General features: G+C 63.9%; 54 protein-coding genes (1 of these 54 cut by a window edge). 35 read left to right on the top strand and 19 right to left on the bottom strand.

The features are described from left to right. The 5 genes from B0G75_RS30410 to B0G75_RS30430 form a co-directional block, all read right to left on the bottom strand. On the bottom strand, nt 1–20 hold the 5' end (the start) of the coding sequence (locus B0G75_RS30410; protein ID WP_106284270.1) for a hypothetical protein. The gene continues 235 nt to the left of window position 1, outside the view; the window shows 20 of its 255 coding nt (coding positions 1–20); the start codon lies at nt 18–20; its stop codon lies beyond the left edge, outside the window. A gap of 278 nt (nt 21–298) precedes the next feature. Next, complete coding sequence (locus B0G75_RS30415; RefSeq protein ID WP_106313735.1) at nt 299–1,636, bottom strand: C45 family peptidase; 1,338 nt, start codon at nt 1,634–1,636, stop codon at nt 299–301. A gap of 164 nt (nt 1,637–1,800) precedes the next feature. Then, a complete protein-coding gene (locus B0G75_RS30420) occupies nt 1,801–3,534 on the bottom strand; it encodes a ClcB-like voltage-gated chloride channel protein (RefSeq protein ID WP_106313788.1) in 1,734 nt (577 codons plus the stop codon). A 112-nt stretch (nt 3,535–3,646) separates the two neighbouring features. Then, a complete protein-coding gene (locus B0G75_RS30425) occupies nt 3,647–4,384 on the bottom strand; it encodes a glutathione S-transferase (protein WP_106313736.1) in 738 nt (245 codons plus the stop codon). A 196-nt stretch (nt 4,385–4,580) separates the two neighbouring features. Beyond that, nucleotides 4,581–5,678, bottom strand: coding sequence for a YeiH family protein (locus tag B0G75_RS30430; protein ID WP_106313737.1), 1,098 nt, complete (start codon nt 5,676–5,678; stop codon nt 4,581–4,583). A 121-nt stretch (nt 5,679–5,799) separates the two neighbouring features. Here B0G75_RS30430 and B0G75_RS30435 point away from each other — a divergent pair, with 121 nt between their 5' ends. The 9 genes from B0G75_RS30435 to B0G75_RS30475 all read left to right on the top strand — a co-directional run bounded on the left by B0G75_RS30435 (nt 5,800) and on the right by B0G75_RS30475 (nt 14,158). After that, nucleotides 5,800–6,708: a LysR family transcriptional regulator gene (locus B0G75_RS30435; RefSeq protein ID WP_106313738.1), complete on the top strand. Its 909-nt coding sequence runs from the start codon at nt 5,800–5,802 to the stop codon at nt 6,706–6,708. Between the two features lie 348 nt (nt 6,709–7,056). Continuing rightward, nucleotides 7,057–7,830: a TIM barrel protein gene (locus B0G75_RS30440; protein ID WP_106313789.1), complete on the top strand. Its 774-nt coding sequence runs from the start codon at nt 7,057–7,059 to the stop codon at nt 7,828–7,830. 252 nt (nt 7,831–8,082) lie between these two features. Further along, entirely contained in the window at nt 8,083–8,229 is a 147-nt protein-coding gene (locus B0G75_RS42075) for a DUF3223 domain-containing protein (protein ID WP_374956932.1), read from the top strand. Continuing rightward, nucleotides 8,159–9,142 (top strand): sugar kinase, encoded by a 984-nt coding sequence (locus tag B0G75_RS30450; protein ID WP_106313739.1) that lies wholly within the window; start codon nt 8,159–8,161, stop codon nt 9,140–9,142. The genes B0G75_RS42075 and B0G75_RS30450 overlap by 71 nt, the downstream gene beginning before the upstream one ends. Before the next feature lie 164 nt (nt 9,143–9,306). Then, nucleotides 9,307–10,602, top strand: coding sequence for an MFS transporter (locus tag B0G75_RS30455; RefSeq protein ID WP_106313740.1), 1,296 nt, complete (start codon nt 9,307–9,309; stop codon nt 10,600–10,602). Next, the gene (locus tag B0G75_RS30460) at nt 10,602–11,567 is read left to right on the top strand and encodes a D-glycerate dehydrogenase (protein WP_106313741.1); all 966 of its coding nucleotides are present in this window, start codon (nt 10,602–10,604) and stop codon (nt 11,565–11,567) included. The genes B0G75_RS30455 and B0G75_RS30460 overlap by 1 nt, the downstream gene beginning before the upstream one ends. Nucleotides 11,568–11,586: 19 nt before the next feature. Next, nucleotides 11,587–12,660, top strand: a complete 1,074-nt coding sequence (locus B0G75_RS30465; RefSeq protein WP_106313742.1) for a LacI family DNA-binding transcriptional regulator — start codon at nt 11,587–11,589, stop codon at nt 12,658–12,660. 71 nt (nt 12,661–12,731) lie between these two features. Beyond that, the gene (locus B0G75_RS30470; RefSeq protein ID WP_106313743.1) at nt 12,732–13,550 is read left to right on the top strand and encodes a YhfC family intramembrane metalloprotease; all 819 of its coding nucleotides are present in this window, start codon (nt 12,732–12,734) and stop codon (nt 13,548–13,550) included. A gap of 239 nt (nt 13,551–13,789) precedes the next feature. Beyond that, a complete protein-coding gene (locus B0G75_RS30475) occupies nt 13,790–14,158 on the top strand; it encodes a DUF3022 domain-containing protein (RefSeq protein ID WP_106313744.1) in 369 nt (122 codons plus the stop codon). Between the two features lie 18 nt (nt 14,159–14,176). Here B0G75_RS30475 and B0G75_RS30480 read toward each other — a convergent pair whose 3' ends face one another. Together B0G75_RS30480 and B0G75_RS30485 are read right to left on the bottom strand one after the other, a co-directional pair. Next, entirely contained in the window at nt 14,177–14,614 is a 438-nt protein-coding gene (locus tag B0G75_RS30480; protein ID WP_106313745.1) for a PGDYG domain-containing protein, read from the bottom strand. Nucleotides 14,615–14,912: 298 nt separating this feature from the next. Next, nucleotides 14,913–15,428: a Spy/CpxP family protein refolding chaperone gene (locus B0G75_RS30485; RefSeq protein WP_106313746.1), complete on the bottom strand. Its 516-nt coding sequence runs from the start codon at nt 15,426–15,428 to the stop codon at nt 14,913–14,915. A 197-nt stretch (nt 15,429–15,625) separates the two neighbouring features. On the opposite strand from B0G75_RS30485, the gene B0G75_RS30490 reads away from it, so the two are divergent. From B0G75_RS30490 to B0G75_RS30500, 3 genes are all read left to right on the top strand, one after another. After that, nucleotides 15,626–16,510 (top strand): LysR family transcriptional regulator, encoded by an 885-nt coding sequence (locus B0G75_RS30490; RefSeq protein WP_106313747.1) that lies wholly within the window; start codon nt 15,626–15,628, stop codon nt 16,508–16,510. 173 nt (nt 16,511–16,683) lie between these two features. Beyond that, the gene (locus tag B0G75_RS30495) at nt 16,684–17,142 is read left to right on the top strand and encodes an Lrp/AsnC family transcriptional regulator (protein WP_012433266.1); all 459 of its coding nucleotides are present in this window, start codon (nt 16,684–16,686) and stop codon (nt 17,140–17,142) included. 223 nt (nt 17,143–17,365) lie between these two features. Continuing rightward, nucleotides 17,366–18,463 carry a saccharopine dehydrogenase family protein gene (locus B0G75_RS30500; protein WP_012433265.1) on the top strand — a complete coding sequence of 366 codons (1,098 nt, stop codon included), beginning with the start codon at nt 17,366–17,368 and terminating at the stop codon, nt 18,461–18,463. Between the two features lie 141 nt (nt 18,464–18,604). Here the strand turns inward: B0G75_RS30500 and B0G75_RS30505 are convergent, their stop codons facing one another. Both B0G75_RS30505 and cydX read right to left on the bottom strand, forming a co-directional pair. Further along, entirely contained in the window at nt 18,605–19,222 is a 618-nt protein-coding gene (locus tag B0G75_RS30505) for an ATP-binding protein (RefSeq protein WP_106313748.1), read from the bottom strand. Continuing rightward, nucleotides 19,219–19,368 (bottom strand): cytochrome bd-I oxidase subunit CydX, encoded by a 150-nt coding sequence (gene cydX, locus B0G75_RS30510; protein ID WP_106313749.1) that lies wholly within the window; start codon nt 19,366–19,368, stop codon nt 19,219–19,221. The genes B0G75_RS30505 and cydX overlap by 4 nt, the downstream gene beginning before the upstream one ends. Nucleotides 19,369–19,537: 169 nt before the next feature. Here cydX and B0G75_RS30515 point away from each other — a divergent pair, with 169 nt between their 5' ends. The 12 genes from B0G75_RS30515 to B0G75_RS30575 all read left to right on the top strand — a co-directional run bounded on the left by B0G75_RS30515 (nt 19,538) and on the right by B0G75_RS30575 (nt 37,447). Beyond that, nucleotides 19,538–19,918, top strand: coding sequence for a hypothetical protein (locus tag B0G75_RS30515; RefSeq protein ID WP_106313750.1), 381 nt, complete (start codon nt 19,538–19,540; stop codon nt 19,916–19,918). Between the two features lie 132 nt (nt 19,919–20,050). Beyond that, complete coding sequence (corA, locus tag B0G75_RS30520; RefSeq protein WP_106313751.1) at nt 20,051–21,028, top strand: magnesium/cobalt transporter CorA; 978 nt, start codon at nt 20,051–20,053, stop codon at nt 21,026–21,028. A gap of 351 nt (nt 21,029–21,379) precedes the next feature. Next, the gene (locus B0G75_RS30525) at nt 21,380–22,342 is read left to right on the top strand and encodes a sugar ABC transporter substrate-binding protein (RefSeq protein WP_106313752.1); all 963 of its coding nucleotides are present in this window, start codon (nt 21,380–21,382) and stop codon (nt 22,340–22,342) included. Nucleotides 22,343–22,642: 300 nt separating this feature from the next. Next, nucleotides 22,643–24,241: a sugar ABC transporter ATP-binding protein gene (locus B0G75_RS30530; RefSeq protein WP_106313753.1), complete on the top strand. Its 1,599-nt coding sequence runs from the start codon at nt 22,643–22,645 to the stop codon at nt 24,239–24,241. Further along, nucleotides 24,238–25,287, top strand: a complete 1,050-nt coding sequence (locus B0G75_RS30535) for an ABC transporter permease (protein WP_106313754.1) — start codon at nt 24,238–24,240, stop codon at nt 25,285–25,287. Before B0G75_RS30530 ends, B0G75_RS30535 begins: the two co-directional genes overlap by 4 nt. A 168-nt stretch (nt 25,288–25,455) precedes the next feature. After that, on the top strand, nt 25,456–26,496 hold the full coding sequence (locus B0G75_RS30540; protein ID WP_106313755.1) for a LacI family DNA-binding transcriptional regulator: 1,041 nt from the start codon (nt 25,456–25,458) through the stop codon (nt 26,494–26,496). 580 nt (nt 26,497–27,076) lie between these two features. Then, a complete protein-coding gene (locus tag B0G75_RS30545) occupies nt 27,077–28,846 on the top strand; it encodes a methyl-accepting chemotaxis protein (RefSeq protein ID WP_106313756.1) in 1,770 nt (589 codons plus the stop codon). Between the two features lie 388 nt (nt 28,847–29,234). Continuing rightward, nucleotides 29,235–29,996, top strand: coding sequence for a hydratase (locus tag B0G75_RS30550; RefSeq protein WP_106313757.1), 762 nt, complete (start codon nt 29,235–29,237; stop codon nt 29,994–29,996). Nucleotides 29,997–30,823: 827 nt separating this feature from the next. Then, on the top strand, nt 30,824–32,746 hold the full coding sequence (locus tag B0G75_RS30560; RefSeq protein WP_012433254.1) for a PrkA family serine protein kinase: 1,923 nt from the start codon (nt 30,824–30,826) through the stop codon (nt 32,744–32,746). Between the two features lie 126 nt (nt 32,747–32,872). Next, complete coding sequence (locus tag B0G75_RS30565; protein ID WP_012433253.1) at nt 32,873–34,144, top strand: YeaH/YhbH family protein; 1,272 nt, start codon at nt 32,873–32,875, stop codon at nt 34,142–34,144. Continuing rightward, nucleotides 34,141–35,871, top strand: a complete 1,731-nt coding sequence (locus tag B0G75_RS30570) for a SpoVR family protein (RefSeq protein WP_106313759.1) — start codon at nt 34,141–34,143, stop codon at nt 35,869–35,871. Before B0G75_RS30565 ends, B0G75_RS30570 begins: the two co-directional genes overlap by 4 nt. Before the next feature lie 271 nt (nt 35,872–36,142). Further along, nucleotides 36,143–37,447: an MFS family transporter gene (locus B0G75_RS30575; RefSeq protein ID WP_106313760.1), complete on the top strand. Its 1,305-nt coding sequence runs from the start codon at nt 36,143–36,145 to the stop codon at nt 37,445–37,447. Nucleotides 37,448–37,590: 143 nt separating this feature from the next. On the opposite strand, the gene B0G75_RS30580 is transcribed toward B0G75_RS30575, so the two are convergent. The 3 genes from B0G75_RS30580 to B0G75_RS30590 all read right to left on the bottom strand — a co-directional run bounded on the left by B0G75_RS30580 (nt 37,591) and on the right by B0G75_RS30590 (nt 39,444). Next, nucleotides 37,591–37,812 carry a hypothetical protein gene (locus B0G75_RS30580; RefSeq protein ID WP_012433250.1) on the bottom strand — a complete coding sequence of 74 codons (222 nt, stop codon included), beginning with the start codon at nt 37,810–37,812 and terminating at the stop codon, nt 37,591–37,593. A gap of 156 nt (nt 37,813–37,968) precedes the next feature. Next, nucleotides 37,969–39,051: a glycosyltransferase family 2 protein gene (locus B0G75_RS30585; RefSeq protein WP_106313761.1), complete on the bottom strand. Its 1,083-nt coding sequence runs from the start codon at nt 39,049–39,051 to the stop codon at nt 37,969–37,971. A gap of 213 nt (nt 39,052–39,264) precedes the next feature. After that, nucleotides 39,265–39,444, bottom strand: coding sequence for a hypothetical protein (locus B0G75_RS30590; RefSeq protein WP_106313762.1), 180 nt, complete (start codon nt 39,442–39,444; stop codon nt 39,265–39,267). 174 nt (nt 39,445–39,618) lie between these two features. Between B0G75_RS30590 and B0G75_RS30595 the strand changes: the two genes are divergently transcribed. Then, on the top strand, nt 39,619–39,870 hold the full coding sequence (locus B0G75_RS30595; RefSeq protein ID WP_106313763.1) for a DUF1488 domain-containing protein: 252 nt from the start codon (nt 39,619–39,621) through the stop codon (nt 39,868–39,870). 54 nt (nt 39,871–39,924) lie between these two features. Here the strand turns inward: B0G75_RS30595 and B0G75_RS30600 are convergent, their stop codons facing one another. Next, complete coding sequence (locus tag B0G75_RS30600) at nt 39,925–40,854, bottom strand: LysR family transcriptional regulator (RefSeq protein ID WP_106313764.1); 930 nt, start codon at nt 40,852–40,854, stop codon at nt 39,925–39,927. A gap of 250 nt (nt 40,855–41,104) precedes the next feature. On the opposite strand from B0G75_RS30600, the gene B0G75_RS30605 reads away from it, so the two are divergent. Then, nucleotides 41,105–41,878: an SDR family NAD(P)-dependent oxidoreductase gene (locus tag B0G75_RS30605; RefSeq protein ID WP_106313765.1), complete on the top strand. Its 774-nt coding sequence runs from the start codon at nt 41,105–41,107 to the stop codon at nt 41,876–41,878. 18 nt (nt 41,879–41,896) lie between these two features. Here the strand turns inward: B0G75_RS30605 and B0G75_RS30610 are convergent, their stop codons facing one another. Next, complete coding sequence (locus tag B0G75_RS30610; RefSeq protein ID WP_106313766.1) at nt 41,897–43,297, bottom strand: DHA2 family efflux MFS transporter permease subunit; 1,401 nt, start codon at nt 43,295–43,297, stop codon at nt 41,897–41,899. Between the two features lie 160 nt (nt 43,298–43,457). On the opposite strand from B0G75_RS30610, the gene B0G75_RS30615 reads away from it, so the two are divergent. Beyond that, entirely contained in the window at nt 43,458–44,318 is an 861-nt protein-coding gene (locus tag B0G75_RS30615) for a LysR family transcriptional regulator (protein WP_106313767.1), read from the top strand. 166 nt (nt 44,319–44,484) lie between these two features. On the opposite strand, the gene B0G75_RS40320 is transcribed toward B0G75_RS30615, so the two are convergent. Beyond that, the gene (locus tag B0G75_RS40320; RefSeq protein ID WP_146142553.1) at nt 44,485–44,715 is read right to left on the bottom strand and encodes a hypothetical protein; all 231 of its coding nucleotides are present in this window, start codon (nt 44,713–44,715) and stop codon (nt 44,485–44,487) included. Between B0G75_RS40320 and B0G75_RS30620 the strand changes: the two genes are divergently transcribed. Further along, on the top strand, nt 44,708–46,282 hold the full coding sequence (locus B0G75_RS30620; protein WP_106313768.1) for a methyl-accepting chemotaxis protein: 1,575 nt from the start codon (nt 44,708–44,710) through the stop codon (nt 46,280–46,282). The genes B0G75_RS40320 and B0G75_RS30620 overlap by 8 nt on opposite strands. Before the next feature lie 36 nt (nt 46,283–46,318). Here B0G75_RS30620 and B0G75_RS30625 read toward each other — a convergent pair whose 3' ends face one another. After that, nucleotides 46,319–46,756, bottom strand: a complete 438-nt coding sequence (locus B0G75_RS30625; protein ID WP_106313769.1) for a carboxymuconolactone decarboxylase family protein — start codon at nt 46,754–46,756, stop codon at nt 46,319–46,321. A 239-nt stretch (nt 46,757–46,995) separates the two neighbouring features. On the opposite strand from B0G75_RS30625, the gene B0G75_RS30630 reads away from it, so the two are divergent. After that, nucleotides 46,996–48,045 (top strand): NAD(P)/FAD-dependent oxidoreductase, encoded by a 1,050-nt coding sequence (locus B0G75_RS30630; RefSeq protein WP_106313770.1) that lies wholly within the window; start codon nt 46,996–46,998, stop codon nt 48,043–48,045. Between the two features lie 82 nt (nt 48,046–48,127). On the opposite strand, the gene B0G75_RS30635 is transcribed toward B0G75_RS30630, so the two are convergent. Then, the gene (locus B0G75_RS30635) at nt 48,128–48,364 is read right to left on the bottom strand and encodes a hypothetical protein (RefSeq protein ID WP_106313771.1); all 237 of its coding nucleotides are present in this window, start codon (nt 48,362–48,364) and stop codon (nt 48,128–48,130) included. A gap of 192 nt (nt 48,365–48,556) precedes the next feature. Here B0G75_RS30635 and B0G75_RS30640 point away from each other — a divergent pair, with 192 nt between their 5' ends. The 5 genes from B0G75_RS30640 to B0G75_RS30660 all read left to right on the top strand — a co-directional run bounded on the left by B0G75_RS30640 (nt 48,557) and on the right by B0G75_RS30660 (nt 53,717). Next, nucleotides 48,557–50,530: a PAS domain S-box protein gene (locus tag B0G75_RS30640; RefSeq protein WP_106313772.1), complete on the top strand. Its 1,974-nt coding sequence runs from the start codon at nt 48,557–48,559 to the stop codon at nt 50,528–50,530. 198 nt (nt 50,531–50,728) lie between these two features. Continuing rightward, entirely contained in the window at nt 50,729–51,907 is a 1,179-nt protein-coding gene (locus tag B0G75_RS30645) for an acyl-CoA/acyl-ACP dehydrogenase (RefSeq protein WP_106313773.1), read from the top strand. 24 nt (nt 51,908–51,931) lie between these two features. Beyond that, the gene (locus B0G75_RS30650; protein WP_106313774.1) at nt 51,932–52,537 is read left to right on the top strand and encodes a bifunctional 2-polyprenyl-6-hydroxyphenol methylase/3-demethylubiquinol 3-O-methyltransferase UbiG; all 606 of its coding nucleotides are present in this window, start codon (nt 51,932–51,934) and stop codon (nt 52,535–52,537) included. After that, the gene (locus tag B0G75_RS30655) at nt 52,534–53,190 is read left to right on the top strand and encodes a glycosyltransferase family 2 protein (RefSeq protein ID WP_106313775.1); all 657 of its coding nucleotides are present in this window, start codon (nt 52,534–52,536) and stop codon (nt 53,188–53,190) included. The genes B0G75_RS30650 and B0G75_RS30655 overlap by 4 nt, the downstream gene beginning before the upstream one ends. Nucleotides 53,191–53,225: 35 nt before the next feature. Further along, nucleotides 53,226–53,717 (top strand): DUF421 domain-containing protein, encoded by a 492-nt coding sequence (locus B0G75_RS30660; RefSeq protein WP_374956933.1) that lies wholly within the window; start codon nt 53,226–53,228, stop codon nt 53,715–53,717. Nucleotides 53,718–53,727: 10 nt separating this feature from the next. Here B0G75_RS30660 and B0G75_RS30665 read toward each other — a convergent pair whose 3' ends face one another. Further along, nucleotides 53,728–55,125: an MFS transporter gene (locus B0G75_RS30665; RefSeq protein ID WP_106313777.1), complete on the bottom strand. Its 1,398-nt coding sequence runs from the start codon at nt 55,123–55,125 to the stop codon at nt 53,728–53,730. A 227-nt stretch (nt 55,126–55,352) separates the two neighbouring features. Here B0G75_RS30665 and B0G75_RS40845 point away from each other — a divergent pair, with 227 nt between their 5' ends. Next, nucleotides 55,353–55,505 carry a hypothetical protein gene (locus B0G75_RS40845; RefSeq protein ID WP_165923831.1) on the top strand — a complete coding sequence of 51 codons (153 nt, stop codon included), beginning with the start codon at nt 55,353–55,355 and terminating at the stop codon, nt 55,503–55,505. Nucleotides 55,506–55,797: 292 nt separating this feature from the next. Here the strand turns inward: B0G75_RS40845 and B0G75_RS40850 are convergent, their stop codons facing one another. Next, the gene (locus B0G75_RS40850) at nt 55,798–55,938 is read right to left on the bottom strand and encodes a hypothetical protein (RefSeq protein ID WP_181309386.1); all 141 of its coding nucleotides are present in this window, start codon (nt 55,936–55,938) and stop codon (nt 55,798–55,800) included. Nucleotides 55,939–56,125 lie beyond the last annotated feature (187 nt).

Consider the following 56,125-nt stretch of genomic DNA (forward strand, 5'->3'; position numbering starts at 1 on the left):
AACAGTGTCGAGGTTTTCATCCCGACCTCCTAAGCTCATGCGGCGCTGACAGTTGAGCAAGCGCTGTGCCGTCCCCGCGTCGAAAGGACGGCGCATGCTCCGCGCGGTGTGGCCGAGGTATCGCGATCGGCGGCTAACGCGCATCTTCCATCTTATGCGCGCAAATTCGTCTGAGCGCGCACGTTTGCGGCAAAACCGTATTGTCGATTTCAGATGATGGCAGAAACGCGGCAACAGCGCAGCAGCGTCATCGCGAACGGTCGTGCGCCGCCGATGTTGCAGCGCGGCGTACCACGGTTCAACGCAGCACGTCGAAACGCGTCCACGGCCACGAAGGCCGATCGCGCATATAGCCGTTCAGCCAGTTCCACTGCGGATGCCGCTTCATGAACGCCTGCGCGTCGAACGGCCGCCCGCAAGGGTGGCCCCAGCGCGCGCTGAACGCCATCTCGCGCGCCATTTCGCTGTCGACCACTTTGCCGTCATTCGCGCCCCACGGATTGAACGGCCCGTGATCGGTGCCGCCGAAGCGCGCGTCGTCCAGTTCCAGATGCCCGCAGATGGTGCGCGAGCATGGGTTGTCGTTACGGTCGAGATAGACGTCGTGATGATCGGCGATCATCTCCTTGGCCAGCTCCACATCGATCTTGCCGCGATGCATTTCCTCGAGTTGCATGAAGCGCAGGCGCCGCGCGCCGTTCTTGCGCACGTCCGTATAGTCTTCGCCTTCGCCGAGGCATTCCTGATTGCGGATCTTCAGGTCGGTCGCGGTGTTATAGCCGCTGTAAAAACCGTCCTTGGTGCTCTCGAAACCGGAGAAGTGCAGGCCGAGTTCGTAGCGCGCGATCTCGCCGGTCTTGGCGTCGCCCAGCAGCCAACTGTTCGCATAACCGCCGTTATTGGCGATCGCGAACATTTCACACCATTCGCCGATGCTGTTCGCGTACTGCGACGCGCGCCGCGAGCGGTAGAACTCGGGCGCGCCCGCCGCGTTGTAGCCTGCGAAGTTGGAGATGGTGGTTTCCGTCACCATCAGCCCGGCGGCGGTGACCCAGAAATCCGTGAGACTGGAAATGCAGCCGGGCAAGCCTTGCATGAGGATGCGGTTGCCCTCGTCGGGCACGATGTCGAAGATCACGTTGAATGCGTCGCCGGCGGCGTAGCGGTCCCACGAGTTGTGCGCCATCACGATGCGGCCGTCGCGGGTTGCGCGGCCGGTGGCGATGAACGCGCTGCAGTGGTGCCCGCGCCGTCCGCGCCACGGCTTCACGCCGAGGTTCGGCTGCTTCTGCGACGCGTGGGTCGGCCACCAGCTTTGCAGCAGATCCATGTAGCCGTTCCACGCCAGCACTTCGGCGAACGGCAGCTTCGCGCCGTCGGCGATGCCCTGGATTTCGTCGGCGAATTCGGTGTCGAGTTTGTTGGCGAACTGCGAGACCGCGGCGTTGACGAAGGTGTCGAAATCTTCGCCGGTGTCCCATTTCGCGAGGTAGCGGGCGGTGTGGATCGCGTTGCGGATTTCATTGGCGAGCAACTGGCCGTGCTGCTCGCCGCGATCGTAGGGTTCACCTTCGATATGCAGGAAAATCCAGCCTGCCTGGTCGCGGCGCACGGCATCGAGGGACGGTTCGCTCATCTTCGCTCCGATCGAAGGGCGGGCGTCTCGGCGCGCCCGTTCTGGCGTAACGCGCGCTGTCGGCGTGAGCCGCAGCGGTCTGTCCATTGTAGAGAATTTGCCGCGCTTTGCACGGGCCCCAAAGAGACCGCGGGCGCGGCCTGGAGGCGGATTGAGCGCGGCGCCTAACGCGTCGGATTCATGCGGAAATAGGCGTCGAGCAGCGAGGTTTTGTAGACCACGCCGGCGAGCGTGGGGTGCGCGGCGCTCTCGATCACCGGCAGGCGTTCACCCTGAAACGCGAGGAAGTGCTGCAAGGCTACGCCGAGAGGCATGTCCGGCGTGAGCACGTCGAAATGCGGCTGCAAATAGTTCGCCGCGGTCTTCGCGGAGGTGTCGCTGCCGTCGAGCAGATCCGATGTGATGTCCTTTAAAGCGACCACGCCCAGAAACGCGCCTGACTCGTTCGCCACGTAGAGATACTTCACCGGATATTCGAGGAACACGCGTGTCATGTCCTGCACGGTCGCGTTGGGCGGCACGACGGTTTCGGCGGGGCGGATCAGCTCACGCATCTGCGTGGCGCGCAGTCGCGAGCGCTCCTGTTCCTCCTGATTGCGGCGCAGCGTGATTTCGTACATGGAGTTCTTGCCGATCGCGCGCGACACGAAATAGGCGACCACGCACGAGAGCATCAGCGGCAGCACGACCTGATAGCTGAGCGTCATCTCGAAGATCATCAGGATCGCCATCAGCGGCGCCTGGGTCGCGCCCGCCAGAAACGCGCCCATGCCGACCATTGCGTACGCGAACGGCGCCGACGTGCCGTGCGGCCACAGCGCGTGCATGCCCTGGCCGAACAGCGAGCCGACTACCGCGCCGACGAACAGCGTCGGCGTGAACACCCCGCCGACCGCGCCGGAGCCCGCCGTAGCCGCCGTGGCGACGAGCTTGAACACCAGCACGAGGACGAGCGCGGTCCACGTCCACGACGAATGCAGGATCGCGTTGACGACGCTGTAGCCGTTGCCCCACACCTCGGGCGTCCAGACCGACAGAATGCCGACCACCAGGCCGCCGAGCGCGAGCCTGACGGGCAACGGCACCGGCAGTTTGCGAAAGCTTTGCTTCGACACGTCGAGGAGCCGCAGAAACTGCGGCGCGGCCGCGCCGCACAGCGCGCCGAGCGCGACGAACAGCAGCACCTCCAGGCCGGCCACCGGCGGAAACACCGGCATTTCGTACGGCGGCTTGTAGCCGGCGAACTCACGCATCGTGATATTGGCGACCACCGCCGACACCACCACGGGCCCGAAGCTTTCCATCGCGATCGAGCCGAGCACGATCTCGGTGACGAAAAACGCGCCCGCGATCGGCGCGCTGTACGCAGAGGTGATCCCGGCCGCCGCGCCGCAGGCCACCAGCAGGCGCAGCCGCGGCGGATCGAAATGCACCCAGCGTCCGATCAGCGAACCGGCGAGCGCCGCAAGTTGCACCATCGGACCTTCGCGGCCAATCGACCCGCCGCTCGAAATCGTGAACAGCGACGACACGCTGCGCCACATGCTCAGCTTGACCGGCACGACACCGTCGCCGATCGCGACCGCTTCCATGTAATCGATGTGATTGCATTTGTCCTCGTAACGCCGCGCGATCAGCAGAAAGAAGCCCGCGATCAGGCCGCCTGCCGCGGGCAGCCAGATCCGCACGGTCCACGGCAAGCCGCGCGCCATTTCGACGAAACTGCCGGACTTGCCGACGATCGCGAATTGCAGCAGCGCGATGGCTTCGCGAAAGGCAATGGTCGCGAACGCGCCCGCGACGCCGACCACGACCGACCAGATCAGCATCGTGTGGGCGTCGGAAAGGCGGAACAGATTTTGGGCGCGGGTGCGCAGCTTCAGCAGGAATGAAAGCACGTCGACGGTACGGGTCGTGAAAGTGGGTTGATCAGCGCGCACGGTAACAGCATCGCGCCCGCTTTGGACGGCGGGCGCGAAACATTGAGTGAACGCGGGAAGAAGGCGCGGCTCAAGTCGCCGCCTTGTCGAGTTCCGGGTAGTGCCGGAAAATGCAGGCCTCGTTGTGTTCGATGCGCCGCTCGGACTGCAGATACGCGGCGATGTTCGGCCGTTCGACCACCGCGTCGTGCAAGGCGGCGAGCCGCGGGTAGTGTTCGCCGAAACGCTTGAGCGCGCGGGGAAACGCGTACAGCAGGCCGTCGATCAGCTGGAACATCGACAGGTCGACGTAAGTGAGCGTGTCGCCCACCATGAACTGATCGCCGGCCGGATTCTGTTTGAGCACGCGTTCGAAGTACGACATGAACTTCGGAATGCGGTTGTCGATGAAGTCGTGTGCCCGCACTTTGGCGGCGTCTTTCTGGTCTTCGTAGTACAGCGCGCTGGCGAGCGGGTGATGCGTGTCGTGCGCCTCGGTGACCATGTCCGCGATGGTCAGTTGCAGGCCGTTGGCCACATAGCGCAAGCTCTCCACCGAGGGTGCGAGGTTCAGCCGCGGGCCGAGATAGAACAGAATGTTGGCGGTCTGCGCGATCACCAGGTCGCCGTCTTTCAGAAACGGCGGCGCGAACGGCGGATAAGGCTCGTCCTTGCTCTTCATCACCGACATCATCGTCCTGGTGCCCAGACCTTCCGATGCTTCGCCGCGTGCCACTTCCACGTAGTCGGCGCCGGCTTCTTCCAGCGCGAGCCGCACGAATTCGCCGCGGCCCTGCAGGCCGTCCCAGTAGTAAAGTTCCAGGCTCATCGATCGATCCTCATTCCGGTTGCATTGACACAGACGCGAAGACGGGGCGCAACGCGGCGCCCGGCAGCGGACCGCCTAAGCATGCTGCATGGGCTGACAACGGCAGCAACCAGTATGCCGTGCGAGCGGGCAGGTCGGGTCTCCAGAATGCGCAAAACCCCGCACGCGGCGGGGTGGGTTTGAAGGCGAGGGCGGCTTAGCCGAACAGGTGCTGGACAGTCCATGTAACTCCGAGTCCGCCGGCAATCAGCCACACATACAGGATGAAGCCGGTGGTCAGCGCGCGGGGGCCGGCCTGACGGATCTGCGCAATACGCGTTTCGATGCCGAGCGCGGTCATGGCCATGGTCAGCGCGAAGGTGTCCAGCGTGTTGAGCGTGCTGGTCGCGGTTTCCGGCAGCACATGCAGCGAGTTGATCACGACGAAGGCGAGAAAGCCGACCGCGAACCACGGAATCGCCAGCTTGCGCGGCGCGTTGCCGTGGGCGCCGTCCTGCGCGCCGGCCGCGGCCGAATCGCGCCGCGCCGAACGGTTCACCCACATGCCGACCATCAGCAGCACCGGCACCAGCAACATCACGCGAGTCATCTTCACGATGGTGGCAATGTGCGTCGCTTCAGGGCTCACGTTGCTGGCCGCGCCGACCACCTGCGCTACTTCGTGGATCGTGCCGCCGAAAAACAGGCCCGCGCCGACCGTGTCCAGATGCAGCCAGCCTGCCTTGAAGAGAACAGGGTAAAGGAACATGGAGAGCGTGCCGAACAGCACCACGCTGCCTACGGCCATCGCGCTTTTATGCGGCTTCGATTGCAGCGTCGATTCGAAGGCGAGCACGGCGGCGGCGCCGCAGATCGCGCTGCCCGCGGCGGTCAGCAAAGCGGTGTCGCGATCGAGCTTCATGATCTTCATGCCGGCCCACGTGCCGATCACGAGCGTGCTGACCACGATCAGAACCGATTCCGCAAGGCCGGGCACGCCGACCTGAGCGATTTCCTGCAGGCTGACGCGCAGCCCGAAGAAGGCAACGGCGATGCGCAGCAACTTGCGCGCCGAAAAATTGACGCCGGCCGCCCAACTGGCGGGCATGCCGTCGCGCAGCGCATTGCCGTAAATGGCGCCGCCGACGATGCCGACGATCAGCGGGCTCAAGCCCAATCCGGCGATGGCGGGAATCGCCGCGATGCGCGTGACGGCAGCGGCAAACAGCGCGACGAACAGAACGCCGTTGAGCTGCCCGCGGGTGGAAAACCCGGCGGGCGTCGTACTGGCGGCGGTGAGATGAGCGGTGGACATGGAGCAGCCCTTTTCTGTGACTGACGAAGATTCGATGGGGCTAATCCTAAATTAGAGATATCGATATGAAAAATCATGATTTAGAATGTAAGGTATCGCCTCAGCCGATACTTCAGCCTCCATGACCCCGGATCAACTTATAACTTTCGCTGCCGTCGCCGAACATCGCAACATCAGCCGGGCGGCTGTGGCGCTGCATTTGTCGCAGCCCGCCGTGTCCGGCCAGTTGCGGCAGTTGCAGGACGAATTCGGCGAGCCGCTCTATCAGCGTGACGGCCGCGGCGTGCGTCTCACGCCCGCGGGCGAGCAGCTCGCCAGCTACGCCACGCGGCTGCGCGACACCTGGCGGCAGGCGCATGCGTACCGCGACGCCTTGCGCGGCTTGGAGCAGGGCACCTTGCGGATTGGGGCGAGCACCACGCCCGCGAGCTACCTGCTGCCGTATCTGATCGCCGACTTCCATCGCCGCTATCCGGACGTGACGCTGCATACGGCCGACGGCAACACCACGGAGATCGTCGGCGCGCTCGATTCAGTGGACATCGCGATGATCGAGGGGCCGGTCGGCGTGGATCTGCCGCCGGACACCGCGGTGCACTCGTGGCGCGAAGACGAGATCGTCGCGATCATGCCGCGTGCGCATCCATTGGCGCAGTTGGCGGAGGTGGCGCAGGTGGGCGAGGGCGGCCAGGCGGGGCTGGCGGCTTTCGGCGAATATCCGTTGGTGTTGCGCGAGGCGGGCTCGGGCGTGCGGCAGATCGTCGAGCGGGCGTTCGCGCGGGCCGGCGTGCCGATGCGCGTGGCGCTGGAGATTGCGGGCGTCGAAGGCGTGAAGGAGGCGGTGCGCGCGGGCATGGGCATCGGCTTTGTGTCGGCCATGTCCATGCGGCATGAGGACCGCGCGCTGTGCCTGCTGTCGCTCGGTCCTGAGCCGCTCACGCGGCGCCTGTCGATTCTGGTGCCGCATGCGAGCGCGCCGTCGCGGGTGGTGGAGCAGTTTCTCGCGCTGTGTCTCGCGGACGAGCCTTGAGTCTTCGGCGCTGGCAGCCGGCGCACCGCGTGCGGGTGGTTTGGCGCAAAAAACGCGTCACGGTCTGGCGCCTAGCCTGTGACCGTCGCCGCTCGGCCTGTGGCTCCAGGCTAGCGCCCTTGTAGCCGCCGGCCGCCGGACGAATTTCCCAGTGAAAGCGTCCAAGTGGCCAAGCCGGGCCGCAAATCCCACACCGTGCCAAGCCGCGCCTGGGGATTTCCACTATGGTGCATGACGGCGCCCTCGGCGCACTATTCGGGCATCGGAAGCGCCTCGGCGCTTTTTTTCGAAGTGCATTTGGAACCGGTTCCAAATGCCAATGACGAGACAGATTTGAGCGAATTCGACATGGCTGATGCAGTGGACGTGGTGATCGTCGCAAGCGCATTCGGGATGGACGCGGTCCGCACGGACGGTCATTTGAAGTGGGCGCAAGCGAGCAAACAGGCCGGCGCGGCGGGTTTCGAAGTGCGCCGCGAACTGTTCGCCGACGAAACCGACGCCGCGCCGCACAACCTGCGCGAACTCGGCAGGCAAATCGCGGAATTGGGCTTGTGGTCCGTGTATTCCACGCCGGCTTCGCTGTACACGGCGCAGGGCAAGCTCGACGCCGAAGCGTTGCGTCTCTCGATCGAAGAAGCGCTCGCGCTCGGCGCGCGTTTCGTGAAGTTGCAACTCGGCGGTTTCGCCACCGACGCCAATGCCGCCGTGATCGCCGATCACATGCGCTGCGCGGAACTGCGCCTCGTCGTCGAAAACGGGCAGTTAGCCGAGGGCGGTTCGCTCGCGCAGTTCACCGGCCTGTTCGACGCGTTGGCGCGCGAAGGCCACGCGGATGTGCTCGGCATGACCTTCGACATCGGCAACTGGGCCTGGCGCGAGGTGATGCCGCTCGACGCAGCCGCGCCGCTGGCGGCGCATGTGGACTACATCCATTGCAAAACTACGGTGGGCGAGGGCGCACGACGCTTTCCCGCCGCCCCTGCCGCCGACGACGCGCAGTTCGCCGCGGTCCTCGACAAGCTGCCGCGTCATGTGCCGCGCGGCATCGAGTTTCCGTTCGATGCGAGCCGTACCGACGCGGACGCGGCGCATTACGTCGCGTGGCTGGCCGCCGCGTGAGCGGCATGTGGAACCTGAGAGATAGAAGCGGCACCGGGAAAAGCACGCGGCAGCAAGCACGCGGCGAACGGGTCGCAGCAATGGAAAGCGGCGTGGGAAGCGGCAAACGGAAGGCAGCTACCGGAAAGTAGCGAACGGCAAGCAGCAAACGGAAAGTAGCAAACGGAAAGTAGCAAACGGACAGAGGCAAATGGAAAGCATGAATGCTGTGCGCAAAGCGGTAGGCCCAAACGACACGCCGCCAACCTGACGCTGCAAACCGTAAGCGACGACCACCCACGCAAAACACGCAAAACACGCAGCAAAAAGGATCACGCAGGAGCGAAGCATGAGCAAGACAACCGCAGCACTCGATGTCATTACCTACGGCGAAGCGATGGCCATGTTCGTGGCCGCTGAAACCGGCCCGCTCGCGGGCGTCGGGCAGTTCACGAAGCGCGTCGCCGGCGCCGATCTGAACGTGGCGATCGGTTTGTCGCGCCTCGGCTTCAAGGTCGGCTGGATGAGCCGCGTCGGCAACGATTCGTTCGGCCAGTACGTGCGCGACACGTTGACGAAAGAGGGCATCGACCAGGGCTGTGTCACGACCGACGAGCGCTATCCGACCGCCTTCCAGCTGAAGTCGAAAAACGACGACGGCAGCGACCCGGCGATCGAGTATTTCCGCAAGGGTTCGGCGGCGAGCCATCTGTCGCTGGCCGACTATGCGGCCGACTACGTGCTGCAAGCGCGCCACCTGCATCTGACCGGCGTGGCGCCCGCGATTTCGGCGAGTTCGCGCGAACTCGCGTTTCACCTGGCGCGCGAAATGCGTGCCGCCGGCAAGACGATTTCGTTCGACCCGAACCTGCGTCCGACGCTGTGGCCGTCGCGCGCCGCAATGGTCGAAGGTCTGAATGCGCTCGCCGCGCTGGCCGACTGGGTGCTGCCCGGCATCGGCGAAGGCGAGATTCTGACCGGCTATACGCAGCCCGAGGACATTGCGAAGTTCTATCTGGAGCAGGGCGCGCGCGGCGTGATCATCAAGTTGGGCGCGCAGGGCGCGTACTTCCGCACCGCCGACGATGCCGCCGTGATCGCTGGTCAGCCGGTTGCGAAAGTCGTGGACACGGTCGGCGCGGGAGATGGATTTGCCGTCGGCGTGGTCAGCGCTTTGCTCGAAGGCAAGTCGCTGCCGCAAGCGGTGGCGCGCGGCAACCGCATCGGCGCGCTGGCGATTCAGGTGATCGGCGATTCGGAAGGGTTGCCGAGCCGCGCCGAACTCGACGCGTTGGAAGCGGCGCAAGTGCCGTCCGTCGCAGCCGCGGCCTGACGACCGAAAGGACCGAAAGGACCGAAAGGACCGAAAGGACCGCGCGGCTCGCAAGACCGCAAGCCGCGTTGAACCAAGCCGCTTCGATAACAGCAAGAGCGCTCGAACAGAGCGCCCCAAGACCGTCCATCATTGTTTCGGGAAGCCGTCCAAGGAGACACCCCATGACTTCATCGCTTGCGATTCGCCGCTGGTGGACGATCATGCCGATCGTATTCATCACCTACAGCCTCGCTTATCTGGATCGCGCGAACTACGGTTTCGCGTCGGCCGCCGGCATCAACCAGGATCTCGGCATCAGCAAAGGACTGTCGTCGCTGATCGGCGCGCTGTTCTTCCTCGGTTATTTCTTCTTCCAGATTCCCGGCGCGATCTACGCGGAACGCCGCAGCGTCAAGAAGCTCGTGTTCTGGAGCCTCATTCTGTGGGGCGCTTGCGCGTCGCTCACCGGCATGGTCAGCAATATCCCCTCGCTGATGGTGATCCGCTTCGTGCTCGGCGTGGTCGAAGCCGCGGTGATGCCGGCCATGTTGATCTTCATCAGCAACTGGTTCACCAGGAGCGAGCGCTCGCGCGCCAACACTTTCCTGATTCTCGGCAATCCGGTGACGGTGCTGTGGATGTCGGTGGTGTCGGGCTATCTGGTGCATTCGTTCGGCTGGCGTCATATGTTCGTCGTCGAAGGCGCACCCGCGATTCTCTGGGCCGTGTGCTGGTGGTTCATCGTGAAGGACAAGCCGCAACAGGTGTCGTGGCTCACGCAGCAACAGAAGGACGACCTCGCCGAAACGCTGCGCGCCGAGCAGGCCGCGATCAAGCCGGTGCGCAACTACAGCGACGCGTTCAAAACGCCCGCGGTGATCAAGCTGTGCGCGCAATACTTCTGCTGGAGCATCGGCGTGTATGGTTTCGTGCTGTGGCTGCCGTCGATCCTCAAGAACAGTTCGACGCTCGGCATGGTCGAAACCGGCTGGCTCTCGGCGCTGCCTTATCTCGCCGCGACCATCGCAATGCTTGCAGCTTCGTGGGCATCGGATAAACTCAACCGCCGCAAGGTATTCGTGTGGCCGTTCCTGCTGGTCGGCGCGGTCGCGTTTGCGGCTTCGTACGCGCTCGGCTCCACGCATTTCTGGCTCTCGTATGCCTTGCTGGTGATCGCCGGCGCCGCGATGTACGCGCCGTATGGCCCGTTCTTCGCGATCGTGCCGGAACTGCTGCCGAAGAACGTCGCGGGCGGCGCAATGGCGCTGATCAACAGCATGGGCGCGCTCGGTTCGTTCGTCGGCTCGTACGTGGTCGGCTACCTGAACGGCGCGACCGGTTCGCCCGCCGCGTCGTATGCATTCATGAGCGTGGCGCTCGTCGCCGCCGTGATTCTGACGCTTATAGTCAAACCGCAGCAGCAGGAAACCAGCAGCGCGGCCACCGCTCGCCACACCGTCGCAAGGAAAATAAGCTGATGAAGAAGATCGTCGCCTGGAAGTCGTTGCCCGAAGACGTGCTCGCCTATCTGCAACAGCATGCGCAAGTCGTGCAGGTCGATGCCACGCAGCACGACGCGTTCGTGGCCGTGCTGAAAGACGCGGACGGCGGCATCGGTTCTAGTGTGAAGATCACGCCGGCGATGCTCGAAGGCGCGACGCGGCTCAAGGCGCTCTCGACCATCTCGGTGGGCTTCGACCAGTTCGACGTGGCCGATCTCACGCGCCGCGGCATCGTGCTCGCGCACACGCCGGACGTGCTGACCGAGTCCACCGCGGACACGGTGTTCTCGCTGATTCTCGCGTCGGCGCGGCGAGTGGTCGAACTCGCCGAATGGGTGAAGGCGGGGCACTGGCAGCACAGCATCGGCCCGGCATTGTTCGGCGTCGACGTGCAGGGCAAGACGCTCGGCATCGTCGGGCTCGGGCGGATCGGCGGCGCTGTGGCGCGGCGCGCGGCGCTCGGCTTCAACATGAAGGTGCTGTACACCAACCGCAGCGCGAACCCGCAAGCCGAAGAGGCGTACGGTGCGCGGCGCGTCGAGTTGGCGGAGCTGCTCGCCACGGCGGATTTTGTCTGCCTGCAAGTGCCTTTGACGCCGGAAACGAAGCATCTGATCGGCGCGGCCGAGTTGAAGTCGATGAAGAAAAGCGCGATCCTGATCAACGCCTCGCGCGGCGCGACCGTCGACGAAAAGGCGCTGATCGAGGCGCTGCAGAATGGCACGATCCACGGCGCCGGTCTCGACGTGTTCGAAACCGAACCGCTGCCGGCCGACTCGCCGCTGCTGAAGCTGGCGAATGTGGTCGCGTTGCCGCATATCGGTTCGGCGACCCACGAAACCCGTCACGCGATGGCGCGTAATGCGGCGGAAAACCTGGTCGCCGCGCTCGACGGCACGCTGACCAGCAATATCGTCAACCGCGAAGTGCTTTCTAAATGAGCCTATCGATGAGGAGCCGATGAGCACCACGCCGCGCCGCGCGACGATCACCGACGTCGCGCGCGAAGCCGGCACCGGCAAGACCAGCATCTCGCGCTATCTGAACGGCGAGATGAGCGTGCTGTCGCCGGAACTGCGCGCGCGCATCGAGGCCGCGATCGCGCGTCTCGACTATCAGCCCAACCAGATGGCGCGCGGCCTCAAGCGTGGCCGCAACCGCCTGATCGGCATGCTGCTCGCCGACCTCACGAACCCCTACACGGTCGAAGTGCTGCAAGGCGTGGAAGCGGCATGCCACGCGCTCGGGCTGATGCCGCTGATCTGTCACGCGGCGAACGAAGTCGAGATGGAGCGGCGCTATCTGCAACTGCTCACCACGTACCGGGTCGAAGGCGTGATCGTCAACGCGCTTGGCGTGCGCGAGGAAACGCTGCGGCCGGTGGGCGGCGGCGGGATTCCGGCGGTGCTGGTGGACCGTTCGGTGGATGGGCTCGTCACGGATATGGTCGGGCTCGACAACCGGGCGGCGGCTGAACTCGGTACGCGGCATCTGCTGGACAATGGTTTCGACGATATCTGGTTCGTGGTTCAGCCTTTCGAGCAGGTCAGCTCGCGGCAGCTGCGCGAAGCGGCGTTTCGTGAGGCGATGAGTGCTCAAAGCGAGCAACGCGGCAAGAGCGCCGCGCGCGGTCACACGCTGGTGCTCAACCTCGCGGCCGCAGACGAGGTGGCGCGCAGCCTCGCCGAACTGGATCGCGCGATCGACGCAGCCGCTGAAACGAGCGACGCCGCCACCACCGGCAACGCCGCGCGCATCGCCCTGTTCGCGGCGAACGCGCCTGTCGCGCTATGTCTCGCCTTGCATCTGAAAGCGCGCTACGGCGCCGACTGGCAAGCCCGCGTCGCGCTGCTTTCCATCGACGACCCCGACTGGGCCGAGCTGACCGGCGTCACCACGATCCGCCAGCCGACCTACGAGATCGGCTACCGCGCGGTCGAGTTCCTGCACGAACGCATCGAAGGCGTTCAGACCGCCGCGCGCGACTGTCTTCTGCCGGGCGAATTGATCGTCCGCGCCTCCACTTTGCGCTGAATTCCCGCCGATCTGCGATCATTCGGGCTGCGGCGCGCAGCGGGTGCGCGCCGGACATCGCAAGGAAACTCATGGTTGTAGCACCGCTTACCCTCTCGAGCCTCGCCCTCGCGACGCTGCTCGTCGCCGCTTTACCCTTCCTGATCTACCGCCGACTGCGCCGGCCGCTCGCGCTCAAGCCGCGTGACGCCATCACAGGCATCGCCGTGTTCGCGCTGTTCGCTATGGTGATCGAACGCGCGCTGAACGACTACGTGCTGCATCGGAACGAAGCAACCGCGAACTTCCTGTCGAATCCGCTCGCCTTCGTGGTGTACGGCGCGCTGGCCGCGGGTATTTGCGAGGAAGTGGGGCGGTTTATCGGCATGCGGCTGTTGCTCAGGCGGGCGGCGGCGAAGGCCGGCTCCACGTCGTTCGCGGCGGGCACGAACGACGGCACCGCGCTGACCTACGGCCTGGGCCACGGCGGCGCCGAAGCATGGCTCGTCGGCGTGCTGGTGCAGATTCAATGGATCCTGTTCGCGGTCTTCGAAAACCGCGGCCAACTGGACGGCTATCTGAGCAATTTGCCGACCGATTCGTTGATGCGCATCCACCTGATTCTCGCCAGCCTGACGCCGCAGACGGCGGGCATTTTCGCGCTCGAACGGGTGGCCGCGCTGGTGTTCCAGATCGGCTTGTCCGTGCTGATGTGGCGCGGCTTGCGGGCGGGCTGGCGCGGCATCCTGCCGCTCGCGATCGGGTTGCATGCGCTGGTGGATGTGCCCGCGGCATTGTTTCAGGCGCAGCTCGTGCCGCTTGCGGCGGTGGACGCCGTGTACGCAGTGGCAGCGGTGATCGTCGCGGGGTTGTTGTTCCGGGCGTACAGGCGTCCTGCGGTGGCCGCTTGATGGATGTTGTGCACGCGTGACGACGGCGTGAAGACTGGCTGAAGACCACGCGATAGGCGCATGACGGCTGCTTGATGGCGGCTCTGTGCACGCCCGACGACCGCGTCGCGACCAAGCAATAGCCACGCATAGCCGCATGACGGCGACTCGATGGCGCGCATGAAACGCGCTCCATCCTGAGCCGTCAACCGTTCTCTACAATCGGCCTCTTTTCAAGGCCACCCTTTCGGCACACTTCAATGGAAGAAGCTTACCAATACGACTGCGCCAATCCCGAGTTCGAGGAACTGGCGCGCGTCATCAGCGATCTGTTTCCCGAGCAGACGCAGTTCATTCAGCGCGCCGCGGAAGACGGCACGCCGACCTTGGCGATTCACTGGGTGGCGATGCGTTTCGGCTCTACCGCGCGCCGTATCGTGATGACCGTGGTGATCGCACCGGCCGCGTTGGCGCGTTACCGCACGTTGCCGGCGCGGCTGCGCGGCCGCAGTTTCGCGGTGCTGCGCGCGTATGTCGAAGCGAGCATCGGCTCGCTCGAAGAACAGTATGCGAACGGGGAAGCGGTGCCGCGCGATGTCACCGTGGACCTCGGCGACGAGTTCGCTTGATGCCCATGCGCAACCGGCTCAATCGGCGAGCCGGTAGACCTTCGCGAAACGGGCTGCCTGCACCACGCCGTAGTCGCCCGGCGCGTATTGCATGACCCAGTCGCCGGCGACGCCGCGCAGTACGTCGCCGCCGTTTGCCGAGCGCGCGAGCGTGAACGCCTCGTGCATCCGTTTGGCCAGCACGACGGCGGGGCGGTTGCGGTACGCGCCGGCTTCGCCATGGGAGACGGCGGCGTCGGCGGGAACGTATTTGGCGTCGAAGCGTGCGCGCGAGACGACCCAGCGGTCGCCCGTCGAGCCGGTGATCAGCGCGTCGCCGCGGACATAGCGGTTGGGGCCTTCGAGGCTCATCAGTTCGCCTTCGGCGGCGGCGAATTCAACGCTGACCGTTTCGTCTTTGACGACGCGGCAGGCGTCGGCGTCTTGACTCAGGTCGAGATTTTTCAGTTCGGTCATGAAGCGAGCAGGTGTGGAGAGTTTGACGGCCGCGCCCGACTTGAAGTCTTCGGGCCGCGTACGACTCGCATCATGCCAGATGCATCTGGCGACCGGTTTCTTTTGCGATGGATGGCGGCGCGGATCGTCTGTTTGCCGCCCGGAAATCGCAGGTGCGGGACGAACCGGACCGTGGTGTGGACGGCAGGAAAGTTCGACGTGCGGCAAGCGTGAGGGCGAACCTCTGCCGCACACGGAAAAAAATATCCGCCGCGCGCAGCGTGAACAACCGGCACTGCGCGCAAGCGGGTTTCTATACTTACGGCTTCACCGTGGCGTCGCTCGCCGGAGCAGGCGCGGCCTTGCCGCCTTTACCCTTGCCATGATGACCACGGCCTTCCACGCCGCCCGGCTGATGGAAGGTCACGTCAGCCAGCTTCTTCTGTTCCGGCGAGAAGCTGTTGTACAGCGGATCGAACGCATCGACGAGCTTCTTCATGCCGTCCGCATGCGCTTGCGCAATCGTCGCGTATTGCTTCATGTCGTCGAGCGCCGATACGTTGGTGGCGGCCCGGCGTTGCTGGAACAGTTGGCCCATCGTCTGGCCGTTGCCGCGCATCACGTCGGCGAATGCGTTCCACTGCGGTTCCTGCGCCGAGGTGATCTTCAGTTGCGAATGCAGGTAGGCGATGCGGTCTTCGACGTTGCGCTCATGGCCGGCCTTGCCGGCGGGTGCGGAAGCGGCGCTCACCGGTGCCGACGCCGGCGCGGAAGTTTGTGCGAACGCGCCGCTCATGGCGACTGCGGTGGCCAGCATTACCAGTGCTTTTTTCATCGAAACTCCTGATGTCTATTCGAATTGGGACAAGGCTTGCGAGCGAGCGGCGCGTACCGCGTTAGTCATGCGCGAGTCATGACGTTGCACGCCAGCCGGCTGCCCACTTTGCCGTCGCCGCTATTAGTATCACGATATCCCTGCAATGCGGCTCTTATGCGACAAACGCTTACAACCGAAACGAAAGGAAATAGCGGGTGGACAAATTCGTCAGCATGGAAATCTTCGTCGCCGTGGTCGAAGCAGGCAGCCTGACGGCGGCGGCCGAACGCTTCGACATTTCGTCGGCGATGGTGGGCAAGCATATCCGTTCGCTAGAAACGCGGCTCGCCGCGCGTTTGTTGACGCGCACCACGCGCCGGCAAAGTCTGACGGAGATCGGCCGGCAGTATTACGAGCAGTGCCGGCGCATTCTGGCCGACGTGAAAGAGGCCGAGTCGCTCGCCGAGGCGATGGCCGCCGCGCCGCGCGGCGTGCTCAAGGTGACGGTGCCGCTCACCTACGGCGTGGAAGTCTTTGCCCCGGCGATGACCGAGTTCCTGACCGCCTGGCCCGACATCACGCTCGAACTCGATCTGTCGAACCGTATCATCGACCTGGTGGAAGAGGGCTTCGACGCGTCGGTGCGCATTGGCCGCTTGCCGGATTCGAGTTTCGTGGCGCGGCCGTTGAAGCCTTATCGGATGCGCGCGTGCGCGTCGCCCGCGTATCTGGCGCGCGCCGGCACGCCGCATACGCCGGAGGATCTGATGCATCACGAGTGCCTGGGATTTCTGCATTGGGGCCGCGAAGGTCTGTGGCGTCTCGGCGGCGACAACGCGGATGAATGCCAATTGCGGGCCGGACGGTTTCGCGCGAACAACGGCCAGGCGCTCAAGGTGGCGGCGTTGCATGGCTTCGGGCTGGTGTTGCAGCCGGAGGCGCTGCTGGCGAGAGAGATTGCCAGCGGCGAACTGGTGTCGGTGCTGGAGGATTATTTGCCCGATGGCGCGCCGGTCCATCTGTTGTATCCGCGCGATCGCCGCGCCACGCCCAAGCTCACCAACTTCATCGATTTCGTGGTCGAACGGTTCGGTGTATGAGCCTGGCGGCGCATGCAATGTTGTGACGCGCAGAACGCCTGCCATTTCGTGACATCGCGTGCGATGTCACTCGGTGTGTTCACGGCGATCGACCCCGTGACTTCTCCGCTTTTCCATTTGCCGATAAAGACGCGCGATAATCCGCCTCACCTGAGCCACTTCCTTTTCCCTCGATGAGACCTCCGCGCCTCGACCAACTCGACGACCTCGACCGCAACCTCGTTGCGCTGCTGCAAGCGAACGCTCGCGAGAGCGTCGCCAACCTCGCTCGCCAGCTCGGCGTGGCGCGCACCACGGTGATTGCGCGCATTGCGCGGCTCGAACGCAGCAACGTGATCGCCGGGTACAGCGTGCGGCTCGGCCAGGACGTGCTCGACTCGAGCATCGTGGCTTATGTCGGCATCATCATCGCGCCGAAGCATGGGCCTGCCGTGCAGAAACGCCTCGGCAAGATGCCCGAGGTGCAGTTGCTGTGCGCGGTGAGCGGCGAGTTCGATTACGTTGCGTGGCTGCGCGCGGATTCGCCTGATCGCCTGAACGATCTGCTCGATCAGATCGGCGAACTGGAAGGCGTGGAGCGGACCACGACTTCGATCATTCTGGCGCGCAAGATCGATCGCGGCATGGTGTGAGCGCCGCCTGACGTTTACGCCATTTTTATACCTTTTCGACACATTGGCTGACTAGTTCGTCATAACGTCGAACCTCGTGGTCATACCGCAGCATTTTGCGCGTATAAACTGTTTTTGCTTCTCCCTAAACTGTTGCTGAAGGGTACAGCCCGCCGGGCGCCGCGCGACGAGCGCAGCGCACTTCCCAAAGCTGGTGACAGCACACAATAATCAGGAGAAGCCCATGAAAGTAGCCATCGTTGGCGCAGGTTTGATCGGTCACACCATCGCCCACATGTTGCGCGAAACCGGCGACTACGACGTCGTCGCATTCGACCGCGACCAGCACGCGCTCGACAAACTCGCCGCCCAGGGCATTCCGACCCACCGCGTGGATTCTGCCGATGCCGCCGCGCTGCGCGCCGCCGTGCAAGGCTTCGACGCGCTCATCAACGCGCTGCCGTATTACCTCGCGGTGAACGTGGCCTCGGCAGCCAAGGGCGCGGGCGTGCATTACTTCGATCTGACGGAAGACGTGCGCGCCACGCACGCGATCCGCGCGATCGCCGACGACGCCGATCACGCTTTCATGCCGCAGTGCGGTCTCGCGCCTGGCTTCATCGGCATCGCCGCGCACGAGCTGGCGAACCGCTTTACGGAAATCCGCGACGTCAAGATGCGCGTGGGCGCGCTGCCGGAATTCCCGACCAACGCACTGAAGTACAACCTGACGTGGAGCGTCGACGGTCTGATCAACGAGTACTGCCAGCCGTGCGAAGCGATTCGCGACAGCCGTACGCAGTGGGTGCAGCCTCTCGAAGGCCTCGAACATTTCTCGCTCGACGGCACCGAATACGAAGCCTTCAACACCTCCGGCGGCCTCGGCACGTTGTGCGAGACGCTGTCGGGCCGGGTCGAGTCGCTCGACTACAAGTCGGTGCGCTATCCGGGTCACCGCAACCTGATGCAATTCCTGCTCGAAGACCTGCGTCTTGCCAGCGACCGCGACACGCTCAAGACCATCATGCGCCGTTCGGTGCCCTCCACCGCGCAAGACGTGGTGCTGGTGTTCATCACGGTGAGCGGCATGCGCGACGGTCAACTGGTGCAGGAAGTCTTCACTCGCAAGATCTTCGCGAAGACGGTATGCGGCGTGCCGATGAGCGCGATCCAGATCACCACGGCCGGCGCGATGTGCGCGGTGCTCGATCTGTTCCGCGAACAGAAGCTGCCGCAGAAGGGTTTCGTGCGCCAGGAGCAGGTGTCGCTGCGCGACTTCCTCGCGAACCGCTTCGGCCAGTTGTATGAAGGGCAGGCGCTGGAGACGATGGCGACAGTCTGAAGGATCGGCACCGAGGGCCGTGCGACAACGCGGCGACACGCATGAAATGTCTGCCGCGAGCAGCTAGGAAGGCTTCGCAGAGAGCCGAGGAAACGCCCCGTTATTCGGGGCGTTTTCGTTTTAATTGATGCCGACGCGGCGCTACACAGGCACCGGCGGCATGAGCGTCGCCGCCCGCGGCTCGCCGACGATGCGCGCGAGCAGGGCTTCATAGTCCGCCGAGGCAGGCGCGGTATTGTCGAACATCAACAGGTCGTCGCGGATATCGCCGCTGGGCTCGAAACGGCGCTGCCGATACTCGTCCCAGTGCGCAAGCTTGTACGCGTCGTTCGGATTGGCGCGCGCGAGGATCCGCTGACGCGCCGTCTCTTCCGACGTAAAGACCCACACGACCCGCAGCGTCACGTCCGCGCCGACTCCTAGCCACGCGCGATCGAACAGCCGCCGCTCGCGTACTTCGCGCGAGAGCGGCCCGACCACGAGCGCGCTAATGCCGAGTTCGAGATTGTCGCGGGCGGTATCGAGCAGGCCGCGATATTCGGGATCGCGCAGATGCTGCAGGAACAGCGGGCTGTCGCGGTCGTTCGAATCGCCGGTCAGCATGGCCATGGCGGCCGCGCTGTAGCCGCCGTAGAGCGTATCTTTATCGAGCAGGCAGAACGGCGTCGCGCTCGCTTTCATCAGCGGGCCGTGCAGTTTCTTCGCGAGCGTGGTCTTGCCGGTGCCCGCGTGACCGCAGAAGAAAACCAGATGAGTCACGAAGGCGCGTCCTCGGGTGTGGCGGGTACGGCGCCGGCGCGTTGCGGATCGCGCGTGAACTTGTCGCCGGCCTCCAGCCACATCACGTTGATGATGCCGAAGCCCAACGCCACGCCGATGCCGAGAATCCAGGTGAAGTACCACATTGCAGTCTCCTTGGTCGTATGTCGGGCGAGGCCGGATCTGAAGCGTTGCGCACTATGGTCAGAGCGATGGCGAGATGCCGGCGGGCGAAGGTATGCGCTGGAACCGAGGGTAAATCCGCAACCCGGACCTTGCACGCCGTAGCCCACGGAACCGCCCTTTGCAGCGATCATGAAGAAGAACTCGGCGCCGTGCAAGAGGTCGCCGGGTCGGCCGTTCGGCCAGACTGGCGGAACGGGTGGGCGTTGCCATGATGCATGGCAAGGGTTGGGCAGTAGCAACGGGCAGCAGCAATCAGGATGGCCAGGCATCGTTCTGCATCCCGAGCAGAAAGAAGACACCCACAAGCAGGACCATAACCAACAGCACGGGAGACCTAGCGTGCCGACGCGTCCGGACCACCACCGCCAGTCCGCCCAGGTCGCATTGGCAAAGATGGGCGCGCTTGCCGCGCTGAGTCTCGGCGTGCTCTCCGGCTGCGCCTCGACACCCGCCGAGCCGGTTCCGCTTAAGCCGGTGCCGGCGTGGCGCAGCGTCCGCCGCGAGGCTTAACAATTCGATACATCGCCTTCACGCATAGCCCTTAACATGGCCACTAACGCAAACTCGTTCATGCAGATCCGCCGCCAGGCTTACGTATCGTAAGCGTTCGGCCGGTCTGTTCCGTTTTCAAGGTAATCCAACATGTTGATCAATTGCGCCGCCTATCAGGACGGCCGGAAACTGGCAGACATCGACATCGATAGCATCAGCGACTACGTGGCGCGGCCCGAGTGTTTCGTGTGGGTGGCGCTGAAGGACCCGGGCCCGGGCGAGCTGGCCGTGATGAAACACGAGTTCGGCCTGCACGAACTCGCGATCGAAGATGCGCAGAACGGCCACCAGCGTCCCAAGATCGAGGAGTACGGCGAGTCGCTGTTCGCCGTGATGCACACGGTGGAAATGGACGAAGAGGGCGAACTGCTGATCGGCGAAGTCGACGTGTTCGTCGGCGCCAATTACGTGCTGTCGGTGCGGCGCGGCACCCGCGCCGGCTTCCAGAACGTGCGTGCCCGCTGCGAGCGCGAGCCGCAACTGCTCAAGGAAGGCTCGGCGTTCGTGCTGTATGCGCTCGCCGACGACATCGTCGATCGCTATTTCCCGATCATCGAGGCGATGAACAGCGAGATCGAAGCGCTCGAAGACCGCATTTTCGACCGCAACAATTCGGCGGCGTCGCGCGCGATCATTCAGGATCTGTACTCGCTAAAGCGGCGCCTCGTGATCCTGCAGCACCATATCGCGCCGTTGCAGGAAGCCCTCAGCAAACTGACGGGCGGCCGCATTCCGAGCATCTGCGAAGGCATGCAGGCGTACTTCCGCGATGTCTACGACCACCTCGAACGGATCGTCAGGATCATCGACGGGCGGCGCGAAATGGTCGTCACCGCCGTGCAGGTCAACCTCGGCATGATTTCGCTGGCCGAGAGCGAGGTGACCAAACGGCTCGGTTCGTTCGCGGCGCTGTTCGCGGTGCCGACCATGATCGCCGGCATCTACGGGATGAATTTCCAGAGCATCCCCGAGCTGCACTACCAGTACGGCTATCCGATCTGCCTTCTGGTCATGCTGAGCGTCGACCTCGTGCTGTACTGGCGCTTCCGCAAGGCCGGCTGGCTCTGATGGCGGGCAGGGCGGCGTTCGGCGGCGCCGCTTCGCGCTTGCATCGCGCGCAATAAAAGTCCAGCATAGGCGGCCCGTCGGCCTGCGATCTTGCAGCCGGCGGTCAATCCGCCACGCACGGACCAAGCGAGGAACCTTGCCAGACGCCGCCTGCTGGCGCGCCAACACAGGGCGCCACTCCGATTCGACCAGGCGCACCGCTGCGCTGCGCGTCGCCACGTGCCGATGCACTGCAGCACCGCGCATCGTTGACAATCAGAATAGACTGCGCTGAGAATGGGCCTCGCAAACGTTTGCGCACTAATTAAAAATAAGGCTCCGTCGCGAGCCTGACAGACCCTGGAGATATGCATGAGCCAACGCATTCGCCGCCGCATCCTGACGGCCGCCGTCCTCGCTACCGCTACCGCCGCCTTGCCGTTTTCCTCCGCTTACGCGCAGAGCGCGCCCGCTCATAAGCCGAAGGTCGCGCTGGTGATGAAGTCGCTCGCCAACGAGTTCTTCCTCACGATGGAGACCGGCGCGAAGGACTATCAGAAGCACAACCCGTCGCAGTTCGACCTGATCACCAACGGCATCAAGGACGAGACCGATACGGCGAACCAGATCCGCATCGTCGAGCAGATGATCGTGTCGAAGGTCGACGCGATCGTGCTGGCGCCGGCCGACTCGAAGGCACTGGTGCCGGTCGTCAAGAAAGCGGTGGACGCGGGCATCATCGTCGTGAACATCGACAACCGGCTCGACCCGGACGTGCTCAAGTCGAAAGACCTGAACGTGCCGTTCGTCGGCCCGGATAACCGCAAGGGCGCGCAGAAGGTCGGCGACTACCTGGCGAAGAAGCTGAAGGCGGGCGACGAGGTCGGCATCATCGAAGGCGTGTCGACCACCACCAACGCGCAGCAGCGCACCGCGGGCTTCAAGGACGCGATGCAGACGGTCGGCGCCAAAGTCGTCTCGGTGCAATCGGGTGAATGGGAAATCGACAAGGGCAACGCGGTGGCGTCGGCCATGCTCAACGAATACCCGAATCTGAAGGCGCTCCTCGCCGGCAACGACAACATGGCGATCGGCGCGGTCTCGGCCGTGCGCGCGGCGGGCAAGCAAGGCAAGGTGCTGGTGGTCGGCTACGACAACATCAATGCGATCAAGCCGATGCTCAAGGACGGCCGCGTGCTCGCCACCGCGGATCAGTACGCCGCCAAGCAGGCCGTGTTCGGTATCGACACCGCGCTGAAGGCCCTCAGCGAACACAAGAAGCAGGCGGACCTCTCTGGCGTGGTGGAAACGCCGTGCGATCTGGTCACGAGGTAAGCATCGCCCGGTCAGTGCCGGGGTAGGTCGGGTACGCGGATTTGCGGCGCCGTTTCATGCTCCACGCTTGGCCTGCGCTCGCAAACCCGCGTCTATTCAACAAACGCTCAAGAAACCTGCCGCGCCGCCGTTAATTCCAGAGGTAAGCGTCATGACGGTGCCGCGCGACGGGAGGGTGCGTGGCTGTTAGCGCCTGCGCATTCCGCGTATTGGGCCGGCATGACACGAGGCGGAAGGGCCGCAACTTCATTCGAGCGAATCGCATGAGGTCTCGGCTGCCGCCCCGGAACCAGGATTGCGATGGATTCAACCGATCACGACGCCGTGCCCGCCGTCCTGTCTGTCAGCGGCATCGGCAAGACCTACGCCGAACCGGTGCTCGCCGACATTTCGCTGTCGTTGCGCGCCGGCGAGGTATTGGCGCTGACGGGCGAGAACGGCGCGGGCAAGAGTACGCTGTCCAAAATCATCGGCGGGCTGGTGGATCCGACCGCCGGCACGATGCAGCTCGGCGGCGTGCCGTATGCGCCGGCGAGCCGCACCCAGGCCGAGGCGCTGGGCGTGCGCATGGTGATGCAGGAGCTGAATCTGCTGCCGACCTTGTCGGTGGCCGAAAATCTGTTCCTGAACCGCTTGCCGCGGGCCGGCGCGTTCAGCTTCGGCTGGATCGACCGGCGCAAGCTGCGCGAAGACGCGCGCCAGGCGATGGCGCAGGTCGGGCTCGACGCGATCGATCCGGACACGCTGGTCGGCGAACTCGGCATCGGCCATCAGCAGATGGTGGAGATCGCGCGCAATCTGATCGACGACTGCCGCGTGCTGATCCTCGACGAGCCGACCGCGATGCTGACCGCGCGCGAAGTCGATCTGCTGTTCGAACAGATCGACCGGCTGAAGGCGCGCGGCGTGGCGCTGATCTACATCTCGCACCGGCTCGAAGAACTCGCGCGGGTGGCCGAGCAGATCGCGGTGCTGCGCGACGGGCGACTGGTGCACGTCGACGCGATGGCCAACCTGACCAGCGACGAAATCGTCACATGGATGGTCGGCCGGGAGCTCGGCGAGAGGATCGATCTGGGCGTGCGCAACATCGGCGCGCCGCTGTTGAAAGTGGACCGGCTGACGCGCGGCAAGGTGGTGCGCGAAGTGTCGTTCGAAGTGCGCGCGGGGGAAATTTTTGGCATCAGCGGGCTGATCGGCGCGGGCCGCACGGAGTTGATGCGGCTGATCTACGGCGCGGATCCGAAGGATAGCGGCACCGTTTCGCTGGCGGCAACGCCGGGCGCGCCACCCACGCCGGTGCAAATCGCTTCGCCTTCGGACGCGGTGCGCGCGGGCATCGCGCTAATCACCGAGGACCGTAAAGGCGAAGGCTTGCTGCTGCCGCAGCCGATCGCGGCCAACGTGTCGCTTGGCAATATCGGCAGCGTGGCGCGGCACGGCATCGTCGACGCGAAGCGGGAGAACGCACTGGCGCAGACGCAGATCGCGGCGATGCGGATCCGCACTTCCGGGCCGGGGCAGATTGTCGGCGAACTGTCGGGCGGCAACCAGCAGAAGGTCGTGATCGGCCGCTGGCTGGCGCGCGATTGCCGTGTGCTGTTATTCGACGAACCCACGCGCGGCATCGACGTCGGCGCGAAGTTCGATATTTATGGCCTGATGGGTGCGCTGGCCCGTGAAGGGCGCGCGCTCGTCGTGGTGTCGAGCGACCTGCGTGAGCTCATGCTGATCTGCGACCGGATCGGCGTGATGTCCGCGGGCAGCATGACGGGTGTGTTCGAGCGCGATAACTGGTCGCAGGATGCGTTGCTGGCCGCGGCGTTCGCCGGCTACCGCAGCCGCGAAGCGTTGCTGCACGCCGTCCCCGACACCAGCGAAGCAGGGAGTGCGTCATGAACGATCAACCGTTGCGGGAAGCATCGGGCGACAAGCCGGTAACAGGCAGCGGCACCGTCACGCCGCCGGCCGATCCGTCGGCGCCGCTTGCGAGCGGCAAGCCGGCCGGCACGCGGCTGGGCTTTTCGAATTACCTGGGGCTCGCCGGCGCGTTGCTCGGGATGATCGTGCTGTTCTCGCTGCTGAGTTCGCACTTTCTGACCTACGACACGTTCAGCACGATCGCCAACCAGATTCCGGATCTGGTGGTGATGTCGGTGGGGATGACCTTCGTGCTGATCATTGCCGGGATCGATCTGTCGGTGGGATCGGTGCTGGCGCTGGGCGCGTCGGTGGTGAGCGTGGCCGCGCTGAAGTGGGGCTGGGGGCCGTTGCCGTCGGCCGTGCTCGGCGTCGCCGCCGCGGCGCTGACCGGCACCATCACCGGCGCGGTGACGGTGGGCTGGCGGATTCCGTCGTTCATCGTCTCGCTCGGCGTGCTGGAAGCGGCACGCGGCATGGCGTATCAGATGACGAATTCGCGCACCGCCTATATCGGCGACGCGTTCGACTTCCTGTCGAACCCGATCGCGCTCGGCATCTCGCCGGCGTTCCTGATCGCGGTGGCGGTGATGGTCATCGCGCAACTGGTGCTCACGCGCACGGTGTTCGGCCGCTATCTGGTCGGCATCGGCACCAACGAGGAAGCGGTGCGGCTCGCGGGCGTCAATCCGCGGCCGTACAAGGTGATCGTGTTCGCGCTGATGGGCGCGCTCTCGGGGCTGGCCGCGCTGTTTCAGATTTCGCGTCTGGAAGCGGCCGATCCGAACGCGGGCCAGGGCGTGGAACTGCAGGTGATCGCGGCCGTGGTGATCGGCGGCACGAGCCTGATGGGCGGGCGCGGCTCGGTGATCAGCACTTTCTTCGGCGTGTTGATCATTTCCGTGCTGGCGGCCGGCCTCGCGCAGATCGGCGCGAACGAGCCGACCAAACGGATGATCACCGGCGCGGTGATCGTGGTGGCGGTGGTGCTGGATACGTATCGCAGCCGCCGCAAGCGGGCCTGACTGGCGCTACGCATCGTAAGCCGGCAGAGTAACGCAACCCAGGCAGTCGCAGCGTCATGAGTGGTAAAGCGTAAGAATTCTTGGATTGGGTCGGTCTTCGATGAAGACGTCCGGTGGGTCGCCAGGTGGCGCGGCCGGCGGGTAAAACAGGCGGGAGAGCAACAGGTTATGGCGACGATCAAGGATGTAGCGGCTGCGGCAGGCGTGTCGTTCACGACGGTATCGCACGTGGTGAACAACTCGCGGCCGGTATCGGCGGACGTGCGCGCGAAGGTCGAGCACGCGATCCGTCAGCTCCACTATGTTCCGTCGGCGGTGGCCCGCTCGCTGAAGGCGCGGGCGACGGCGACCATCGGGCTGGTCGTGCCGAACGCCACGAACCCGTATTTCGCGGAACTGGCGCGCGGCATCGAGGACGGTTGTTCGCGCAACGGCTACTGCGTGTTCTTCTGCAATTCCGACGACGATCCGGCCAAGCAGCGTAACTATCTGCGCGTGCTGCAGGAAAAGCGCATCGACGGCCTGATCGTCGCGTCCGCCGGCGACGACGCCGTGCTCGCGCAGACGCTCGCCGACTCGCATGAGCCGCTGGTCATTCTCGATCGCAACATCGAAGGGCTGAACGCGGATCTGGTGCAGATCGACCACGAGAAGGGCGGCTATCTGGCGACCCGGCATCTGCTCGAACTGGGGCATGTCAGGATCGGCTGCATCACCGGGCCGGTTGAGACGGCGGTCAGCGCGATGCGCGTGCACGGCTTTATCCGCGCGATGACGGAGCGCGGCATCGAGATTCCGCCCGACGCGATCGTGGAAAGCGATTTTTCGGGCACCGGCGGCCACCGTGCGGCCGCGCAACTGTTCGACACGCTCAGGCCAACGGCGATCTTTGCCGGCAACGACATGATGGGCATCGGTGCGTTGCGCGCCGCCGCGGAACGCAATATCAGCGTGCCGCGCGACTGCTCGATCATTGGTTTCGACGATATCGAGCTGGGGCGTTTTACCTACCCGGCGCTCTCGACCGTCGGGCAATCGGTGCGCGCGCTCGGCGATATGGCCGCGCAGACGCTGATCGAACGGATTGCCGGGACCTCGTCGGGCACGCCACGCGCGCCGGGGCGGCGGCGCGTGGTATCGCCGCGGCTGATCGTGCGCGAATCCACCGCCACCTGGGCCGGCGCGGCCAAGCGCGATCTGGCCGCCTGACTGGATACGATGCGCGGATTTCAAACGCGCATTTGGGACTAGCGGAGCGGTTGCTCGCGCGAGGCGATTCATCTGGCGCAATGCGTCGCCTTCGATTTTCACCGGCAGCGGGCCGCTGAACACTTCGGCGACCCCACAGGCGCTGTCGAATGAGGCGCTGGAATGGCGTACGTGGTCCCGGCGCTGAACAGTATTTCGGCGCTTGCCCTTGTCGCACTCGGAAAGCGAGTCGGCCGGATTCAACCGTGCGGCGCTCGCTATCGTCGCGCGGAATCCAGCGCCTGCGACGAGACGCCGTCAGCACACTGCCAGCCGCCGCAACGGCATGGCGTTTCTCATTGCCGACCCTCAGCCACCGCCGCTCCCGTTCCATATCAATGGTCTGCCGATCGGCACTCTGTCAGCGTTTTGTAATTTATTCAGAGCCTTTCCTCATACCATATAAATCCTTCAAGTACGCGGTCGCCTTGCCGTAAACAGGGCTATTAGAGCGCGTCACCAAAAAACGCCACGACGCAGACGCCACACGCCAACCGCGCTGCGGACGCAGCCTCTCATTTTGTTAAGCACAGGAACAAGCATGTTGAACAAGGGCATTACGATCAAGGCGCGAATTGGCCTCACGATGGCGTTTCTCGCCGCGCTGCTCGTCGCCATCGGCGTATTCGGTCTGTTCGGCATGAGCCGTTCGAATGACGCCTATAAGGACACGTTCACCAACGCGATGCCCAGCGCGGTCGATATCGGCAACGCCGAGCTTTTCGCCGCACGCGAGCGGCTCGCGCTCGATCGCGCGGCGTTCATGATCGGCACGCCCGAAGCGGCGCCGACGCTCGAGCGCGCGCGCAGCATGCGCGCCACGTCCGACACGTGGTGGAAGAAATACATGGACCTGTCGCGCGAGCCGGAGGAAGACCGCCTCGCGCAGGACGTCGTTTCCAAACGCGAGGCGCTGCATCAGCAGATGGACGCCTTCGCGACGATCGTCGCCGCGAACGAGCCGCCCAAGCTGGTCGACGGCGCCAAGCGTCTGCAAGTCGCCTACAACGACCTCGCCAATTCCGACGACGTGCTGCGCAAATACCAGTTCACGTCGGCAAAAGAGGGCTACGACTCCGCGCAAAGCAGCTTCGGCGTATTCCGCATGGTCAGCGCAAGCGCCTTGCTGATCGGCGTGCTGGCGGCGGTGATTTCGTACCTGACGCTGAGCCGCGCGATCGCCCGGCCGCTCGATGCCGCCCTCGGCCATTTCGACGCGATTGCGGCGGGCGATCTGCGCCGCCCGGTCGTCGTGACTTCGCGCGACGAAATGGGGCAGTTGCTCGACGGCATCGCCAAAATGCAGCGCAGTCTCACCGAAACGGTGCGTACCGTGCGCAGCGGCAGTGAATCCATCGCGACGGCCACGCGCCAGATCGCAGCCGGCAATATCGACCTGTCCTCGCGTACCGAAGAGCAGGCGTCGGCGCTGCAGGAAACCGCGTCGAGCATGGAAGAGCTGACCGGCACGGTCAAACAGAACGCCGACAACGCCCGCCAGGCGAGTTCGCTGGCGGCCAATGCGTCGGAGATCGCCAACAAGGGCAGCGCGGTGGTCGGCCAGGTGGTCGGCACGATGGGCGACATCAATCAAAGCTCGGCCAAGATCGCCGACATTATTTCGATCATCGAAGGGATTGCGTTCCAGACCAACATCCTCGCCCTGAATGCTGCCGTGGAAGCGGCGCGGGCCGGCGAGGAAGGGCGCGGCTTCGCGGTCGTGGCCGGTGAGGTGCGCAGCCTCGCGCAGCGTTCGTCGGCGGCGGCGAAGGAAATCAAGGAGCTGATCGACACCTCGGTCGAGCGCGTGCAATCGGGCTCGGCGCTGGTCGACGAAGCCGGCCGCACCATGACCGAGATCATCGGCGCGGTGCAGCGCGTGACTGACATCATGGGCGAAATCGCCGCGGCGTCGGAAGAGCAGAGCAGCGGCATCGATCAGGTGGCGCGCGCCGTCACGCAGATGGACGAAGTCACGCAGCAGAACGCCGCGCTGGTCGAAGAAGCGGCGGCCGCAGCGTCGTCGCTCGAAGACCAGGCCGGCAAACTGCGTACCGCGGTGGCCGTGTTCCAACTCGAAGAAAGCGGTTCCAAGGCGCCCGTGAGTACGCCGCCGAAGCGCGCGTCGACGCCGCCGCGTTCGGCGGTCGCACGCAAGGTGTCGCACACTCGCGCTGCACAACCCGCGCCGCACGCCGCGGTTGCGACCAAAACACCGGCCGCGGCGGCACAGCCCGCCGCCGTAACGACACGCGCACCTGCTAAAGCGACCGCCACTGCGGGCAGCGATCAGGATTGGGAAACGTTCTAACGCGAGGCAGTTGCAACATTCATTCCCGGCGCCACAGCCAATCCCATTAGATGGGCAGGCGCTGTGAAAGAACATACCGCCTCGCTTCAAAAGACCGCGATTGCGCAAGCATTCGCGGTCTTTTTTTATGGTGGGCGCATTAAGTAACGTTTGCGGCGTCAGTCGGCACCCTGGCGAGCGCCGTGATCCGGTACATTGACGGACGCACCGAAGCAACTGTGCCTGGCGAACGCTGCCCGGCATGGTGTGCGGCAAGCGCCGGTGGCCCCTTGGCCCGTGCGCGTGCCTGCGCCGCCTTCGACCGCCGCAATGCATGGCCCGACGCATGGCCACCCCCCACCAGCACGCCGCAACCAACCGCTCAATGCGCCAGCCACAAAGGACCGACATGACGCCATACGACCTCGCGAACCGCCTCGTCGAAGCACGCCGGCAGCATCGCCCGATCGATGCGCCCGCACCCGACAGCCTGCCGCCCGATGCGGCAACCGCATATGCGATCCAGCAGGCAGTTATCGCAGGTCTCGGCGACTCGACCGGCGCCTGGAAGATCGGCGCCAAAGCGCCGGGCGCCGCTGCCGCGGGCGCGCCGATTCCGGCCTCGCTGGTGCTTCGATCGCCGACGCGCGTCGCGCAAGACGGCTTCTTCAGGGTGCTGGTCGAGCTGGAAATCGCCTTCCGTTTCGCCGAGGCCATCGAACCGCGCGGCCGGGCCTACGCGCGCGACGAGGTGCTCTCGAAGGTGGGCGTCGTCTTGCCGGCCATCGAGATCGTCGATAGCCGCTTCACCGAATGGCCGAACGTCGCGCCGCTCGCGCAACTCGCCGACGCCCAGAACAACGGTGCTTTGATCACAGGGCATCCGGTCGCTTATGCAGGTCTCGCGCGCGGCTTCGACTTCGTGTCGCCGGAACTGGAACTGAGCTTCGACGGCGCTTCGCTGCTACCGGAAGCCACCGGCAATCCGGCCGGAGACCCGCGCGAACTGCTGGTGTGGTTCGTCAACCATTGCGCCGCCATGGGCATTACGATCGAGCCCGAGTGGACTATCACCACCGGTTCGTACGTCGGCGCACACAGGCTGGACCGAGCGGGCGTCGTGCGCGGCCACATCGACGGCCTGGGGGAAGTGGAGATTGAACTGACCTGAAAAGCCGCGCTTGCAACAACGCGCTTGTAACAACACATTACGAAGCTTCATCAAAACGGCTGCCTGAGGGCGGCCGTTTTACATTCGCGTGCATCTGTGACTGCGACTCCGCCGTATACACCTATCGAAGCGATACGTGGCGAGGTCGTCATCCAGTTATGCACGCGGCTACCCATGCTCTCGACGCGGTTAATGCGCGCACGTCCCGCGTGGCATCCATGACACGCCATGTAAATGACGCGGAACAAAACCGTTCATGAGTTGACGAACCGCATGAAGCTGCACGGACTTTGCTTAAGCGTGAGACGGCGTGAGAGACGCACATGAAGCGCGCCTGAACATGTAACAGGCCTGTGTCACTTGTAGACCGAACGCCCGTGTCGCGCGTTTAGGAAAAAAGCACCGGACACAGAAAGCGTGTAGACGTCCGCGCTTTTAGCAACAAAGTGTGCGTGTGCAGACATGCCGTCCGATATTGCAGTGGGATCGTTCGATGAACGTAACGGCTGGTGCAAGAGAGTATCGCGGAGTATTGCGGGACACTTCGATGAGCATCGAGCAGCATGCGGTCGAGTGCTGATGAGGCTGCAGGGCAGCAGTAGAAGGGTAGCGACGTGTGACCGCAATCGCTGCGGTATGAGTGCAAGATTGTAGGTGGTCGAAACTTTGTTTCCAAGTGAGGAATTGTTGGGAGGCGAATACGGCGCGATTTTCGCAACGTAGTTCGTGAAAAAAAATTTAAAAGGGTTTAGGATGAATTCGAGCGATGTCGTTTCCGAATAGCGCGCCGCGCACGACATCGGTCTAGACTTCGGCGAGGAGGTAGCATGGATATCTACAGCAGTTTCGCGACCCGCTTCGAGAAAACGCGAGAAGATGAGCTCTCGCTCGAGGAGTATCTCGCGCTCTGCAAAGACAATCCCGCCGCGTACGCCACGGCTGGCGAACGCATGTTGACGGCGATCGGGGAGCCGGAACAGATCGACACTCGTAACGATCCGCGCATGTCGCGCATCTTCGCGAACAAGGTCATCAAGGTATACCCCGCATTCCGTGAGTTCTACGGAATGGAGGAGGTGATCGAGCAGGTGGTCGCCTACTTCCGCCACTCGGCCCAGGGGCTCGAAGAAAAGAAGCAGATCCTGTATCTGTTGGGCCCGGTCGGCGGCGGTAAATCATCGATCGCGGAACGTCTCAAGCAGCTCATGGAACGCGTGCCGTTCTATTCGATCAAAGGCTCGCCCGTGAACGAGTCGCCTCTCGGTCTGTTCGACTACGAGGAAGATGGCCCGATTCTCGAAGAACAATATGGCATTCCACGCCGCTACCTGAAAAGCATTCTTAGCCCATGGGCGGTCAAGCGCCTGCACGAATTCAATGGCGACATCCGCAAGTTCCGCGTGGTGCGCCGCTATCCGTCGATCCTTCGCCAGATCGGTATCGCCAAAACCGAGCCGGGCGACGAAAACAATCAGGACATTTCGTCGCTGGTCGGTAAGGTCGACATCCGCAAGCTCGAACAGTACGCACAAGACGACGCGGACGCATACAGCTACTCCGGTGGCTTGTGTCTCGCCAATCAGGGCCTGCTCGAGTTCGTCGAAATGTTCAAGGCGCCGATCAAGGTGCTGCACCCGCTGCTTACCGCCACCCAGGAAGGCAACTTCAAGGGCACGGAAGGCTTCGGTGCGATCCCGTTCGACGGCGTGATTCTGGCTCACTCGAACGAGTCCGAATGGAAAGCGTTCCGCAACAACCGCAACAACGAAGCACTGCTCGACCGCATCTTCGTGGTGAAGGTGCCGTACTGCCTGCGCTACGGTGAAGAGATCAAGATTTACGAGAAGCTGCTGCGTAACTCGTCGCTGGCGAATGCGGTGTGCGCGCCGGGCACCTTGAAGATGATGGCGCAGATGTCCGTGCTTACGCGGTTGCAGGAGCCGGAGAATTCGAGCCTGTTTTCGAAGATGCAGGTGTACGACGGCGAGAATCTGAAGGACACCGATCCGAAGGCAAAATCTTATCAGGAGTACCGTGATTTCGCGGGCGTGGATGAAGGGATGACCGGCGTGTCGACCCGTTTCGCGTTCAAGATCCTCTCACGCGTATTCAACTTCGACTCGACCGAGGTCGCGGCCAATCCGGTGCACCTGATGTACGTGCTCGAACAGCAGATCGAACGCGAGCAGTTCCCACCGGAGACCGAGCAGAAGTATCTGTCGTTCATTAAAGACGTGCTCGCCTCGCGCTACGCGGAGTTCATCGGCAAGGAAATTCAGACCGCGTATCTGGAGTCGTATTCCGAGTACGGTCAGAACATCTTCGATCGCTATGTGACGTACGCTGACTTCTGGATTCAGGATCAGGAGTTCCGCGACCACGACACAGGCGAGAGTTTCGACCGCGCGGCGCTGAACGCCGAACTGGAGAAGATCGAAAAACCGGCGGGTATCAGCAACCCGAAGGACTTCCGCAACGAGATCGTGAACTTCGTGCTGCGTGCGCGTGCTGCCAATGGCGGGAAGAATCCGGCATGGGTCAGCTACGAGAAACTGCGCGTCGTGATCGAAAAGAAAATGTTCTCGAACACGGAGGAACTGCTGCCGGTGATTTCGTTCAACGCCAAGGGCTCGGCGGAGGAACAACGCAAGCACGAAGACTTCGTCAATCGCATGGTGACGAAGGGCTATACGCCGAAGCAGGTGCGCTTGCTGTGTGACTGGTATCTGCGCGTGCGCAAGTCGTCATGATGCGAAACGCGTGCCGCCCGCGCGGTCCGACCGCGCGGGCACCCTGCGAGGCGCAAGCTGCATGGACATAGCGTTGCCTTGCGCAGCTACGTCTCGCAAACGCGATATTACAGCGGGAGACCGGGCGTGCTTCATCAAATTATCGACCGCAGGTTAGCAGGCAAGAACAAAAGCATTGCGAATCGCGAACGTTTTTTGCGTCGCGTTAAGAACTATATTCGTCGCGCCGTTTCGGAAGCCGTGCGCGACCGCAGCATCAAGGACATTCAGAACACCCAGAGCATCACCATCCCACGCAAGGACATTGCGGAACCGTCGTTCCGGCATGGCCCCGGCGGCAAGCGGGAAATGGTGCATCCGGGCAATTCCGACTACATCCGCGGCGACAAGATCCAGCGCCCGCAAGGGGGCGGCGGCGGAGGCGGGGGCAACCAGGCCAGCAATGAAGGCGAGGGTCAGGACGACTTCGTGTTCGAGCTGAGCCGCGAAGAATTCATGCAGTATTTCTTCGACGATCTCGAACTGCCGCGTCTCGTCAAAACCCATCTGCTCGCCGTGCCGACGTGGAAAAGCATCCGCGCGGGCTGGGCTGCCGAAGGCACGCCGAACAACATCGACGTGGTGCGTTCGCTGCGCAGCGCGCTCGGCCGCCGCATCGCGCTCGGTGCGCCGCTCGTCAACCAGCTGCACGAGATGGAACGGCAACTGGAGGTCATGAAAGCCGATCCCGACGATCGTCGCGAAGAGATCAAACTGCTCGAAGAGGAGATTCACCATTTGCGCGGCCGCATCTGGCGGATCCCGTTCATCGATCCGTTCGATCTGCGCTACGTCAATCGCGTGAAGCAGCCCACGCCTTCCAGCCAGGCCGTGATGTTCTGTCTGATGGATGTGTCCGGTTCCATGGACGAGCAGCGCAAGGACCTCGCCAAGCGCTTCTTCATCCTGTTGTATCTGTTCCTCAAGCGTAACTACGAGAAGATCGAAGTGGTGTTCATCCGTCACCACACGCGCGCCGAAGAGGTCGACGAAGACACGTTCTTCCATTCGACCGAAAGCGGCGGCACGGTGGTGTCGAGCGCGCTGGAGCTGATGCAGAAGGTGATGGACGAGCGTTATTCGCCGACTGAATGGAATATTTACGGCGCTCAGGCGTCGGACGGCGACAACTGGACCGACGACTCGCCGAAGTGCCGCAAGATACTCTCGGATGACATCCTGGAGAAGGTGCGCTATTTTGCGTATATTCAGGTGACGCCGGAAGAACAGAATCTGTGGCTGGAGTATGCGCAACTGGCCTTGAGCCAGCCGCACATGGCAATGAAGAAAGTCGAGACCGCGGCCGACATTTATCCGGTGTTTCGCGAGTTGTTCGAAAAGCAGGCGGCGAATTCATGACGAACAAGCACCTGCACAACGAAGCGCGCGGCGAGCCGGAGAACGGCGCGCCGGAGCGCGGGAAAGGCGTGCCGCAGCAGCAACAGTCGGGGCATGCCGAGGCAAGGGCGGACGATACCGGAACCGCCGCAGCCGGAGCAGTCGACACCGCTGCAGCACGGGGACACACCGGAACGCCCACTCAGGGGCAAAGGGAAGTCCGTATGAACGTAGCCGATAGACGGCCTCTGCCGTGCCCGTCCGACTGGACCTTCGAATTGATCGAAGAGTACGACTCGCATATTGCCCGTGTTGCAGAGCAATATGAACTCGACGTGTATCCGATCCAGCTCGAACTCATCAGCGCCGAACAGATGATGGATGCGTACGCGTCCGTCGGTATGCCGGTGAACTACCGTCACTGGTCGTTCGGCAAACACTTTCTCTCTACCGAAAAAAGCTACCGTCGCGGGCAGATGGGGCTGGCGTATGAGATCGTCATCAATTCGAACCCCTGCATCGCGTATCTCATGGAAGAGAACACGATGACGATGCAGGCGCTCGTCATTGCCCATGCGGCGTATGGCCACAACTCGTTCTTCAAGGGCAACTATCTGTTCAGGCTGTGGACGGATGCGCACGCGATCATCGACTACCTCGTCTACGCGAAGAATTACATCGCGGAGTGCGAGGAGCGTTTCGGGCTCGACCGGGTCGAGGAGCTGCTCGATTCCTGCCACGCGTTGATGAACTATGGCGTGGACCGTTACAAGCGTCCGCAGAAGCTGTCGCTGCAAAAGGAGTTTGCGGCGCGCCGTGAACGCGAGGCCTATCTGCAGTCGCAGGTGAACGAACTGTGGCGCACCTTGCCGACCCGGCATACGCCGTTGCCGGAGGAGGTCGAGGAGCGCTATCCGCCGGAGCCGCAGGAAAACCTGCTGTATTTCGCGGAGAAAAACGCGCCGCTGCTGGAGCCGTGGGAGCGGGAGGTGATCCGCATCGTGCGCAAGGTCGGCCAGTATTTCTATCCGCAACGGCAGACCCAGGTGATGAACGAGGGCTGGGCGACCTTCTGGCACTACACCTTGCTCAACACCATGTACAACCAGGGCAAGCTGGAAGACGGCTTCATGATGGAGTTTCTCCATTCGCACAGCAACGTGGTCTACCAGCCGCCGGTCACGAAGCCGTACTACAGCGGTATCAATCCGTACGCGCTCGGTTTTTCGATGATGAGCGACATTCGCCGCATCTGCGAGTCGCCCACGGAGGAAGACCGCAAGTGGTTCCCGGAACTGGCGGGCAGTCCGTGGCTCCCGGCCATGCACTACGCGATGCGCAACTTCAAGGACGAGAGTTTCGTCGCGCAGTATCTGTCGCCGCATCTGATCCGCGAAATGCGCCTCTTCTCGGTGCTCGACGACGACATGCGCGACGCGCTCGAAGTCTCGGCGATTCATGACGACAGCGGCTATCAGTACGTGCGTCAGGCGTTGTCGCGGCAGTACGACATGCATCACCGCGAGCCGAATATTCAGGTGTGGGCGGTGAATACGCGCGGCGACCGGAGTCTGACGCTGCGGCACTTCATGAGCGACAACCGGCATCTCTCCGGCGATAGCGACGAAGTGCTCAAGCACATGGCGCGGCTGTGGCAGTTCGACGTGTATCTGGAAAGCGTCGATGAGAATGGCACGGTCCGCAAGCGCTACGAGTGCCGCTATGTGCCGCCGGCAGTGAGAGTGTGACCGGCGGATTGCAACGCAATGCGCTCCGTTCGGCGCGATGAACATAAGCCAGCTCCTGTTCGATCTGGCTTTTTTCTTATGTGCGATGCAGCAGATTAAGACACGAGCGCCGCTGCGCGACAACTTAGCCCCCTAGCCGCTCGAACAAAGCTCCAACTCTTCCTTGCGATTCTGTAAAATTAGCCTGGACGGGATAAACACTCCCGTGCACGCGATCTGAAGGCGGCGCCACCACGGTGACCTCCGTTCAATTACAAGGATAGAGACAAGCATGACCGACCTAACCGACCAAACCGTGGCCTCGGCTCACGACACCCGGCGCCGCATCTTCGCGATCGTTGGCGCCTCATCGGGCAATCTCGTCGAGTGGTTCGACTTCTACGTGTATTCGTTCTGTGCGCTGTACTTCGCGCCGGCGTTCTTCCCGAGTGGCAACACCACCACGCAGTTGCTCAACACGGCAGGCGTGTTCGCCGCCGGCTTCCTGATGCGTCCGATCGGCGGCTGGTTCTTCGGCCGCCTCGCCGACAAGCACGGCCGCCGCACCGCGATGATGGTGTCGGTGTTCATGATGTGCGGCGGCTCGCTCGTGATCGCCGTGCTGCCCACCTACGCGCAGATCGGCGCGCTGGCGCCGGCGCTGCTGCTGGTCGCGCGGCTGTTCCAGGGCTTGTCGGTGGGCGGTGAGTACGGCACCAGCGCGACCTACATGAGCGAGGTCGCGCTCAAGGGCCGGCGCGGTTTCTTCGCGTCGTTCCAGTACGTCACGCTGATCGGCGGGCAGTTGTGCGCGCTGCTGGTGCTGGTGGTGCTGCAACAAACGCTTTCCACCGAAGAACTCAAAGCATGGGGCTGGCGCGTGCCGTTCGCAATTGGCGCGGTCGCGGCATTGATCGCGCTGTATCTGCGTAAATCGCTCGACGAAACGACCACCGCCGAAACCCGTCAACGCAAGGAAGCCGGCACGCTGCGCGGCCTGTGGCTGCACAAAGGCGCGTTCATGACCGTGCTCGGTTTCACGGCCGGCGGCTCGCTGATTTTCTACACGTTCACCACGTACATGCAGAAGTACCTGGTCAACACGGCCGGCATGCACGCGAAGACGGCCAGCAACGTGATGACCGCGGCGCTCTTCGTCTACATGGTGATGCAGCCGGCGTTCGGCGCGTTGTCGGACCGCATCGGCCGCCGTCGTTCCATGCTGTTCTTCGGCTTCTTCGCGACCATCGGCACCGTGCCGCTGCTGCACGCGCTGAAAGACGTGACGAGCCCGTATGCGGCCTTCGGTCTGGTCGTGGTGGCGCTTGCGATCGTCAGTTTCTATACGTCGATCAGCGGCCTGATCAAAGCGGAAATGTTCCCGCCGGAAGTGCGTGCGCTCGGCGTGGGGCTTTCGTACGCGGTGGCGAATGCGATCTTCGGCGGCTCGGCGGAGTATGTGGCGCTGTGGCTGAAGTCGGTCGGCAACGAATCGATGTTCTACTGGTACGTGACCGCGCTGTGCGCGATTGCCGGCATCGTTTCGCTGCGGATGCGCGATCCGTCGAAAGAAGGATATTTGCGTCTGGAGCCTTGAGGCTTTGAATCGAGGTCCGCTCGCTCGCGAAATACGTTCGGGCGATGCATGAGAACGGCGGTCCGGGGCAACCCTGGCCGCCGTGTTTTTTATGGGCGTGAGCAGCGATGCAGCCCGCAGCGCACCAAGGGCAAGGCGCATGGTCACGCCACGACGATCTCGGTGCCCAACGCATGCAGCAGATCGCGCAGCGTCTCGGCCTGGGCCATTTTTGCGTCGCTGCGTAAATGAATCTGCAGCGCTCGCCCCGCGATTCCGTCGACGGGTTGCGCGAGCCATAGTTCCACGGCGAGGCCCAATCCCTCAGGCTGGTTGACGACGACGGGTTCGATCACGCGCGGCTTGAAACAGGCACTGTCGGACATGCGAGTCACCTCGGGGCTGGTGTAGGTTCGCTTTCATCGTAATCAGTGCGCCACACCGGACCAAGCAACAAATCCGCGTTTGCTTAGCATGGGATGCTTAGCACAAAACACGCTGATTGCTGAGGGCTTGCACGCGTGCGCGCTGGCGGCGGCGCGTCAGACCGGTTCCGAATGATCGCTTACCAGTTCGGAGACGAGTTCCTTCACCACGGCGGCCGGCTCCGCGGCCACAACGGGCGCGGCCGCCACCGCCGCAACCGCGGCCGCCGCGACGGCCTGCTGAGGCGCGCTCAGCGCGGCACGCGCAAGCGTCAGAAGATGATAGTAAAGCCGCGCGCTCAAGCCGTAGTTGTACGCGAACAGATGTGCGAACGCGACCTTGAACCCGTCGCGCACCTGACTGTTTCTGGCGTGAAGCGACACCACGATCGGCGCGAGCCGGCGCAACGCCAGCTTGCGCGACGGCTCCAGTTGCGCCGGCAACTGCAGCGCCTTGACGAACGCATAGGCGCTGACCGTCGCCGCGACCGCAGTGCCGCGCGTGCTATGCGAGATGGAGCTTGCCGTCTTTCGATACACCGAGACATAGTCGTGCAGATAGAACACCTCGCGCGCGGCGAGACAGAGTTCGGTGCCGAATACGAAGTCGCAGCACGCGCCGTATTCTTCCCGGTAGCCGATCCGCTTCACGAGTTCGGCGTTGGCCATCCAGCCGTTGTTCGGAAACATCTGGATCAGACCGGTTCGACCGGGCTGCGACTGCAGGCCTTCGGCGTCTTTCGTGCGCCGGAATGCGGCGTTGAGCTTCGCGCTCGCCTCGAGGTCGATGGCGCCGCTGTGATCGGCTTCATATTGGTCGCCGAATGCCACATCGAGTTGCGGGTGGCGCAGCCATAGCGACACGAGCTTTTCGACGCCGTCCGTGGCGAGCAGATCGTCGTCGTGGATCAGCAGGATTTTGTCGCCGCTTGCGCGCTCGAACAGGCTCTCGACGTTGCGCGCCTGGCCGAGCGGCGGCCGATTTTTTACATAGCGCACGCGCGGTTCGTGCGCGTAACGGGCTGCGATCAGCCGCTCAGTGCGCGCGTCCTTCGAGTCATCTCCGATCACGATCTCCAGATCGTCGTAGCTCTGCGCGAGGCACGAGTCGATGCACATGGCGAGCAGCTCAGGGCGGTCACAGGTCGGCAGACAGACGGACACGTGGGGGCGGTGAGGGGGAGTCGAGGAGATGGACATAAGCGTCGCCTTTGTTATCTGTTGAGGGGCGGCAGCTGGTCCGCTTGGCGCACACGTCGCTGCAAGCAGAAAAATAGTCCATCACGCGGAAAAAATAATCGGTAAAAAAGAGGAAGAAATGTTTGGCTTATGAAAGCCGTCAGAAGGGAAAAATTTATGCGGCTTAGCTAGCGAAATGCAGCAAAGCCGCTCCTGGATTGGCGCTTAATATTCTCAGCCGACAGGCGGCTCGCCCTCGCCGGGTTTCTTGCCCGGATTGTCCGATGGCGCTTGATCACGCCCTTCGTCGTTGCGTTTGGGCAGCTTGCTCTTCTCGTTGTCGCTGTGCGTGGCTGGCTGCGGATGCTCGATATCGGCCGGTTTGTCCTTGGCCTGTTCTTTAGTTTCGCTCATGATCCTCTCCTGGTTGGATGACATGAGCACTGCAGCAATCGGCAGACCTGGGCTCGTGTTTCGTGTTCTGATCGGGCTGGCCATCGCGCTGCGCGCACTGACAAACAAAGCCCTTGACCCGTTCCCCCATTCAGCGCACCGTGGAAGGAGAACCCTATATCCCGGGAGTACGACATGTCCCTCAACTTCCCGAATCCCTGCCGCAGCTACGACGCCTCTCATCACTGCGTGAATTTCTGGGGCTACGACAATGCGCGCGAAATCGCTTTCACGGTCAACCGCTCGGTGATTTCGAATCTGAGTCCGAGTGCGGGCTCCGACGAACCAGCGGTGCTTGCCGCGTTCGACCAGCATCGCGAGCAGATTCTCACGCTCGCGCGCGGTGTGTACATCGGCGGCCCACAGAACCGTTACACGATTTCCTGACGTGGAGTGGCGCAGCGCGTCGTGGCCGATGCCCAGACGTCGCCGAACATGGCCTCAAGCCGCCGTTTCGCGCGGCGCGCCGCCTGTCAGCGACACGATGAAATCGTAAAACGCCCGCACCTTCGCCGGCGGATGATGCCGCGAAGGATAGAGCGCATACAGCGGATAAACCTCGTCGCCCCAATCGGGAAATAGCTCGACGAGCTTTCCGCTCGCCATCAACGACTCGGTGCCGAGCGAGAGGATCTGCGCGACGCCCTGGCCCGCCGTGCAAACGCTGTGCAGGGTGCCCACGTCGTTCACGGTCAACCGACCCTGTGGCGCGATCGAGATTTTCTTGCGGCCGCGATGAAATTCCCAACTGAACGGGTAGCCCGTGAGCGGATCGCGAAACTTGATGCAGACATGCTTGCCGCTTTCGAGTTCCGCCGGAGTCGCCGGGTGCCCGTGCTTCTTCAGATACGACGGCGCGGCTACGGTGAGAATCCGCGTGTCCAGCAGTTTGCGCGCGATCAGCGTCGACATCGGCGGATCGCCAAAACGGATCGCGAGATCGAAGCCGTCGCCGACCAGATCGCCCGTCTGATCGCGGGTGATCAGTTCGAGCTGCAGATCGGGATGCTTGTCGATAAAACTGCCCAGCCGCGGCCCGAGTACGAGGCGCGAAAAGAACGGATCCATGTTCACGCGCAAACGTCCGCGCACGGCAGTTGCGCCCTGCGCGGCGGAAGCCGCCGCCTCTTCGAGTCCGCCCAGCAGCGGCACGATCTGTTCGTAGAAGCGCCGGCCTTCGTCGGTCAGCGTGACAGAACGCGTGGTGCGATCGAAGAGCCGGATGCCCAGACGCGCTTCGAGCCGCGCGACCGAACGGCTCACCCCGGATTGCGACATGTCGAGCGCTTCTCCGGCTGCCGCAAAACTCCCGCAATCGACAATCGCCGTCAAGACGCCCATGCCGTTCAGCATGCGCTCGTCAAATGGCATGTGATAGTCCTTTGTTATTCGTTAATGCGTGACATGCTAACGCGAAAGTCCGTTTGAATTCACGCGTGGACTCGGGGAAACGCCGCCTGGTAAGGCGAACGAATGATGTGATGTCATGAGTGGAATGACAGCCAGGCTATCGCGTCAGTCGAGCGGCGGGCGTTAATCTGTTGCCGTTCGCCCGAAGCACCAAGACATGTGCTTCTCGTCATGCATCGGGCATATTCACGCTGAACAAGGAGGGCGTCCCATGTCGCGAATTTTTATTACCGGTTCCGCCGATGGTCTCGGTCAAATGGCTGCGCGTCTACTCGTCGAGGCCGGCCATCAGGTGGTGTTGCATGCGCGCAGCGCGGCGCGCGCCGACCAGGCGTTGCAAGCCGTGCCGCAAGCGCAAGCCGCACTGGCCGGCGACCTGTCGAGCATCGCAGCCACGGTGACGCTCGCCGAGCAGGTCAACCGGCTCGGCCGTTTCGACGCGGTGATCCACAACGCGGCGGTCGGCTATCAGGAGCCGCGCCGGGTCGCCACCGTCGACGGCTTGCCGCACGTGTTCGCGGTCAATACGCTGGCGCCGTACATCCTCACCGCTTTGATCGAGAAGCCGAAGCGGCTCGTCTATCTGAGCTCGGGCCTGCATCGCAGCGGCGACGCGAGCCTCGACGATCTGGCCTGGGAGCGGCGCCCCTGGCGGGGCGCGGCGGCGTACTCGGACTCGAAACTGCACGACGCGTTGCTGGCGTTCGCGATGGCGCGGCGCTGGCCGCAGGTGTTGTCGAATGCGCTGGAGCCAGGGTGGGTGGCGACGAAAATGGGTGGTCCGGGGGCACCGGACGATTTGCAGGCCGCGCCGAAAACCCAGGTGTGGCTCGCCGTCAGCGACGAGCCGGCGGCCACCGTCAGCGGCGCGTACTTCTATCACATGAAGCGGTGCGAAACACACCCGGCCGTGCGCGACGTTGCCGTTCAGGAGCGTTTGATCGAGGCGTGTGCGGGATTTTCCGGCATCCGCTTGCCGGACTGACGTGACGCAAGGCTTCGATCAGCGGCCCGCGCCCTGAGTCGCTTGCCCGCGCACCGGGCGCGAGGCAGGCGCTTCGTCGAGGTGGCGAAACACCCACGCCGACACCAGCGTGATCATGCCGACGCACACGAAGGCGAGCCGAAAACCGAGCGCGGCCGATCCGGCTTGCGCCGAAAAAAGATTCACCAGCCCGCCGCCGATCGACACGCCCAGCCCGATGGCCAGCATCTGCACCATCGAAAAAAGGCTGTTGCCGCTGCCGGCATCTTCATGCGAGAGGCCTTTGAGCGTGACGCTGTTCATGGCCGCGAATTGCATGGAGTTGGCCGCGCCGAACACGGCCAGAATCGCGATCTCGACCGCGAGCGGCGTGCCGCGCGTAATCAGTGCGAACGCAACGATCGACGAACCGACGACGATCGTATTGACCAGCAGGAACGTGTCGTAGCCATAGCGGCGCACGAGCGGCGCGATCCAGCGTTTGGCGACGGTGCCGGCGAGAGCCGCGGGCAGCATCATCAGACCGGAATGCAGCGGCGAGTAGCCCAGTTGCAATTGCAGCAGCAAGGGCACGAGAAACGGCACGGCGCTCGAACCGATGCGGCACACCAGATTGCCGATCAGGCCAACGCTGAAGTTCGGCTCACGAAAGAGCGACAGTTTGAAGAGCGGATTCACGCGCCGTCTTGCATGCGGGATATAGGCCAGCGCGCTTACGGCGGCGAGCGCGAACAGCGCCATCGACCATGCCACGCGATGCGTGGGCATCGGCGAGTCGACGGCGAGCGAGAACGCGATCATGCATAACGAGAGCAACCCGCAGCCGACGAAGTCGAACGGCGGCGCCTTTGCTTCGCCATGCGACGGCAAGAAGCGCTGCACCGCGTACAGACCGACGGCGCCGATCGGCACGTTGATCAGGAAAATCCAGTGCCACGTGATCGCCTGAACGAACCAGCCGCCGAGCGTCGGCCCGGCGATCGGCCCCAGTTGTCCGGCCACCGAAATGAACGCGAGCGCCGCGACGTACTGGTCGCCCGTGACGCTGCGCAGGACGGCGAGCCGCCCGATCGGCAGCAGCATCGAGCCACCCACGCCTTGCAGCACGCGCGCCATCACCAGTTGGCCGAGCGTATGCGCGCTCGCGCAGCAGATCGAACCGAGCACGAACACGAGGATGGCGGCGAAGTAGACGCGCCGCGTGCCGAAGCGGTCGGCGAGCCAGCCGGAGGCGGGCGTAAGCATCGCCATGGTCAGCGTGTAAGCGACCACGATCGGCTGCATCGCGAGCGGCGCCACGTGCAGGCTGTTCGCAATCGACGGCAGCGCGGTGTTGACGATGGTCGTGTCGAGCGACTGCATAAAAAAGCCGGCGGCGACGATCCAGAGCAAAGCGGTCTGGGAAGAATCCTTGGTCATCTTTTGATCGAGCAGCGGGGCGGCGGCATTGGGTGGCCACTTCGGCTCCGAGCATTCAGTGGAGCAGTTCCGTCATCATATTGACATCCTCGTCAATCGGAAACCCACTAGGGGTGTTGACTGTTATCGACTTTGCCGATGAGCAGCGCGACAATGCTCCATGCTTAATCCCATCTGGCTCAAGACCTTTTCGACCGTCGCGGCGTGCCACAGCTTCACCGAGGCGGGGCGGCGGCTCGATCTGACGCAATCGAGCGTCAGCGAACACATCCGGCGGCTCGAGCAGAGCGTGGGCCGGCGGCTTTTCGTGCGCGACACCCATTCGCTCGCGATGACGCCCGACGGCGAAGCCATGCTCGCGCACGCCAGCGTGATTCTGCAGGCGCTTTCGCGGGCCGAATCGCAGTTTCGCGCACCGCGTCTGAAAGGCCGCGTGCGGCTCGGTTCCTCGGACGATGTCGCGCTCGGCCCGTTACCCACCGTGCTGGCGGCGTTTCGCGACGCGCATCCGGATGTCGAACTGGAAATCACCATCGGCATGACCGGCAAGCTGTATGAACTGCTCGACGCCGGCGCGATCGATCTGCTGGTTGGCAAGCGGCGTCTCGGCGACCGGCGCGGCGTGCCGCTCTTCACCGGGCGGCTGGAGTGGCTGGCGCGCGCCGGCACGCTGGTCGATCTAAGCCAGCCGTTGCCGCTGATTCTGGTCGCCGAGCCGAGCGTGACGCGCGCCGTCGTGCTCGACGCGCTCGCCGAGGCGGGATTCAGTTGGCAGCTGGTGTGCACGAGCAGCAGCCACGCGGGTTGCATCGCGGCCGCGCGTGGCGGGCTCGGCATTACGGTACGTCCGCAGTATCTGGCGGCGCGGGGTCTCGCGGCGCCCTTGAACATGGCGAGTCTGCCGACGCTGCCGTCGGTGGAATTCATCGCGCTGGCGGCGAAACGGCTCAGCAGGCCGGCGGGCACGCTGTTGCAACTGCTGCATGACAGCGATCTGCGTGGGTCGTGGATCGGGGAATAGCGGCGAGGCGTGGGGCGTAAGGCGTAAGGGCCAACGCCACGCATTGACATTGACGGCGACGGATTGCTCATTGGCATAGAGACTTCCGTGTGGTGCGCGCCATATAGCTAGGATTCCAGAATAATCCGCAGCGGCATGCCGCTGTTTGGTGGTTCGTCGATTGAATCTATTCGAGCCGGGCGGCACCGCCCACCGGCGAAACAGGCACGTCGCGGCCTGTTGCGCGTTTACCGCGTCCGCGAAAATTTGTTTTTTCGCCGGAAGGCGAATCGCTATACTTTCCACATACGGTTAATTGTTCCAAATAAGGAACAATTAATTGTTCACGTGCGCGGGGCCGCACGTCATATGCCAGAGCGCCAAAACCAGCCAGAGCGATAAAAAACACGATGACCAAGAATCTGACCATCAATCTACGGATCGCGATCACCATCGCGTTTCTAAGCGTGCTGCTGATCGCCACAGGCGTGCTCGGCATTCTCGGCATGCGCGAAACCAACTCGGCGCAGCGCGACGCCTACACGGTGCATTTCGCTTCCGTCGTCGCGCTCGGCAAATCGGGCACGGCGATGTCGCGGGCGCGTTTCGGACTCGACTGGGCGATGAGCAATCCGCACTCCCCGCAACTGAATGCGCAACTCGAACGTGCGCGCATGCTGCTCGGCGATTCGGATAAATGGTGGAACAGCTTTCGCGATCTGCCGAAAACGCCCGAACTACAGCGTCTCACCGACGACCTCGACGTGAAGCGCACCGCCGTGCGCCGCGACGGAATCGACAAACTGATCGAGGCGATCCGCACCGGCGACGCGAGCTGGATGGACGAAAGCCGCGCGAACCGTCTGATCGGCCTTTACACGGCGATGAACGCGAGCCAGGGCGCGCTCGAGGACTATCTGAACCAGCGGGCGAGCGACGCCAGCGCGCGTTCGGCCGCGCTCTTTCACACGCTGTTGGCCGCGTGCATCGGCAGCATTCTGCTCGGGCTGACGGTTGCGTTCATCAGTTGGCGCACGCTGCGCCGCGCGATCATGGCGCCGTTGAACGACGCCTTGCGCCAGTTCGACGCGATCGCCGCCGGCGAGCTGACGACCCGCGTGCCGATTCGTTCGAACGACGAAATGGCGACGCTCTTGCGCGGTGTCGCGTCGATGCAGGACAAGCTCGGCGCCACTGTCACCACGGTGCGAGCCGGTTCACATTCGATCGCGTCATCGACGCAGCAGATCGCCGCCGGCAATCTCGATCTCTCGCAGCGCACCGAGGAACAGGCGGCATCGCTCGAAGAAACCGCGGCGGCAATGGAGCAGCTCACGTCGACTGTGCAACTGAACGCGGAGAACGCGCATCACGCGAGCGAACTCGCGTTGCGTGCTTCGGAGATGGCCGCGCGCGGGCGCACGTCAGTCGGCAGCATGGTGGAGACGATGCGCGTGATTCACGCGGGTTCGTCGAAAATGACCGGCATCATTACCGCGATCGAAGGCATTGCATTTCAGACCAATATTCTCGCGCTGAACGCGGCCGTCGAAGCGGCGCGCGCGGGCGAGGAAGGACGCGGTTTCGCGGTAGTGGCGGGCGAGGTGCGCAGTCTTGCGCAGCGTTCGGCGGCGGCCGCGAAGGAAATCGGCACACTGATCGCGGAGTCGACTTCGCGCGTCGAGAGCGGCGCGGGGCTCGTCAATGAAGCGGGCGAGACGATGCAGGAAATCGAAGCCGCGATCGACCGCGTGGCGCGTATCGTCGGCGAGATTGCGGCGGCTTCGAAAGAGCAGAGCGAGGGCATCAGGCAGGTAAGCCTCGCCGTCACGCAGATGGACGAGGTGACGCAACATAATGCGGCGCTGGTCGAGGAGAGCGCGGCGACCGCGAACTCGCTCGCGGATCAGGCGCGGCAATTGAGCGAATTGACCGCGGCCTTCAAAGTCGCAAGCGATGCGGCGCGGCGCGAACCTGCTTTCTAACTCAACGCAGTCGATGTGCCTTTGAGCGCGTGGCGCTCAGGCCGGCAGCTTGCGGAACGAAATCGCGAAGCGGTTCCATGCATTGATCGTGGAGACCAGCAGCGTCAGATCGACCAGTTCTTCGTCGCTGAAGTGCGGGCGCACGGCTTCCCAGACGGCGTCGGGCACGTGCTCCTGCGATATCAGCGTCAGCGCCTCCGTCCATTCGAGCGCGGCGCGTTCGCGATCCGTGAAGAACGGCGTTTCACGCCAGACCACCACGGTGGCCAGACGGCGGTCGGTTTCGCCGCCCTTGCGGGCGTCGGTGGTGTGCATATCGACGCAGTACGCGCAGCCGTTGATCTGCGAGGCGCGCAGACGAACCAGTTCGGTCAGCGATTTTTCGAGCGCCGATTTGCCGATGCGTTCTTCAAGGACGAGCATGGCCTTGATCGCGGCGGGGCTGGCTTTGTAGAAGTCGAGGCGTTGTTCCATGATTCACTCCTGAGTTGGGTTGGATGCATTCCGTGATGCGATGAGTGAAGATTAGGCGCTCGACTGGTTCTGGGAAATAACCGATTTCGGCTATTTTCAGGTAACCACTTCGGTTCGGCGACGACGAACGCGTTCGGCACGCCTAGCGTCCTTACCGGTGGTAATGGCATCGTTGCCGGGCATCGGCTGATTCGGTATGGTGGGTCATTCACCCATCTACTTATCCGAAGAGATTGCGCATGACTTCCGCCGCAGACCAACAACCGCCGCCGATCCGCACCGACGTCCTGATCGTCGGCGCCGGCCCAGTGGGGCTTTTCGCCGCTTTCGAGGCGGGCGTGATCGGCCTGTCCTGCCAGATCGTCGACGGGCTCGACAAAGTCGGCGGCCAGTGCATCGAGCTCTATCCGGACAAGCCGATCTACGACATTCCCGCTATTGCGTCGTGCACCGCGCGTGAACTGGTCGAGCGGCTGCTGGCGCAATGCAAGCCGTTCGATCCGCCTATCCACCTCGAACAACGGGTCGAGTCGGTCGAACAAAGCGACAACGGACGCTGGACGGTACGCACCGATCGCGGCCTCGTGTTCGATGTCGCGGCGATCCTGCTCGCTGCCGGCAACGGCGCATTCGTGCCGCAGAAGCTGGCGCTGGCCGAAGCCGTGCCGCTGGAGTCGCGTCATGTGCACTACAGCGTGCCGCGTCTCGCTGACTTCGCCGACAAGGTCGTGGTCGTGGCCGGCGGCGGCGATTCCGCGCTCGACTGGGCGCTGGCGCTGCGCAAGGTCGCGCGCCGGGTGACGCTGGTGCATCGGCGCAGCGGTTTCAGTGCGGCTGATTCGAGTGTCGCGTCGATGCGGCGCGCGGTCGAGGCGGGCGAGATGGACTTCATCGTCGGCGCGATTGTGGGGCTCGACGTCGAAGGCGATGCATTGAAGTCGATCACGTTGCGACATATCGAGGGCGAGACGCAACTCGCGGCCGAGCATCTCGTCGCGCTCTATGGACTTGTTGCCGATCTCGGGCCGATCGCGCAGTGGGGCTTATCGATTCACGCCGGGCGCGTCGATGTGGATACGTCGAACTACGAGAGCTCGCGGCCCGGCATCTTCGCGGTGGGCGACATCGCCAACTATCCGAACAAACAGAAGCTGATTCTGTCGGGTTTTCATGAGGCGTCGCTGGCGCTGCGGCGCGCGTACTCGTACGCTTACCCGGACAAAAAGCGCGTGCACGTGCATTCCAGCTACGACGCGAAGCTGGCGGAAAAGGTCAGCGCCGCCGGGTGACTACCTTGCGGAGATATCGAGTTCCTGATTGATCGAGCCGGTAGTGATCCGCAGGTCACTACCGGCTCTTTTCTACACGCCGTTATTTCCCGGCGGGTTGGCTCGCGGCCGCGGCCGCGCTCGCTTCCTTGTCCTTCTTCTTGGCCTCGTGATGGCCGATCGCGCACCCGGCCGCCGCGCCCGCTACGCCATGGCCACCCGCGACGTGGCCGGCCACGCCGCCCACGACCGCGCCTTTCGTACATCCCTCGGCTTGCGCGGCAGTGCAGGTGATTGCCAGCGCGGCAGCGAGAGCGAGGGTGGTGAATGCCTGTTTCAATTGCGACTCCTGTTGTTTGATGATGGTGCGATCAGGGAGTAGCAATTGCGGGGCCCGGCGATCCAGCCGGCGCTTTTCTCGACGCGAACGCGGGCGCCGGGCCTTTCTCGCGGACCTCAGGTGAAACCATAGGCGAAGCAGGCGGTGATTGGCGGTGTATGCTTTTGGCCGTAGACCTTATTTTTGACCACAATGAAACAGCTCGATGTCCCTTCCGCCGGCGAAAACGACAAGGCCGCCAAAGTCCCGGCCTCGGCCCACCCGGGCGCGGCTGTCGAGATCGATTACTGGGCGCTGCTGCAGGCGATCGAAGACTATGCGATCTTCCTGCTCGATCCGACCGGACGGATCGTGAGCTGCAATGCCGGCGGCCACAAGCTGACGGGCTACTCGGACCAGGAGATCGTCGGCGAGCACTTTTCGCGCTTCTATACCGAGGAAGCCGTGGCGCGCGACTGGCCCGCCTACGAACTGCAACAGGCGTCGCTGACCGGCCGCTTCGAGGACGAAGGCTGGCGCAAGCGCAAGGACGGCACGACGTTCTGGTCGAATGTCGTGATCACGTCGATGCGCAACGACGCGGGCATACTCACCGGCTTTGCCAAGATCACGCGCGATCTGAGCGCGCAACGCGAATACGTCGAAGCGCTGCGTCAAAGCGAAGAGCGCTTTCGTTTGCTGGTCGACTGCGTCAAGGATTACGCGATCTTCATGCTCGATCCGCAAGGGTACGTGGTGAGCTGGAATTCGGGCGCCGCGCGCATCAAAGGCTATACGCGCGAGGAAATCGTCGGCCGGCATTTCTCGACCTTCTACGTACCCGAGGAAGCGGCGGCGGGCAAGCCCGCGCGCGAACTCGCAATTGCCCGGCAGATCGGCCAGGTCGAGGACGAAGGCTGGCGCGTGCGCAAGGACGGCACGACCTTCTGGGCCAACGTCGTCATCACCGCGGTGCATGACGAATCGAACCGGCTGCGCGGCTTCGCCAAGGTCACGCGCGACCTGACCGAGCGGCGTCAGCGTGAAGAACTGGAACGTTCGGGCGAACGCATGCGCCAGTTTCTCGCGACCCTCGCCCATGAATTGCGCAATCCGCTGGCGCCGGTCCGCAACGCGATCGGCGTGATGCAACTCGAAACCGGCGTGAGTCCCACGCTGGCGCGTTCGCGCGACCTGATCGACCGGCAGGTCACGCATCTCACGCGCCTCGTCGACGATCTGCTCGACGTCGGCCGGATCATGTCGAACAAGGTCGAGTTGCGCCTTGGCCGTGTCGATCTGGCCGAGGTCATGGCGCGCGCGATCGAGGCCGCCCGGCCGTTTACGGATGCGCACGAGCAGCGGGTCGTCCAGCATATGCCCGAAGAGCCGGTGATCGTGCGCGGCGACATGACGCGCCTCGTGCAGGTGTTGCAGAACCTCTTGCACAACGCGGCAAAATTCTCGCCGGTCGGCAGCGCCATCGAGGTCGCGGCGCGTATCGACTACCACATGGCCGTGCTCGAAGTGCGCGACGCGGGTTGCGGCATTCCTGTGCGCTCGCTCGACAGGATCTTCGAGCTGTTCGCTCAGGAAAAGGACGGCCAGCATTCCGGCGAGGGCGGTCTCGGCATCGGCCTCACGTTGTGCAAGTCGCTCGTCGAGATGCACGGCGGCAGCATTATTGCGAGCAGCGAAGGGCCGGGCTGCGGCAGCACCTTCACGCTGAGTCTGCCGCTGGCCGCCGCGCCCCCCGAAGCGACGGGCGATGAGGCGAACGCGGCGAACACCGAAGTCGGGCCGCTGCGCATTCTGCTGGTCGACGACAATCGCGATTCGGCCGACAGTCTCGCCATGCTGCTCGAACTCAAAGGCCACGAAGTGCGCATTGCCTACGAGGGCGAGCAGGCGGTGCAGGTCGCGCCGCGCTTTGCGCCTCACCTCGCGGTGATCGACATTGCGATGCCGAAGATGGACGGCTACGAGACCATCGCGGCGCTGCGCGCGATGCCCCAACTTGCCCACACCCTGTACGCCGCCATGACCGGCTTCGGCCAGGTGAGCGATCGTGAGCGCACCCGCGAAGCCGGTTTCCATGCGCATCTCGTGAAGCCGGTTGGACTCGAGCTGTTCGATGCTCTGCTGGCCGACGTGGAAGCGCGGCGCAGCGGACGCGGTCCCGGTTAGCCCTTCGACCGAGGCTCGCTTCCTTCGTACCAGCGCGGTGTGACGGCTTGCGTGCATCGGCACTCCTGATTCCTGAAGAAAAGTGGTGCGTGTCCCGGCGTTCGGCGTCGGAGGCACGCCGCTTGCTGCGGGTCTTTTGTGCGCGGTGGTCCCTTGAGAGTCCGCCGGCAATCGATCGAACAGTTTCAGGGAGGCACGATGCTCGATACGCGTGATCGTGCGGCCGGCGTCAATGCGCGGCCGCCGCAAGGCTCCGGCATGACCGCGTCCCGCGATTCCCATGCAGCCGCGAACAGGGGCCGGAAGGACGCGCAACCTGCCGGGTCGCTTGAAAAATTTCTGCGTGATACGCCTTTCGATCCCAACGACTCCGCCGCGCTCGGCGACGTGTTGCGCGCGCTGGTCGAACGCGGCTTTGACCGCGCGCCTTTTTTGCCCTTGCCCGGCCATGGCGAGACGCTCGTGCGCTGGCGTAGCCTCGCTGCGGTGGCCGCATGCGATCTCGGGCTCGTCAAGCTGTTCGAAGGACACACGGACGCGCTCGCGATTCTCGCCGAGCTTCGCGGCCCCTCGCCGCCCGTGGAAAGCCGCTGGGGTGTCTGGGCCGCCGAGCCGCCCGATGCGCGCGTGCAGGCGCTCAAAGTAGGAATCCGAAGCGATGGTGAGGACCTCCGTCTCATCGGCACGAAAGCCTGGTGCTCCGGCGCGCGTGTCGTCACACATGCGCTCGTTACCGCATGGTTGGACGATGAGCCGGTGCTGGCGGCCGTCGCAATGAATCAGCCGTCCATCTCGATCGACACATCGAAGTGGCAAGCGGTCGGCATGCAGGCCACGGCAAGCGCCGACGTGAGCTTCGACCGCGCATCGGCGACACTTGTGGGCGGCGCGCATGGCTATGTACAGCGTCCCGGCTTCTGGCACGGCGGCGCCGGCATCGCCGCGTGCTGGTATGGGGCCGCCGCGCAGATCGGCCGGATGCTGCGCGACGCGTGCACGCAGCGCGCGGATCCGCATCGGCTCGCTCATCTCGGCGCGGTGGAGGTGGCATTGGCCGCCGCGGCCGCGGTGTTGCGCGAGACCGCCGCGCACATCGACGCCCATCCGCAAGCCGATTCGCAACGCGAGACCATGCGCGCGCGCCTCGTGGTGGAAGAGGCCTCGACTGCCGTGATGAATCACGCGACGCGTACGCTGGGCGCCGGCCCGTTGTGCCGCAACGCGCGCTTCGCGCGTGCGCTGGCGGATCTGCCGGTGTTCCTGCGGCAGAGCCACGCGGAGCGCGATCTCGCCGCGCTCGGCGAACTGATCGCAGCGGCGCAAGCCTCCGACGCACGCGATGATCCTGATGCCGGAGGTGGCCCGTGGATGCTCTGACGCCATGCACGGAGGGCCGCTGACATGAGCTCACCGGCTACCTACTTCGATGAACTCTATCGACACAGCGACGATCCGTGGAAGTTGCGCGAAGGCTGGTACGAGAGCCGCAAGCGTTCGTTGACGCTCGCGTTGCTGCCGCGTCCGCGCTACCGGAACGCCTTCGAACCCGGCTGCGCGAATGGCGAACTGACCCTCGAGCTGGCAAAGCGCTGCGACGTGCTGCTCGCGGCAGATCTGCATGAGCGCGCGGTCGAACTGGCGCGCGAGCGCGTCGCCGGCATAACGCACGTGCGTATCGAACAGCGCACGGTGCCGCGTGAGTGGCCAACCGAGGCCGGCCCATTCGATCTGATCGTGATCAGCGAATTCGCGTATTACCTCGATTCGGCGGAGCTCGAAACACTGGCTTCACGGATCGCCGCCTCGCTTACCACGGACGGCACGCTGCTCGCCTGTCATTGGCGCCGGCCCTTCGCCGAAGCGCTCGAATCCGCCGAAGCCGCGCATGCGCTGTTCGATGCGCGCTGCGGCCTCACGCGTCTCGCGCATCACGATGAAGCCGATCTGCTGATCGATGTCTGGTCGCGCGACGCACGCTCGGTCGCGCAACGCGAGGGGCTCCTATGATCGGCGTGATCGTCCCGGCGCATAACGAAGAGGCGTTGCTCGCGCCTTGTCTCGCTGCGTTGATCGCCGCTTCGCGCCATGAGGATCTGGCGGGCGAAACGGTGCGCATCGTGGTCGTGCTCGACGCATGCGACGACTTCAGCGGCGCGATCGCGCGGGCCTACGGCGTCGAGACGCTGACGCTGAAGGCGCGCAATGTCGGCATTGCGCGCGCGACCGGTGCGGACTTCCTGCTGGCGGACGGCGCGCGCTGGCTCGCATTCACTGACGCCGACAGCCGCGTCTCGTCAGGCTGGCTGGTCGCGCAGCTTTCGCTGGATGCGGACGCGGTGTGCGGCTCGATTGCAGTCGACGACTGGACCGCGCATCCGCACAGCGTGCGCGAATATTTCCGCAAGACTTACGTGGATGCAGACGGTCATCGTCACATTCACGGCGCGAACCTCGGCGTGTCGGCGGAGGCTTACCGGCGCGCGGGCGGCTTTCCGCCTCTCAAATGCAGCGAGGATGTCGCGCTGGTCGACCGGCTCATCGCGATCGGCGCGCGCATCGCATGGAGCGCGGCGCCGCGCGTCATTACGAGCGCGCGGGCGGCGGCTCGCGCTCGGGGCGGCTTCGGCGATACGCTTGCTTCGTGGGCGGCCGCCGGGTAAGCGGTCGCCGCTCGCTGTCAAAGGAGGGCGACGTGATGGAAGCGATCTTGCTGCTATTCGGTCAAGGCAGGACGCTCGACCCGCTGCAGATGGCCATGCGCGCGATCGTCGTGTTTCTGATCGCGCTGGTGCTGATCCGGATTTCGGGCCGGCGCTCGTTCGGACAACGCTCGCCGTTCGATTCGGTAGTGGTGATCCTGCTCGGCGCGACATTGAGCCGCGCCATCGTCGGCGCGTCGCCGTTTATCGCCACGGTGGGGGCGTCGCTCGTGATCGTCATCAGTCACCGGGCGCTGGCGTGGGCGTGCATGCGCTCGCGCGCGCTGGAGCGGCTGGTGGGCGGCGTCGAGCGCGAGGTCTTCAGCAACGGTGAGTTCAACGCGCGCGAGATGGACGCCGCGCTGATCAGCCGAACCGATGTTCAGGAAAGCGTGCGGCAGAAAATCGGCTCACGTTCCATGGAAAACGTGGCCGCGGCGATTCTCGAACGCAACGGCGAAGTCAGCGTGATCCGCAAGAAGGCGTGAGTCGAACGGGTCAGCCCCGGCCGCCGCGCGCGATTTCCTCGCCGGCGCCGCGCGGCATGCGCAGCGTGACCGGAATCGACGCAAACGAGCACAGCCCGACCACCAGAAACGCCGGCCAGAAATCCGACCATGTGATGCCCGGATGCCCATGCAGCACGCGCGAGATCTGCAGCACGATGCCGCCGATCGTCACGCCGAGGCCGAGCGACATCTGCTGCACGACGCTGCCGAGACTCGTGGCGCGGCCCACGTCGCGGCTCGCGATTTCCGCGTAAGTGAGCGAGTTCAGACTCGTGAATTGCAGCGCCGGGAAGAAGCCGCCGAGCAACACGACAATCCAGATGATCCAGGTCGGCGTGCCGGGGAAAAACAGTCCGCAGGCCGCGATCGAGAGTCCTGACAACGCGGCGTTCACCACCAGCACCGAACGGAAACCGAAACGATGCAGCACGCTCGAGGCGACCGTGCGCATGAACATGCCGCCGAACGCAGACGCGCAGGTGATCAGGCCGGATTCGAACGCGCTCATGCCGTGGCCTTCCTGCAGCATCAGCGGCAACAGGAACGGCAGTGCGCCCAGGCCGATCCGGAACAATGAACCGCCGAGCACGCTTGCCTGGAACGTCGGCACCTTGAAAAAGCGCAGGTCCAGCAGCGGCAGCGGGACGCGCTGCGCGTAAGCGACATAGCCCGCGAGCAGAACCGCGCCGCACGCGCACATGCCGAACGCGTCGCCGTTCGAAATCAGTTCGCCGCCGACCAGCGACAGCCCGAGCAGAAGCAGCACCGCACCCGCCGCCGACAGGAAAAAACCGATCCAGTCGAGCGGGCCGGGATCCGGCTCGCGCGTGTTGGCGATGTGCTTGTTAGTCAGGTAGATGCCGAGAATGCCGATCGGCACGTTGATGAAGAAAATCAGACGCCAGTGCAGATAGGTCGTGATGAAGCCGCCTAGCAGCGGCCCCGCGGCGGGGCCGAGCATCGCGGGGACGCTCAGATAGTTCATCGCGCGGATGAAGTCGGCTTTGTGCACCACGCGAAAGATGATGATCCGCCCAACCGGCACCATCATCGCGCCGCCCACGCCTTGCACGAAACGCGCGAGCGTGAAGGTGGCGAGAGAATTCGACGCGGCGCACAGCAGCGAACCCGTCACGAAGATGCCGATCGCCGTGCGGAAGATCGTGCGTGCGCCGAATCGGTCGGCGAGCCAGCCGCACACGGGGATGAACACGCCGAGCCCCAGCACGTAGCTCGTGACCGCGATTTTCAGCGTGACCGGATCGCGCCCGAAGTCGCGCGCCATGGCGGGTAGCGCGGTCACGATCACGTTGGCATCGACGCTTTCCATGAACATCGCGCACGCGACGATAAGGGGCGCAATCAGGGCTTTCTGGACGGCGGTCATGAAGGCGGGCTGCGGCGAACGGTCGCGGGCAAAGGGGTCATTATTGCACCTGTACGGTGCGGATTGTTAACAGCGCGGGGACCGATGCCACCCTTTTTAAGATTGGGCGACTGCGCATGTGACCGTCGCGCAGAGGTCCACGGCTTTTTTGATATTTGTTGCGGTGCGGCAGAAGAGGGTTATAATCGGGTTATTGCCTAGGTATAAACCCTATACAGGAGTCTGCCATGAACACCGCTTCCAACGCTTCCGCCGTCCGCGCTACCGTCGCCGCCAACAACACGTTTTTCGGCAAACTGCGCGCCTTGGCTCTGCATGCACTGAACCTGCATCTGCAAAACTGCGCCGTGATCGCGGAAGCGCATCGCCGTCCGGAGTAAGACAAAGGGCGCGCCGCACGCGCTGACGGATAGAGCAGGGGCCGGACATGCATCTCTGTCATCCGCACGTCGCCACTGCTTAGCATCATTTCCGCGTCACTTATGCCCGCCAGGCCGCGATATCATCGCGGCCCGCCCGCATGCGCTGCGAGCGTTGCGCGATCCGCTTCCTCCATCACTCGAATATCGTTGCAGCGGCAGCACGCGCGTAATTCGCGCGTTTTGAGCGGCTTTCGTGACGCCGTTCGAGTTCCAATCTCGTACGGCATCGGACCGACCATCGTGGCCTGGCTTAGTCGCGCGCGCGGCTCGACACCTTCACTGCGGCCTTGCGTTCCACGGTCGCTCGCGTGGCCAGCGCGCTCATCAACAGCGCCATCGACACCAATCCGACCAGATACACCCCCGCCATCATCCAATCCTGTTCCGCCATCTTCATTCTCCTTCACGTACCGAATTTCACCCGGCAAATGCGCCGCGTTTCACTGAGCTATTGCTCTCGATTACGGCACGCGAAGAGAAAATCTTGATGCTGCGCTTCAACGCCTCGAGCGATACGGCATGCGCACACAATCGACGCAACGTCGAATCTTCATTCGCAGCGCGCAAATAGCGTTTAA

This window comes from Paraburkholderia sp. BL18I3N2 (assembly GCF_003001875.1).
GTDB lineage: Bacteria > Pseudomonadota > Gammaproteobacteria > Burkholderiales > Burkholderiaceae > Paraburkholderia > Paraburkholderia phytofirmans.

Excerpts from the sequence above, each read along its gene's own strand:
- B0G75_RS30415 (WP_106313735.1), bottom strand. The coding sequence starts at position 1,636 with ATGAGCGAACCGTCCCTCGATGCCGTGCGCCGCGACCAGGCAGGCTGG.
- B0G75_RS30425 (WP_106313736.1), bottom strand. The coding sequence starts at position 4,384 with ATGAGCCTGGAACTTTACTACTGGGACGGCCTGCAGGGCCGCGGCGAA.
- B0G75_RS30430 (WP_106313737.1), bottom strand. The coding sequence starts at position 5,678 with ATGTCCACCGCTCATCTCACCGCCGCCAGTACGACGCCCGCCGGGTTT.
- B0G75_RS30435 (WP_106313738.1), top strand. The coding sequence starts at position 5,800 with ATGACCCCGGATCAACTTATAACTTTCGCTGCCGTCGCCGAACATCGC.
- B0G75_RS30440 (WP_106313789.1), top strand. The coding sequence starts at position 7,057 with ATGGCTGATGCAGTGGACGTGGTGATCGTCGCAAGCGCATTCGGGATG.
- B0G75_RS30450 (WP_106313739.1), top strand. The coding sequence starts at position 8,159 with ATGAGCAAGACAACCGCAGCACTCGATGTCATTACCTACGGCGAAGCG.
- B0G75_RS30455 (WP_106313740.1), top strand. The coding sequence starts at position 9,307 with ATGACTTCATCGCTTGCGATTCGCCGCTGGTGGACGATCATGCCGATC.
- B0G75_RS30460 (WP_106313741.1), top strand. The coding sequence starts at position 10,602 with ATGAAGAAGATCGTCGCCTGGAAGTCGTTGCCCGAAGACGTGCTCGCC.
- B0G75_RS30465 (WP_106313742.1), top strand. The coding sequence starts at position 11,587 with ATGAGCACCACGCCGCGCCGCGCGACGATCACCGACGTCGCGCGCGAA.
- B0G75_RS30470 (WP_106313743.1), top strand. The coding sequence starts at position 12,732 with ATGGTTGTAGCACCGCTTACCCTCTCGAGCCTCGCCCTCGCGACGCTG.
- B0G75_RS30475 (WP_106313744.1), top strand. The coding sequence starts at position 13,790 with ATGGAAGAAGCTTACCAATACGACTGCGCCAATCCCGAGTTCGAGGAA.
- B0G75_RS30480 (WP_106313745.1), bottom strand. The coding sequence starts at position 14,614 with ATGACCGAACTGAAAAATCTCGACCTGAGTCAAGACGCCGACGCCTGC.
- B0G75_RS30485 (WP_106313746.1), bottom strand. The coding sequence starts at position 15,428 with ATGAAAAAAGCACTGGTAATGCTGGCCACCGCAGTCGCCATGAGCGGC.
- B0G75_RS30495 (WP_012433266.1), top strand. The coding sequence starts at position 16,684 with ATGAGACCTCCGCGCCTCGACCAACTCGACGACCTCGACCGCAACCTC.
- B0G75_RS30500 (WP_012433265.1), top strand. The coding sequence starts at position 17,366 with ATGAAAGTAGCCATCGTTGGCGCAGGTTTGATCGGTCACACCATCGCC.
- cydX (WP_106313749.1), bottom strand. The coding sequence starts at position 19,368 with ATGTGGTACTTCACCTGGATTCTCGGCATCGGCGTGGCGTTGGGCTTC.
- B0G75_RS30515 (WP_106313750.1), top strand. The coding sequence starts at position 19,538 with ATGAAGAAGAACTCGGCGCCGTGCAAGAGGTCGCCGGGTCGGCCGTTC.
- corA (WP_106313751.1), top strand. The coding sequence starts at position 20,051 with ATGTTGATCAATTGCGCCGCCTATCAGGACGGCCGGAAACTGGCAGAC.
- B0G75_RS30525 (WP_106313752.1), top strand. The coding sequence starts at position 21,380 with ATGAGCCAACGCATTCGCCGCCGCATCCTGACGGCCGCCGTCCTCGCT.
- B0G75_RS30530 (WP_106313753.1), top strand. The coding sequence starts at position 22,643 with ATGGATTCAACCGATCACGACGCCGTGCCCGCCGTCCTGTCTGTCAGC.
- B0G75_RS30535 (WP_106313754.1), top strand. The coding sequence starts at position 24,238 with ATGAACGATCAACCGTTGCGGGAAGCATCGGGCGACAAGCCGGTAACA.
- B0G75_RS30540 (WP_106313755.1), top strand. The coding sequence starts at position 25,456 with ATGGCGACGATCAAGGATGTAGCGGCTGCGGCAGGCGTGTCGTTCACG.
- B0G75_RS30545 (WP_106313756.1), top strand. The coding sequence starts at position 27,077 with ATGTTGAACAAGGGCATTACGATCAAGGCGCGAATTGGCCTCACGATG.
- B0G75_RS30550 (WP_106313757.1), top strand. The coding sequence starts at position 29,235 with ATGACGCCATACGACCTCGCGAACCGCCTCGTCGAAGCACGCCGGCAG.
- B0G75_RS30560 (WP_012433254.1), top strand. The coding sequence starts at position 30,824 with ATGGATATCTACAGCAGTTTCGCGACCCGCTTCGAGAAAACGCGAGAA.
- B0G75_RS30570 (WP_106313759.1), top strand. The coding sequence starts at position 34,141 with ATGACGAACAAGCACCTGCACAACGAAGCGCGCGGCGAGCCGGAGAAC.
- B0G75_RS30575 (WP_106313760.1), top strand. The coding sequence starts at position 36,143 with ATGACCGACCTAACCGACCAAACCGTGGCCTCGGCTCACGACACCCGG.
- B0G75_RS30580 (WP_012433250.1), bottom strand. The coding sequence starts at position 37,812 with ATGTCCGACAGTGCCTGTTTCAAGCCGCGCGTGATCGAACCCGTCGTC.
- B0G75_RS30585 (WP_106313761.1), bottom strand. The coding sequence starts at position 39,051 with ATGTCCATCTCCTCGACTCCCCCTCACCGCCCCCACGTGTCCGTCTGT.
- B0G75_RS30590 (WP_106313762.1), bottom strand. The coding sequence starts at position 39,444 with ATGAGCGAAACTAAAGAACAGGCCAAGGACAAACCGGCCGATATCGAG.
- B0G75_RS30595 (WP_106313763.1), top strand. The coding sequence starts at position 39,619 with ATGTCCCTCAACTTCCCGAATCCCTGCCGCAGCTACGACGCCTCTCAT.
- B0G75_RS30600 (WP_106313764.1), bottom strand. The coding sequence starts at position 40,854 with ATGCCATTTGACGAGCGCATGCTGAACGGCATGGGCGTCTTGACGGCG.
- B0G75_RS30605 (WP_106313765.1), top strand. The coding sequence starts at position 41,105 with ATGTCGCGAATTTTTATTACCGGTTCCGCCGATGGTCTCGGTCAAATG.
- B0G75_RS30610 (WP_106313766.1), bottom strand. The coding sequence starts at position 43,297 with ATGACCAAGGATTCTTCCCAGACCGCTTTGCTCTGGATCGTCGCCGCC.
- B0G75_RS30615 (WP_106313767.1), top strand. The coding sequence starts at position 43,458 with ATGCTTAATCCCATCTGGCTCAAGACCTTTTCGACCGTCGCGGCGTGC.
- B0G75_RS30620 (WP_106313768.1), top strand. The coding sequence starts at position 44,708 with ATGACCAAGAATCTGACCATCAATCTACGGATCGCGATCACCATCGCG.
- B0G75_RS30625 (WP_106313769.1), bottom strand. The coding sequence starts at position 46,756 with ATGGAACAACGCCTCGACTTCTACAAAGCCAGCCCCGCCGCGATCAAG.
- B0G75_RS30630 (WP_106313770.1), top strand. The coding sequence starts at position 46,996 with ATGACTTCCGCCGCAGACCAACAACCGCCGCCGATCCGCACCGACGTC.
- B0G75_RS30640 (WP_106313772.1), top strand. The coding sequence starts at position 48,557 with ATGAAACAGCTCGATGTCCCTTCCGCCGGCGAAAACGACAAGGCCGCC.
- B0G75_RS30645 (WP_106313773.1), top strand. The coding sequence starts at position 50,729 with ATGCTCGATACGCGTGATCGTGCGGCCGGCGTCAATGCGCGGCCGCCG.
- B0G75_RS30650 (WP_106313774.1), top strand. The coding sequence starts at position 51,932 with ATGAGCTCACCGGCTACCTACTTCGATGAACTCTATCGACACAGCGAC.
- B0G75_RS30655 (WP_106313775.1), top strand. The coding sequence starts at position 52,534 with ATGATCGGCGTGATCGTCCCGGCGCATAACGAAGAGGCGTTGCTCGCG.
- B0G75_RS30660 (WP_374956933.1), top strand. The coding sequence starts at position 53,226 with ATGGAAGCGATCTTGCTGCTATTCGGTCAAGGCAGGACGCTCGACCCG.
- B0G75_RS30665 (WP_106313777.1), bottom strand. The coding sequence starts at position 55,125 with ATGACCGCCGTCCAGAAAGCCCTGATTGCGCCCCTTATCGTCGCGTGC.
- B0G75_RS40845 (WP_165923831.1), top strand. The coding sequence starts at position 55,353 with ATGAACACCGCTTCCAACGCTTCCGCCGTCCGCGCTACCGTCGCCGCC.
- B0G75_RS40850 (WP_181309386.1), bottom strand. The coding sequence starts at position 55,938 with ATGGCGGAACAGGATTGGATGATGGCGGGGGTGTATCTGGTCGGATTG.